The following is a 56277-nucleotide window of genomic DNA, read 5'->3' on the forward strand; positions in this document are numbered from 1 at the left end:
TGCATCCACCGCGACGCGGCGCTTCGGATTGCCCTCCGCATCGAGGTCCTCGACCCCGGCGAGCATCTTCTGCTCGGCGATCGGAATGCCGAGCTTCTCGTAGACGCGCAGGATCTCGGGATCGACCTCGTCGAGCGAGCCGAGCTTGGGCTTCGCCTTGGGCTCGGCGTAATAATAAGCGTCCTGATAGTCGATCGGGGGCACGTTCAGCTTGGCCCAGTCGGGCGCCGCCATCGTCTGCCACAGGCGGAACGCCTTCAGCCGCCAGTCGAGCATCCATTCGGGCTCGTTCTTCTTGGCGCTGATGTAGCGAACCGTGTCCTCGCTCAGCCCCTTGGGCGCGAAGTCTTGTTCGATATCGGACGAAAAGCCCCATTCGTAGGTCTTGGAGACGGCCGCATAGGCCTCTGCGTTCTTGGTCGCCATGGTTACACCTGTTCGCTCAGCGGAGCGGGAATGGGATCGTGGATGGGAGCGCGCGAAAGCCGGGCGAGCGAGACGCCGGCAAGCGCGCCGCGGACCGCCTCGTTGACGATCCCCCAATGCGGCCGGACGAGGCAATTGCCCTCCAGGCCGCATTCGTGGCGACTGCCCTCCACGCAGGAGGTCATCTGGATCGGCCCCTCGACCGCCTCGACGATATCGGCGAGGCTGATCGCCGCGGCGGGCCGCGCGAGGCGGAAGCCGCCGCCGGTACCGCGCGCGCTCTCGATCAGGCCGGCGCTGGACAAACGGCTGACCAGCTTCTGCGCGGTCGGCAGCGGCACGCCGGTTTCCTCGGCGAGCAGCGTCGCGTTGAGTCGCGCCGCACCGCCGCAATGGCGCGCGGCGGCGGACATCATCACGACCGCATAATCGGCAAGGCTGGAAAGTCGCATCGGCTCCGGTCGGTTGTTGCGAGCGTTTCGCAAATCGGATCAATTCGATCCGATTGCGAGATAGGGTTTTGTGCGCTGCGGTCAAGCGGGGAAGGGCGATCAGTGTGAGTGGCGTTGTCATGGGTGATGGAGGACGCGGGCAGACGCCCCCTTACTCTTCGTCATCCCGGCGGAAGCCGGGACCCATGGACGCGCGACGCGGATGATAGCGAATCACCGCGGCTCCACCGCAACCATGGGTCCCGGCGTTCGCCGGGATGACGAAGGGGGAAGCGCGAGGCAGGACTTGAAGCGTCGGGGTCGGGGATGCGATGGGCCACCCCATGTCCTACGCCCTTCGCCCGCTGCTCTTCGCGCTTGATGCCGAGCGCGCCCATGCGCTGACGCTCAAGGCGCTGGCGGTGCGCGCCAAACTGCCCGCTCCCGCCGCCAAGCCGAATCCGCGCCTCGCCACCCGTATCGGCGACCTAGCCTTCGCCAACCCGCTCGGCGTCGCTGCGGGGCTCGACAAGGACGGGGTGGCGATCGAGGGTCTGTTCGGCCTCGGCTTCGGCGCGGTCGAGATCGGTACGCTCACCCCCCTGCCCCAATCGGGCAACCCGAAGCCGCGACTGTTCCGCCTCGTCGCCGACCGCGCGGTCATCAACCGCATGGGCTTCAACAACGGCGGGCTCGAAGGCGGCCTCGCCCGCGCGCGCGCTGCCCGGCGCGGTGCCGGCCGGCTCGGCATCAACGTCGGCGCCAACAAGGACGCGACCGACCGCGTCGCCGATTACGTCGCCGGCGTCTCCGCCGCCGCGCCGCTCGCCGATTACGTCACGATCAACGTCTCCTCGCCCAACACCCCCGGCCTGCGCGATCTCCAGCACGGCGCGGCACTCGACGAACTGCTCGCCGCCTGCACCGCGGCGCGCGCCACGACGCCGCTGTTCCTGAAGATCGCCCCCGATCTCGACGCCGCGGCGATCGACGGCATCGCCCGCGCCGCGATCGGCCACGGGCTCGACGCGATCATCATGGGCAACACGACGATCTCGCGCCCGCCGCTACGGTCGCCACAAGCGGGCGAGGCCGGCGGCCTGTCGGGTGCGCCGCTCGCGACGCTCGCCCGGCAGCGACTGGCCGACCTGCGCAGCGCCACCGGCGGCGGCATCGCGCTGATCGCCGCGGGCGGAATCGACAGCGGCGCCGAAGCCTATGCGCGCATCCGCGCCGGTGCGCGCCTCGTCCAGCTCTATTCGGCGCTCGTCTACGAAGGACCGGGACTCGCCCGCCATATCCTCGCCGAGCTCGACGCCTGCCTCGTCCGCGACGGTTTCGCCGATATCACCGCGGCGGCCACGGCGTAACGGCTTGCCCTCGGCGGGCCAGCCGTTAGGCTTTGCGGCGATGAAGATCGGACTCGCGCTCGCCCTTGCCGCCGTCAGTGCCCCGGCGCTGGCCAAGGCTCCGCCGCCCCAGGCCCCCGGCCGCCAGGCGCCCGGCATGGTCAGCGCCGCCGATCCGCGCGCCGCGGCGGCGGGGGTCGAGATCCTCAAGGCGGGCGGCAGCGCCACCGACGCCGCGATCGCGACGATGCTCGCGCTCAACGTCGTCGAGCCGCAGAGTTCCGGCATCGGCGGCGGCAGCTTCTGGGTCAGCCACGCCGCCAAGACCGGCAAGGTGACGACGATCGACGCGCGCGAGGCTGCCCCCGCCGCCGCGACGCCGCGCTGGTTCTACGACGCCGCCGGCAGGCCGCTGAGCCACGACGATGCGGTGCCGGGCGGGCGCAGCGTCGGCGTGCCGGGTGCGCTGCGCGGCATGGCGCTGGCGCACCGCCAGTCGGGCAAACTGCCCTGGGCGCGCTTGTTCGAACCGGCGATCCGGCTGGCGCGCGACGGCTTCCGCGTCAGCCCGCGCTTCCGCCATTCGGACGAATCCTACGGCGACCATCTCACGCCCGAGGCGCGCGCGGTTTTCACCGTCGGCGCCGACGGCATCCTGCGCAACCCGGCACAGGCGGCGCTGCTCGACCGGATCGCGCGGCAGGGTCCCGATAGTTTCTATGTCGGCCCGCAGGCGGCGAAGCTGGTCGCGACGGTCAACGGCGCCGCGCGCAACCCGTCGACGATGACGACCGGCGATCTGGCGACCTACGACGCCAAGCCGCGCCCCGAATTGTGCGTCCCCTATCGGACCTACCGGATCTGCGGGATGGGGCCGCCGTCGTCGGGCGGCATCACCGTGCTGATGATCCTCAAACAGCTCGAACGATTCGACATGGCGAAACTGGGCAAGGACTCGCCCGTCGCCTGGCATCTGTTCGCCGAAAGCTCGCGTCTCGCTTATGCCGACCGCAACCTGTACGTCGGCGATCCCGATTACGTCCGCGTCCCGGTCAAGGGCCTGCTCGACCCCGCCTATATCGCGAAGCGCTCGGCGCTGATCGCGACCGACAGGACGATGGCGCGCGTCGCCGCCGGCACGCCGCCGGGCGCACCGGCACGCACCCCGGCGCCGGTCAGCGAGGTCGCCGGCACCACCGACCTCGCCGTCGCCGATCGCGCCGGCAACGTCGTCGAGGTAACGACGACGGTCGAGGGGCCGTTCGGCTCGGGGCTGGTCGTCGACGGCACCGTGCTCAACAACGAGCTGACCGACTTCGACATCGTGCCGGTGGATGCCGGCTATCTCGTCGCCAACCGCGTCGAGGGCGGCAAGCGGCCGCGCAGCTCGATGGCGCCGACGATCGTCTACGATGCCAACGGCAAGGTCCGTCTGGCGGTCGGCGCGGCGGGCGGATCGACGATCATCGCGCAGATCGCCAAGGCGCTGATCGGCGTGCTCGACTGGAATTTGTCGGCGCAGGAGGCGATCGCCCTCGGCCTCGTCTACGCTCCCGGCCCGGTCGCGACGCTGGAGACCGGCACCGGCGCCGCCGCGTTGCAACCCGCGCTCGCCGCGCTGGGCGAACGCACGCAGGTCGCGCCGCTCGGGCTCAAGGCGAATGCGATCGAATGGAAGCAGGGCCGTTGGGTCGGCGCCGCCGATCCGCGCAGCGAGGGCGTCGCGATCGGCGAGGACGGCAGCGTCAGCGACCCGACCCGCATGGCGCCGGTCGCCAACCGCCCTTCGGAATAAACGACGACGGCGGGCCGGCGAGCCCGGCCGCGACAGGAGAGATCATGGCCCTCGAGCGTTTCCCCAATCTCGTCACGATGTTCTTCGCACGGGCGAAGGACCGCGGCGACGCTCCCTTCCTTTGGGCGAAACGCGACGGCCAATGGGTCGCGACGAGCTGGGCGGAGGCAGCACGTCAGGTCGCGAGCCTCGCCGCGGGGCTGAAGGCGATCGGCATGAAGCCGGGCGACCGGGTGATGCTGGTCAGCGAGAACCGGCCGGAATGGTGCATCAGCGATCTCGCGATCATGGCGGCGGGCTGCATCACCGTGCCGGCCTATGTCACCAATACTGAGCGCGACCATGCCCATATCATCGCCGATTCGGGCGCATGCGGCATCATCGTGTCCACCGACAAGCTCGCGCGCGTTGTGCTCACCGCGGTGCTACGCTCCAACCAGGGCCAGATCGTCATCGGCATCGATCCGATGCGCGCGCCTTCGGCCGGCGTCGACTTCCACGACTGGCATGCGCTGATCGCCGACCATCCGACCGAGCCAACGGTGGCCGCGGCGGAGGCGACCTTCCAGCGCGACGACCTCGCCTGCATCATCTACACCAGCGGCACCGGCGGCGCGCCGCGCGGGGTGATGCAGCATCACGGCGCGATCCTGCACAATTGCAACGGCTGCGCGACGGTCATCGCCGAGGATTTCGGCGCGGGCGACGAGGTGTTTCTGTCGTTCCTGCCGCTCAGCCACGCCTATGAACATACCGGCGGCCAGCATCTGCCGATCTCGCTCGGCGGCCAGATCTATTATGCCGAGGGGCTCGACAAGCTCGCCGCCAATATCGAGGAAGTGCGCCCGACGATCATGTTCGTCGTGCCGCGACTGTTCGAGGTGCTGCGCACGCGGATCAGCAAGGCGATCGAGAAACAGGGCGGCATGTCCGCCTATCTGCTGGCGAAGGCGCTCGACGTCGGCGCGAAGGCGAATGCGGGCACGCTGCGCCTCGCCGACCGGCCCGCGCAACTGCTGGTCCGCACTCTGTTCAAGCCGAAGATCGCGAAGAAGTTCGGCGGACGGATGAAAGCGATGGTGTCGGGCGGCGCGCCGCTCAACCCGGAGATCGGGCTGTTCTTCCAGTCGCTCGGCGTCACCTTCCTGCAAGGCTATGGTCAGACCGAGGCGGCGCCGGTGATCTCGTGCAACCGGCCGAGCGCGGGCATCCGCATGGATTCGGTCGGCCCGCCGCTGATCGATACCGAGGTGCGCATCGCCGAGGACGGCGAGATCCTGGTGCGCGGCGAGCTGGTGATGCACGGCTATTGGCGCAACGAGGCCGAGACGGCGCGCGTGCTCAAGGACGGCTGGCTGCACACCGGCGACATCGGCGAGATCGACGCCGCCGGCCGGATCGCGATCACCGATCGCAAGAAAGACCTCATCATCAACGACAAGGGCGACAATGTCGCGCCGCAGAAGGTCGAGGGGATGCTGACGCTGCAACCCGAGATCGTGCAGGCGATGATCGCCGGCGACCGGCGCCCCTATATGGTCGCGCTGATCGTCCCCGACCCCGAATGGACGCAGGAATGGTGCGCGGCGAACGGCACGCTCTGCAAGTTCGAGCGGCTCGCCGAGAACAGCGAGTATCGCACCGCGATCGGCCATGCGGTGGAGCGGGTGAACAAGGATCTGTCGGTCACCGAACGCATCCGCCGCTTCGTGCTGGCCGACGCGCCGTTCACGATCGAGAACGAGCAACTGACGCCCAGCCTCAAGATCCGCCGCCACGTGATCCGCAAGGAATATGGCGACCGGCTGGACGCGCTGTATCGGGGGTGAGGTAGCCTCGCGAAGGCTCCCGCCCTGTCCTCCCCTCCGCCAGCTTGAATAACCTTACTGCGGGCGGAGCCGGCGGCAGCGAAGTTCGATCGGTTTCTTTATCAGATTCGTCACCCCGGACTTGTTCCGGGGTCCACCGGGCCGCGAGAGAACGGTGTCGAAACAGGCCTTTCTACTCGCCGCAGGGTGGACCCCGGAACAAGTCCGGGGTGACGGGGTGGGCTTGGAAGACGACAGGCTTGCGCGAGCGTCCATATGCGATAGCCCTGCCCTGCCGGGGGAGGATTTCCGTCACTTCCCCTTTCGCGGCAGCACGGCCAGCGTCCAGTCCTTCGCCGGCACCAGATATTTCGCCGCGGTCGCCTGCAACACATCGGGCGTCACGTCGCCGAAGTCGCGGCCGATGCGACGCGTCGCCTCCAGCCGGCGATCGTCATAGGCCCCGCCCGACAGCTCGCGCAGCCAGAACAGGCTGCTTGTCGCCGCGCGCGCATAGACCTGCTGCAACGGCCCCTTCACCCGCGCCAGCTCGTCGGCGCCGATCGGCGTCTTGGCGAGATCGGCGGCGATCTCGCGCGACAGGCGGAAGAACAGGTCGACGTTCGCCGGCGCGACCTGGCTCACCGCCATCAGGCGGCCGCCGCCCGGCAGCCCCTTGGGCCAGTTGCTCGCGACGCCGGGACTGTAGCTCGCCCCCGCCGCCTGCCGCATCCGCTCGAACAATCGGTCGCTGAACACCTGCGCCAGCACGTCGAGACGGCGCGCCTCGGCGATGTCGGCGACGCCGGCGCCGGTCGGCCAGGCGATCACCGCGCTCGCCTGATTGTCGGGGCCCTTGTGGTAGCGCAGCACCGGCGTCGCGACATGCGCGGGGAAACGCACCGGCGGCGCCGCCGTCGTCGGCTGGGTGCGCGCGGGGATCGCGCCGAGGCTCTTGGCCACCGCGGCGATCGCCTCGTCCGCCTTGACGTCGCCGAACACGTCGACCTCGATCGGACCGCTGGCGAGCAGCGGCGCCCAGAACGCCTCGAACGCCTTGGGCGTCAGCGCGTCGACCGCCTTGGCGTCGGGCGTCGCCCAGCGCGGATCGCCGGCATGCAGCAGCCCTTCCAGATCGCGCGACAGCACGCCGTCCGCGGACGAATCATAACCGGGAATCGCGGTCAACGCCGCCGATTTGGCGCGTGCCACCGGCGCCGGGTCCCAGCGCGGATGCGCCAGCTTGGCGGCGATCAGCGTCAGTTCGTCGGCATAATCCTTGGGGCTGCTCAGCGCGGCGATCGAGAAGGTGTCCTCGTCGATGCCGAAATCGAGGCCGAGCTGCCGCCCCGCGGTGAGCTGGTCGAGATCGTCCTGCCCCAGATTGCCGATGCCGCTTTCCATCAGCGCGAGGTCGCCCGCCCACGCCGGGCTCGGCCGGTTGGCGGGCAGCGAATTATAGCCGCGGCCGAACCGCACCCGCACGAAGACGCGGCCGGTATCGTCGGGGTTGGCGAACACCAGCATGCGCACGCCATTGGCGAACACCACCTTTTCCGCTGGCAGCCCGACGAGCGGCTCGCGCGACGCAACCGTGCCGGCGGCGCCGAGCGCCGGCAGCTTGGTGAAGTCGACCGCCGCCTGGCTGGCGCGCTTGATCGTCAGCGTCGACACGTCCGCCTTGAGCGCGGCGGCGAGCTTCTCCGCCGTCCCCTTCTCCGCGGTGCGCGTGTTGACCAGCGCCCGCGTGGCGTCGCCCTGGAACAGTTTCTTCGACGAGGCGAGCACCGCAGCGGGGTTGAACATCCCCTTCTGCTTCGCTTCGGTCAGGATCGCATAGCTGTTCTCGGGCGCGGTCACCGTCTCGCGGATGTCGAGCGCGCCGGCCATGTCGTCGGCCTGTTTGGCGCTCGCCTCGACCCGCGCGGTCTCGACGCTGTTGCGGATCGCGACCTCGTAATCGGCATATTCGCGGTCGATCTCGGCCTGCGTCGGCGCGCTGTTCTGCGCATCGGCGATCACCGCGCGCACGTCCTTCAACGCCTGTTCCCACTGGTCGCCGACCGGCAGGATCAGCACCGAGGTCATGTTCGCCGAGCGCGACCGGTCGTCGAGGTCGACCCCCGCCTGCACGAAGCTCGCACCGGCGCGCGCGCGCCGCTCGAGCCGCCGGCTGATCACCTTCGCGGCGATCGTGTCGACCATCCGCTTCTGGTTGAAGATCTTGGTATCGTCATTGTACTGCCAGGGGCGCATCACCCCCATCATCACCAGCGGCGGCAGGCCGGGTTCGACCAGCGTCGCCGAGGTCGGCTGCTTCGGATCGGGCTTGCCGAAATCGGGATCGGCAGGGTTGGGGCCGTTACCCTTCCAGCCGGCGAAATGGCGCGTCACCATCTGGCCCAGCGTCGCCGGGTCCATGTCGCCCGAGATGATGACGACCGCGCGTTCGGGGCGATACCAGCGGTCGTGGAACGCCTTGATGCTCGCGCCGTTCGCCGCGTCGAGCGTCTCGACCGTGCCGATCGGCGAGCGTTCGGCGAGCGGCTGGCCGGCGAAGAACAGCCGGTTCATCGCGTCCTGCAGCTTGACCTGCGGACCGGGCTGTTCGCGCCGCTCGGCGAGCACGATCGGCCGCTCCGCCGACACCGCGGCATCGGTCAGCGCCGGCGCCGCCATCATCCCCGACAGGATCTTGAGGCTCTCGTCGACCGTCTGGTCGGTCGCCGAGGGCAGATCGAGCTTGTAGAGCGTCTGCGTCGGCGTGGTCGAGGCGTTGCTGTCCGAGCCGAAGGTCGCGCCGAACCGCTGCCACACCCGCTTCGCTTCGCCGTCGGGGACATATTCCGAGCCGCGGAACGAGAGATGCTCGATGAAATGCGCATAACCGCGCTCGCTGTCCTTCTCGTACAGCGAACCCGCGTCGATGCGGACGCGGATCGACACCTGCCCCGGCGGCACGCCGTTCTTGCGCACCGCATAGCGCAGGCCGTTGGGCAGCGTACCGAACACCCAGGCGGGATCGTGCGCGAGGTCGCTGCCCTTGTAGAGCCACGGCGTCGGATCGACCTTGACCCCGGCGTCCGGGGCGGCAGCGGTGGAGGATGCGGGCCGGGCGGGAGCCCTGACCTGGGCGAGCGTCGCCGACGCGAGGGCGAGGACGAGTACGGGCGCGAACGCGCGGGTGAAAAACGCCATAGTCCCCCTCTCTAGCGATTGCGGTGCGACCCCGCCAGCGTGACCGTATCCTCCTCGTTTCGGTCATCATTTCGCCCCAGCCGGGGCGTAGCCCGACGGTCTTGGTGCAGCCGGGCAACGACGGGCCCGACGCGACTCGATGATGGTATCTGTAATGACGACCGGTATGAACGAAGCGGCCCCCGCAATGTGGCGGAACTCGGGCAAGGCCGTGCCCACCCAGCCCGCGCCGCTCGCCGCCGAGCCCGGCCGGCCGCTGATCATCCGCATCGGCAAGCGGCTGCGCGGCCTGTTCGACCGGATGATCGCCGCCTCGTCGCTGGTCGCCAACGATCCGGTGCTCGACGTGCGCCAGTTCGGCTGGACCGCGCTGCTGCGCGACCAGTGGCAGACGATCCGCGACGAGGCCGCGGCGGTGGCGCTGCAGGGACAGCCGGCGCCGAGCCTCGCGACGATCTCGCCCGATCACCGGTCGATCGCCGAGGTCGACAAATGGCGCTCGTTCTTCCTGTGGGGCTATGGCTATCCGATCGAGGACAATCTGGCGCGCTGCCCGGCGACGCAGGCGCTGGTCGCGCGCATCCCCGGCCTCAACAGCGCCTTCTTCTCGATCCTCGCGCCCGGCACGCACATCCCGGCGCATCGCGGCGTCACCAAGGGGCTGATCACCTGCCACCTCGGCCTGTTCGTGCCGCGCGACGGCGACGTGCGGATGCGCGTCGCCGACCGCATCGTCCGCTGGGCGGAGGGCGAGACCCTGGTCTTCGACGACACCTACGACCACGAGGTGTGGAACGACAGCGCGGGGACGCGCGTGGTGCTGCTCGTCCAGTTCGAACGCCCGCTGCGCAATCCGGGCAAATGGATCGCCGACCTCTTCCTCGGCGTGGTGCGGAGATCGCCGTTCGTCCAGGAGGCGCGCGCGAACATCAAAAGCTGGAACGCCGCGGTCGAGCAACTCGAGGCGTAACCAAATCCTCCCCCGCAAGGGGGAGGGGGACCGACACGCGTCAGCGTGGTGGTGGAGGGGGAGGAATTTGGCCGGAGGAATTCAGGGGACGCGGAAACAATCCCTTTCCGCCGTTACGCTTGATCCCCCGCCCCCCACGGTCCACATGACGCTCATGCTGATCGAGACCGAAACCACGCCCAATCCGGCGACGCTCAAGTTCCTGCCCGGCCGCACCGTCATGGATGCCGGCACGCGCGACTTCGCCACCCCCGAGGAAGCCGAGGCGAGCCCGCTCGCCGAGATGCTGTTCGCGCTCGGCGACGTCACCGGCGTGTTCTTCGGGCGCGACTTCGTGTCGGTCACCGCCGCGCCCGGCGTCGAATGGCACAGCCTCAAGCCCGACGTGCTGGCCATCCTGCTCGACCATTTCGCCGCCAACATGCCGCTGTTCCGTCAGGGCAGCGCCGGGTTCAGCGTCCCCGCCGACGAAGAGGTACTGACCGACGACCCCGCCGATGCCGACATCGTCGCGCAGATCCGCGAGCTGATCGACACGCGCGTCCGCCCCGCGGTGGCGAACGACGGCGGCGACATCGTCTATCGCGGGTTCGACAAGGGCAAGGTCTTCCTCCGCATGCAGGGCGCCTGCGCCGGCTGCCCCTCGTCCAGCGCGACGCTGAAGAGCGGCATCGAGCAGCTCCTCAAATATTACGTCCCCGAAGTCACCGAGGTGAGAGCCGTCTGATGTCCGACCCCCTGTCCGATACCGCGCTCGACCGCATCTTCCGCACCGCGCGCAGCTACAACGGCTATACCGACCGACCGGTGACCGAGGATCAGCTCCATGCGATCTGGGAGCTGATGAAGTGGGGCCCGACCAGCGCCAACCAATTGCCCGCACGACTCGTCTGGTGCGTCAGCGACGATGCCAAGGCGAAGCTCGCCGCCTGCGCGTCGGACACCAATCAGGCGAAGATCCTGAAAGCCCCGGTCAGCGTCGTCATCGCGATGGACGTCGAGTTCCACGAACACCTGCCCGAGCTGTTCCCCCACGTCGACGCCAAGGCGTGGTTCGACGGCAATACCGAGCTGCGCACCGCCTCGGCGGTCCGCAACTCGACCTTGCAGGGCGCCTATTTCATCATCGCCGCACGCGCGCTCGGACTGGATACCGGGCCGATGTCGGGCTTCGACCAGGGCGCGGTCGACAAGGCGTTCTTCGCCGACCGACCGGGGGTGCGGACCAACTTCATCTCCACGCTCGGCTATGGCGATCCGGCGAGCGTCCACGACCGCCTGCCCCGGCCGGGCTTCGAACGGTTCAACACGATCGCGTGACACGGTGGAGTGAAGGCGAGCCGTCGCCTTACTCTCTCCGTCACCCCGGGCTGGTTCCGGGGTCCACCCGTCGGCAGGCGTATGCTTCCCTTTCGAGCCACTCCCCTCGCCGCAAAGTGGACCCCGGAACCAGTCCGGGGTGACGAGTGGACAAGGCACGGTCGCGCCTATCTCGCGTGAAAGCACTGACGAAAACCGCGCTTGTCCGCCGCGCTCGCGTGTCGCAAAGCAGTCCAAACATGACCGACGCCCCTTCCCGCACCCTCGTCATCGACACCGCCACCGCCGCCTGTTCGGTCGCGCTGATCGAGGACGGCCGTGTCATCGCCGCGCAGCATCGCGAGGTCGGCCGCGGCCATGCCGAGCAGTTGCTGCCGATGATCGCCGACCTGCCCGACGGTGGCCGCGCCGCGCATATCCTCGTCGACGTCGGCCCGGGCAGCTTCACCGGCCTGCGCGTCGGCATCGCCGCCGCCCGCGGGCTCGCGCTCGGCTGGGATGCGAGCGTCGCCGGCTATTCCAGCCTGTCGCTGATCGCCGCCGCCGACTTCGCCGCCGGCCGCACCGGCGAAATCGCGGTGATGCTGGAGGGCGGCCATGGCGAGGTGTTCGTCCAGTCCTTCACCGCCGGCCCCGCGCCGCTCGACGACCTCGCCTCGCTCAAACCCGACGTCGCGATCGCCGCGCTCGGCGATCGTTATCCCGTCGGCAACGGCGTGCGCTGGCTGCAGCAGGTCGCGCCGGAGCTCGCCGGCCAGCCCGCGCTACCCGACGCGTCCGATGCGCTGCTGCTGCCGCAGGCGCTCGCGACGCTGCCGCCACGCCCGGTCTACGGCCGAGCCCCCGATGCCAAATTGCCGGGCGGAAAGGTGCCCGCGTGATGGCGACGCGTCAGGTGATGCTGCGTACCGGCGACGCCCGCGACGTCGCCACGGTCGATGCGCTGATGGCCGCCGCGTTCGAACCGCGCTTCGGCGAGGCGTGGACGCGCAACCAGTGTCTCGGCGTGCTGGCGATGCCCGGCGTCCGGCTGACGCTCGCTTATGTCGACGAAGCCCCCGCCGGTTTCGCGATGGTGCGCAGCGTCGCCGACGAAGCCGAGCTGCTGTTGCTCGCGGTCGATCCCGTCTGGCGCCGTCGCGGCATCGCCCGTGCGCTGCTGCGCGGCGTCATCGCCGAGGCGCAGGCGACCGGCATCGCCGACCTGCATCTCGAGGTGCGCGAAGGCAATGACGCCGTCCGCCTCTATACCGAACAGGGGTTCGCCAAGGTCGGCGAGCGTCGCAATTACTATCGCGGCAAGACCGGCCAGGCGTTCGACGCGCACACCTATCGCCGCGCGATCTGACCATCTGCTTTTTGCGAGTCGGTTTCGCTTTTCGCAACAAGCCACCTGCACTACATAGGGGACATGCCCCGCAAGATCGATCTCGAAGCCCTTTGCAACCAGAAGGGCCTGCGTATCACCGAACAGCGCCGCGTCATCGCGCGCGTCCTGTCCGAAGCCGAAGACCATCCCGACGTGGAGAAGGTCTATGAGCGTGCCTCGGCGATCGATCCGGGGATTTCGATCGCCACCGTCTACCGCACGGTGCGGCTGTTCGAAGAGGCGGGCATCCTCGACCGTCACGATTTCGGCGACGGCCGCGCTCGGTACGAGCCCTCGCCCGAGGCGCATCACGATCATCTGATCGACGTCGAGACCGGCAAGGTCATCGAGTTCGTCGATCCCGAGCTGGAACAGCTCCAGAAGGCGATCGCCGAGAAGCTCGGCTTCCGCCTCGTCGACCACCGCATGGAATTGTACGGCGTCAGCCTCGACCGCAAGGCGTGAGCGCGGCCGCCGTCTCGTGACCGATGGGGTGGCCGCCGATGTATTCCACACCAGACACATCTGGCGGCGAGTATAGATTCGATCGATCGCCCCATGAGCTCCGTCACCCCGGACGCGTTCGAGCCCTGCCGGAAAGTCCGCATCCCCGCGATTCACAACAATGCTCCTGCGGAAGCAGGAGCACTTGGCGGGCTGCCGCAAAGATCTCGAATAAATCCGGGGTGATGAAGTGGTTGTGATACCGGCACCCTCCTTGTCGCGATGATCGCCAACCTGCGCCTCGCCGGCCGCCTGCTTGCGCTCGTCGTCGCCCTCCTCGGCGGCCTCGCGCTGCACGGCGTCTGCCGGCTGTTCCGCCGGCCTTCGCTTTGGCCACGGCGGTTCCTCGGGCTGGTCGCGCGGATCGTCGGCGCGCGGGTGCGCGTCGTTGGCACGCCGCTTGATCGCGACGTGGTGTTCCTCAGCAATCATCTCAGCTGGATCGATATCCTCGCGATCGCCGGGGCCACCGGCAGCGCCTTCGTCGCCAAGGGCGAGTTGCGCGGCGTGCCGCTGGTCGGCTGGCTGTGCACGCTCAACCGCACCCTCTTCGTCAGCCGCGACGACCGGTTACAGGTGGCCGCGCAAATCGCGCAGCTCCGCACCGCGATCGGCGCCGGCGGGCCGGTGACCGTCTTTCCGGAAGGCACCACCGGCGACGGCGTCACCCTGCTGCCGTTCAAGGCAGCGCTGCTCGCCGCGCTCGACCCGCCGCCGCCGGGCGTGCGCGTCCAACCCATCCGAGTCGATTACGGCACGGCGACGCCCGAGCTCGCCTGGGTCGGCGACGAGCCCGGCGGGGCGCATGCGCTGCGGGTGCTGCGGCGACGGGGACGCTTTCCGGTGACGCTCCACCTGCTCGCGCCATTCGATCCCGCCGCGGCGGGCAATCGCAAGGCGATCGCCACGCAGGCACGGGCGGCGATCGAGGACGCCGCCTGAACCCGCCGCCGCCTCAATGCACGCCGGCGCCGAACGTATAGCTTAGCGCCAGCCCGACCGAAGGCTGGCTGCGAGAGCCGAAGGCGCGCACCACCGGTGATCGGCCGGGATCGCCGACCAGCCGGTCGTATTTGGCATAGCCGGACACGCCCCAATGCGGGGTCAGCTGCCGCAAGGCGCCCACCGTCGCCCCGACCGCCTGCAAACCGCCGTCCGCCTTGAACGCCGGCAGCCCGGCGAAGGCCGCATCCGCGGCGGCGACGCCGAAATAGGCGCGATTGTAGCGCGCGCCCGCCAGCGTGACCCGCGGTCCGATCGAAAACAGCCACCGGTCGGCATCGCGTGCGATATAATCCGCGCCGACCACGCCGATCAGCCCCTTGTGTCCGCCCAGCCCCTGCCGCGCCTCGACGCGGAGCCGCAGCGCGTCGCTCAGGGCATATTGGACGAAGCCGCCGAGCTCGACGGTGGCGCCGACGCTCGGCAGCCGTCCACCGACATCGCGGGCGCGCCGGCGACCCTCGAAGCCGATCACCGGCCCGAACTGGAACCGGTCGTCGCGCAATATCGGAAAGCCCGCGCTTTCATCCGGCGCTTCGAAGGCGAAAGGCGTATCGCCACGGGTCCGCGACACGTCGACGAACGGCCGCAGCGCAAACGAATCGGCCCCCGGATAACGCGGCACGAGCTGCGGCCCCAGCCCGATCCGCGTGCGCCGTGGCGCGTCGACCTCCGCCTCCTGCGCGAAGGCGGGCGTGGCGCCGCAGCCGGTGGCGAGCAGCAGGGCGATAGCGGAGCGCGTCATGATCGTCATGACCCGACCGTACAGCGTTTATTCGCAATGGCGAAGCGGGTGGCATCCCTGATGCGCCGCAACATTTCGACCTGCCCGGATCGGCTCCGCCATAGATTTCGCCAAGTCTAGGCCAAGAAGGAACAGCTTCCACCGGCAGTCGTTGGACAGCTCGATCCCAGGAGATAGACATGCGCAAGATATTGATTTGTATCAGCACGATTGCCCTCGCCGCGACATCTGCCAGCGCGCTGGCACAGGACGTCGGCATGATGACTCCGACCCAGGTCGGTGCGACGCCGCTCACCGGCACGCCGGCTCAGAATTACGTGACCTGGGCGGCGGACGGCGACATGTACGAGATCCAGTCGAGCAAACTCGCGCTCACCAAGGCGAAAAGCCAGGCGACCAAGGATTTCGCGCGCGAGATGATCGCCGACCATATGCAGACCACCAAATCGCTGATGGCGGCGCTCCCCAAGACCGAGCCCAAGGTCGCGAAGCCCGGCAAGGCGCTGTCCGAACCCAATGCGGCGAAGATCGCGGCGCTCAAGTCGGCACCCGCCGACGGCTTCGACGCCCTCTACATGCAGCAGCAGGCCGACGCGCATAAGACCGCCTGGGCACTCCACAAGGGCTATGCCACCGATGGCCAGGATCCGGCGCTCCGCCAAGTCGCGACCAGCGCGGTGCCGATCATCGAGAAGCACCTCGCCCACGCCCAGAGCGGCGCCGCCGGCACGATGTAACCCAGTTCCTCCCCCGCCAGGGGGAGGTGGCAGCGCAAAGCGCTGACGGAGGGGGAGGAAGGGGTGGAGCTTGTTGATTGAGCTCCCAACCCAACCCTCCCCCTTCGCCATACGGCTGCCGCACGATCCCCCTCTACTCCCGAGGGAGGAACAGGTTACCCGCTGGCGACCACCCCCCACATCCTGTATGCGCGCCGGCATGACTCCCGCGGACAAACCCCAGACCCCGCCCAAGACCTTCCACGTCAAGTCGTTCGGCTGCCAGATGAACGTCTACGACGGCGAGCGCATGGCCGAACTGATGGCGGCCGAGGGGATGACCGCGACCGACGATCCCGATCGTGCCGATCTCGTCGTGCTCAACACCTGCCACATCCGCGATCGCGCGACCGAGAAGGTCTATTCGGACATCGGCCGGCTGCGCAAGAATGCGCGGGTGAACGAGCGGACCGCACCGATGATCGCGGTCGCCGGCTGCGTCGCGCAGGCCGAGGGCGACGAAATCGTCCGCCGCGCGCATGTCGACGTCGTCGTCGGCCCGCAGGCCTATCACAATCTTCCCGCGCTGGTGGCGAGCGCCGCCGCCGGCACGCCCAGCCTCGACACCGACATGCCGCTGCTGTCGAAGTTCGGCGCGCTGCCCGCGCGCCGCCGCGTCGGCCCCTCCGCCTTCCTCACCGTGCAGGAAGGCTGCGACAAATTTTGCACCTATTGCGTCGTGCCCTATACGCGCGGCGCCGAGGTCAGCCGCCCGTTCGCGGCGATCGTCGACGAGGCCAAGGCGCTGGTCGACGCCGGCGCACGCGAGATCACGCTGCTCGGCCAGAACGTCAACGCTTGGGACGATGACGGGCGCGGACTGCACGATCTTATCCGCGTGCTCGATCGTATCCCCGGCCTCGCCCGCATCCGCTATACGACCAGCCACCCCAACGACATGCGGCAGGGGCTGATCGACGCGCACGGCGACGTCGAGAGCCTGATGCCCTTCCTCCATCTGCCGGTGCAGGCGGGCAGCGACCGCGTGCTCAAGGCGATGAACCGCAACCACGACACCGCCTCCTATCTGCGCCTGCTCGACCGGGTGCGCGCGGTCCGCCCCGATATCGCGCTGTCGGGCGACTTCATCGTCGGCTTCCCCGGCGAGACCGAGGCGGAGTTCGCCGAGACGCTGCGGCTGGTCGACGCGGTCGGCTATGCGCAGGCCTATTCCTTCAAATACAGCCCGCGGCCCGGCACGCCCGCCGCCGACATGGCCGGCGCGATCCCCGAGGTGGTGATGGACGAGCGGCTGCAACGATTGCAGGCGGCGCTCGGCCGCGACCAGCAGGCGTTCAACCAGGCGAGCGTCGGCCGCAGCTGCGACGTGCTGATCGAACGCCGCGGCAAATTGCCCGGCCAGATGCTCGGCAAGTCGCCATGGCTGCAATCAATCCATCTGATGACCGACGCGGCGATCGGTGACATGGTCTCGGTCGACCTGCTCTCCGCCGGCCCGGTATCGCTTGCGGGTGCCGAACGGGTGCGCGTAGCGGCCTGATTTGCGCGCAGAGGCGCAGAGACACGAAAGTGTTGCGCGTGGCGCAAAGCATCTCGATCCCAATGGCTAGAATGCAAGTCGCTGACGCGGCATCTTCGCGCGACATCTCCGCGTCTCCGCTTCTCCGCGCGAACCACCCTTCTTCGCGCCTTCGCGTGAAATCGACCTTTCCCGCTTCCCTTTCGCCCGCCCGCATCCCACATTCCTTTCATGCCATCACGGCATGAAAGGACCGCATGAGTCGCAAGCCCGTCCCCGCCCGCTCCGGTGAACGCAGCCGGGCTGAGGTGTTGTTCGACAAGCCGCAATTGCTCGCCACGCTCTTCGGGCAATATGACCAGAATCTCGTCGCGCTCGAAAACCGGCTCGGCGTCTATATCACCGCCCGCGGCAATCGCGTCGGGCTGGAGGGCAGCGCCGAGCATGTCGCGCTCGCCCGCGACGTGCTCCAGGACCTGTATCACCGCCTGCAACGCGGCGAAGAGATTGACACCGGCCTCGTCGACGCCTCGATCGCGATGGCGTCGGAACCCACGCTCGACGGCATCGTCAGCACCGAACGCGGCGCCATCCCCTCGGTGATGATCCGCACCCGCAAGAAGACGATCGTGCCGCGCACCCCGGCGCAGGCGCATTACATGCGCGAACTGTCGACCAACGACATGATCTTCGCGCTCGGGCCGGCAGGCACCGGCAAGACCTATATCGCGGTCGCGCAGGCGGTGTCGCAGCTCATCACCGGCAGCGTCCAGCGCCTCATCCTGTCGCGCCCCGCGGTCGAGGCGGGCGAGAAGCTCGGCTTCCTCCCCGGCGACATGAAGGAGAAGGTCGATCCGTATCTGCGCCCGCTCTACGACGCGCTGCACGACTGCCTGCCCGCCGAGCAGGTCGAGCGCCGCATCGCGAGCGGCGAGATCGAGATCGCCCCGATCGCCTTCATGCGCGGCCGCACGCTGGCGGACGCCTTCGTCATTCTCGACGAGGCGCAGAACACCACGCCGGCGCAGATGAAGATGTTCCTCACCCGTTTCGGCCAAAACAGCCGGATGGTGATCTGCGGCGACCCCAACCAGACCGATCTTCCCGGCGGCGTCGGCTCGTCGGGGCTGGCGGATGCGACGATGCGGCTCGAAGGCGTCGAGGGCATTTCGATGACCCGCTTCACCGCCGCCGACGTCGTCCGCCATCCGATCGTGGGGCGGATCGTCGAGGCCTATGAGGGGCCGGGCGCTTGAACGGAATGTATATCTCTGTGGCTTTGTGAGGATATCAGGAGCACTTATGGCGTCCCTCTATCCCGAGAAGAGCGATATGGCCGATCCGGTTTGCGAAGTCGGTGCCTTGCTGGGCATTAGCGAGACGGCGGCAGTCGACGATGCCCGGCTGCACCCAGAGCAGGAACTGGAGCGAACCAAGGTGGTGAGCCTTCGTGAGCGTATGGAGGCGTGGCGGCAGGCACACCCCTTGGGCGAGCCCACCGGCCAGGTCGCCGACAAGGCGTTCTACGATTCGCTGAACGACGAGGAAGACGATTGACCATCTTCGTCGGTGCATCAGCGATGCTCGGCAGAGCGCCGCTATGCATCTCGTATCGATCGGCGCCGCGGAGGCGATGATCGCGACCGCAGCCTATGATCGCTACGGCAAGGGCCGCCACCCCGCCCGGCTCAACATGGGCGATTGCTTCGCTTATGCCTGCGCCAAGACGCACGATGCCCGCCTGCTCTACAAGGGCGATGATTTCTCAAAGACGGACCTTGCATGATCCAGATCGAACTCGCCCGCGAAGAGCCCTGGCCCGCCGACACCGACTGGGACGCGCTCGCCGCGCGCGCCACCCGTGCCGCGATCGGGCTCACGCCTTATGGCGAATTGCTCACCACCGCCGCGACGGTCGAGATCAGCGTCCGCCTCACCGGCGACGAGGAGGTGCGCACGCTCAACGCGCAATATCGCCAGAAGGACAAGCCGACCAACGTCCTGTCCTTCCCGATGGTCCAGCCCGACCTGATCGACACGGTCAGCCAGAACAGCGACGACGGCGAGCTGCTGCTCGGCGACATCGTCATGGCCCATGGCGTCTGCGAGGCGGAGGCGCGCGAGAAGGGCGTCAGCGTCGCCGAACATGCCACGCACCTGCTGGTGCACGGCACGCTGCATCTGCTAGGCTATGACCATATGGGGGACGAGGAAGCCGAAGCGATGGAGGATATCGAGCGTCAGGCGCTCGCCACGCTCGGCATTTCGGACCCTTATTTAGTGCGAGAGGACTGATACGGCCGCCATGGCAGACGACCGAAGTAGCGCCGGCAACGGCGACCCCAGCGAATCGAACATCTGGCGCGGGCTGAAGACGTTGATCTTCGGCGGGGCGCATGAAGAATCCCTCCGCGAACAGCTCGAGGAGGCGATCGATCGGCACGAGGACGATCCCGCGCCCGACGCCAAGGGCGACCTGACCCCGCTCGAGCGGCAGATGGTGCGCAACCTGCTCCACTTCGGCGAGCGCGACGCCGGCGACGTCGGCGTGCCGCGCGCCGACATCGTCGCGGTCGAGGAAGGCACCACCTTCGCGCATCTCGTCCAGATCTTCGCCGAGGCGGGCCACAGCCGCCTGCCGGTCTATCGCGGCGAGCTCGATACGATCATCGGCATGGTCCATATCAAGGACGTGTTCGCGATCCTCGCCACCGGCGCCGAGCATCCCGCGGACATCTCCGGCCTGATCCGCGAGCCACTCTACGTGCCGATGTCGCGCGGCGCGCTCGACCTGCTCGCCGACATGCGCGCGAGCCACGTCCATCTCGCGGTGGTGCTCGACGAATATTCGGGGACCGAGGGGCTGGTCACGATCGAGGATCTGATCGAGGAGATCGTCGGCGAGATCGAGGACGAGCATGACGAGGCACCCGAGGCGCTGCTCGTGCCGATCGACGGCGGCGCCTGGGATGCCGATGCGCGTGCCGAGCTGGAAGACGCCGCGACGCTGATCGACCCGCGTCTGGGCGAGACCGATCACGACGTCGATACGTTGGGCGGGCTCGCCGCGGTGCTGGCGGGGCATGTGCCGACCGTCGGCGAATGCGTCGATCATCCCAGCGGCTGGAAGCTCGAGGTGCTCGATTCGGACGAGCGACGCATTCACCGCCTGCGGCTGCACCCGCCGGTGACGCGCGAGATCGAGGAGGACTGAGCGCACTCAGCCCCCGTTCAGCCGCGATGGCGATGATCGCAGGCGAACGGATAGGAGGTGTGCATGCAGCCCTTGTCGAACGGTCAGCGGACGATCCGCCCCGCCCTCCTGTGTCTCGCGGCGCTCTTTGCCACGCCGGCGCTGGCACAGGCGTGGACGACGATCCGCGCGACCCCGCCCGCCCCGGCCGCCTATCAGGTCGCCAAGAACCACGACGACATCCGCGCCGGGCGCAGGTCCGGACAGCTCTCCAGGGTCGACGCCGGCGATCTTCGCCGCGACAACGCCCGCGTCGGCGATCTCGCAGTCACCTATGCCAGAAACGGCACGACCGACTCCGAAGCCGCCTTCGTCCAGGCCGCCGCCGAAGCCACCCACAGCCGCATCGTCGCGAAACGCACCCAAGGCGCGAAGTGATGCGACACCTTCGGCCGCGATGCGGCCGATACTGATCGCCTATTTCGATCACCGCCTTCGCGAATTCGCGTTTTCCCGATCTGTCCCGCTCCGGTAGCAATAGCAACATACCGGCGCGGCACAGGAATGTGTGCGTGACGCCAGACAGACCCGATCGAGGAGAGACGAACATGGACGCCATCACCGAAGGCAGCCCGATCAACGACCCCAGGAAGCAGGCCGCCGCCAAGCGCCGCCTGCTCGGTCGCACCGCCAAGGATTGGTGGCCCGAATCGCTGTCGATCGACATCCTCCACCAGAAGGGCGTCAGCGGCAATCCGATGGGCGACGACTTCGACTATCGTTCGGAATTCCTCAGCCTCGACTATGATCAGCTCAAGGCCGACCTGACCGCGCTGATGACCGACAGCCAGCCGTGGTGGCCGGCCGATTACGGTCATTACGGCCCGTTCTTCATCCGCATGGCATGGCATAGCGCCGGCACTTATCGCACCGGCGACGGCCGCGGCGGCTCGTCCGCCGGGCAGCAGCGGTTCGCGCCGCTCAACTCGTGGCCGGACAACGGCAATCTCGACAAGGCCCGTCGCCTGCTGTGGCCGATCAAGCAGAAATACGGCCGCCAGCTGAGCTGGGCCGATCTGTTCATCCTCGCCGGCAACGTCGCAATCGAATCGATGGGCGGCCCGACCTTCGGCTTCTCCGGCGGCCGCGAGGACGTGTTCGAGCCCGAGAAGGACGTCTATTGGGGCACCGAGGAGGAATGGCTCGGCCAGACCCGTATCGACGAGGAAGCCGGCCTCGCGCTCGAAAGCCCGCTCGCCGCGATCCAGCACGGCCTCATCTACGTGAACCCCGAAGGTCCGGGCGGCTGCCCGCATCCGCAGGGCTCGGCGCGCGACATGAAGGAGACCTTCGCGCGCATGGGGATGAACGACGAGGAGACCGTCGCACTGACCGCCGGCGGCCATACCTTCGGCAAGGCGCATGGCGCCGGCGACGCCAAGCTGGTCGGTGTCGAGCCCGAGGGCGCGGATATCGCTTCGCAGGGCCTCGGCTGGACCTCGACGCACGAGAGCGGCATGGGCGACCATACCATCACCTCGGGCATCGAGGGCGCTTGGACGCCGACGCCGACGACGTGGGACATGAGCTATTTCGACATGCTCTTCGACCATGAGTACGAGCTGGTGAAGAGCCCGGCGGGGGCGCATCAGTGGCAGCCGGTCGGCAGTCCCGACGAGACGCTCGCCCCGGCGGCGCATACCGCTGGCAAGCGCGTGCCGACGATGATGACCACCGCTGACATGGCACTCAAGGTCGACCCCGCGTATAATGCGATTTGCCAGAAATTCCGCGCCGACCCGGCCTATTTCGCCGATGCCTGGGCACGGGCGTGGTACAAGCTGACGCATCGCGACATGGGGCCGAAGATCCGCCTGATCGGCCCGGAAGTGCCCCAGGAAGAGCTGATCTGGCAGGACCCGATCCCGCTTGCCGATTATCCGCAGATCGACGACGGCGACGTCGCCGCGCTGAAGACGGCGATCGCCGATTCCGGCCTGTCGATCGAGGAACTGGTCACCACTGCCTGGGCCTCGGCCTCGACGTGGCGCGGCTCGGATCATCGCGGCGGCGCCAACGGTGCGCGCATCCGCCTCGCCCCGCAGAAGGACTGGGAGGTCAACCAGCCCGAGCAGCTCGCCCGCGTCTTGTCGGTCTATGAGGGGATCAAGGCGGACTTCGACGGCAAGGGCGCGAAGAAGGTGTCGCTTGCCGACCTGATCGTGCTCGGCGGCTCGGTCGGGATCGAGACGGCGGCCAAGGCGGCCGGCCATACGATCGCGGTGCCCTTCACCCCCGGTCGCACCGACGCCTCGGCCGAGCGGACCGATGCCGAGGGCTTCGACGTGCTCGAACCGCGCGCCGACGGCTTCCGCAACTATCTGCAGGTCAAGTTCAACGTTCCGACCGAGGAGCTGATGGTCGACCGGGCGCAGTTGCTCGGTCTGTCGGCGCCGGAGATGACGGTGCTGGTCGGCGGCCTGCGCGTGCTCGGCGCCAACCACGCCAAGGCGAAGCAGCATGGCGTGTTCACCGACCGGCCGGGGCAGCTGACCAACGACTTCTTCGTCAATCTGCTCGACATGGGCACGGCGTGGAAGCAGATCAGCGACGAAAGCGACGAGGAATTCCTCGGCACCGACCGGGCGACGCACGAGCAGAAATGGACCGCGTCGCGCACCGATCTGGTGTTCGGCTCCAACTCGCAGCTGCGCGCGCTCGCCGAAGTCTATGCCGCGTCGGACGCGCAAGGCATGTTCGTCAAGCACTTCGTCCAGGCCTGGACCAAGGTGATGAACGCCGACCGCTACGACCTGCTGCCGGGCTGATCAAGTCGTGCTCCCGCGCAAGCGGGAGCACGACTTGATCGAGACCCTTTAAAAGTCCCCATCACCGGTAGGTCAGCGCAGTGCTCCTGCGAACGCAGGAGCCCAGAGCCAAGCAGAACGTCCTATGGCGTTCGCGACTCCTGGGCTCCTGCTTTCGCAGGAGCACTCGTAAAAGTCCTGCCGGGGTTCCGATACGTCCGGGATCACGGAATGGGTGGGACCGGACATACCTTCTGCCCCCCCACCTTTCCCCTTCCGCGCGCGCGGCTGCCCCCCTATCGTGGCGTCATGCTGAAGCACGTCCTGCGCGTCGCCGCGCTCCTTGTCGTGATCGCCATCGCGGTGGTCGTCTATCTCGCCTGGCCCGATACCGCGCAGGTGCCGTTCGACCGCGTCACCGGCAAGCGGCCGCAGATCGTCGCGCCGCGCGAACAGACGCTGCCCACCGTCAAGGTCGCCGATGTCGTCGGCTGGCAGGGCAGCGAGACCCCCACCCCCGCCGCCGGCCTGACCGTCAAGGCGTTCGCGAAGAACCTCGATCACCCGCGCTGGCTGTATCGCCTGCCCAACGGTGACGTACTCGTCGCCGAGACGAACAGTCCGCCGCGCAAGGGCGGGGGCATTCAGGGCTGGGTCATGGGCCTGCTGCTCGGCAAGGCGGGCGCCGGCGTCCCCTCGGCCAACCGCATCACCCTGTTGCGCGACGCGGACGGCGACGGCGTCGCCGAACAGCGCCACGTCTTCATGACCGGGCTCAATTCGCCGACCGGCATGGCGCTGCTCGGCGGCCAGCTCTACGTCGCCAACACCGATTCGGTGGTGCGCGCCCCCTATACCGAGGGCGCGACGCAGATCGCCGCCAAACCGGAACTGGTGGTCAAGCTCAACGGCGGCGGCAACCATTGGGCGCGCACGCTGGTCGCCGCGCCCGACGGCCGCACGTTGTTCGTCGGCGTCGGTTCGTCGTCGAACATCGCCGAGAACGGGCTCGACGCGGAGAAATATCGCGCCAACATCCTCGAAGTCTATCCCGAACAGAAGACCTTCCGCGTCTATGCCTCGGGCCTTCGCAACCCGCAGGGGATGGCGATCAGCCCGTTCAACAAGCAGCTCTGGACGGTGGTCAACGAGCGCGACATGCTCGGTTCCGATCTTGCGCCCGATTATCTGACGCAGGTCGAGCTCGGCGACCAGTTCGGCTGGCCGTGGTTCTATTGGGGCGGCTATCCCGATACGCGCGTCGAGCCGGCGCGCCCCGATCTGCAGCAATATTCCAAGCGTCCCGATTATGCGCTCGGGCCGCACGTCGCCGCGCTCGGCCTGACCTTCGCCGGCGACGTCAAGCTCGGCGACCGCTTCGCGCAGGGCGCGTTCATCGGCGAACACGGCTCGTGGAACCGCAAGCCGGTATCGGGCTACAAGGTGGTGTTCGTGCCGTTCGCGGCGCGCGGCTTCCCCGCGGACGGGGCCAAACCGATCGACGTGCTGAGCGGCTTCCTTAATGCCGACGGCAAGGCGCGCGGCCGCCCCGTCGGCGTGATCGGCGACCGCACCGGCGCGCTGCTGGTCGCGGACGACGTCGGCAACACGATCTGGCGGGTGGCCGGGGGAAAGTAAGCTGGAGCGCGCGGGTCGTCATCGCGGCGTCGTCGGCAAGGAACGGCGACCGGGCGACCTCGCCACCGGATGACGAGACGTATGCGACAGTCGCCCAGTGCTCCTGCGAAAGCAGGAGCCCAGGAGTCCCGAACGCCATAAGACGTCGTCTTGCTTGGCTCTGGGCTCCTGCTTCCGCAGGAGGACTGTGCTGACGGACCGGGTCGCGGACCTTCGCCGAGCGCTTGCTGACCGGGGCGGCCGATGCCGCCCCTGCGATCCTATGCCGTGCGCAGGCGCAGCGGCGTGCGCTCCACCGTGCCGGACAGCACCTTGCGCCCGAACACGCGGTTCATCGTCGCGGCGCCATCGGCGTTGGTCAGCACGACGCGCGTCCCGCCCGAGGCGAGCGTCTCGATCGCGCTGATCGTCACCTTGTGCTTGCGGCACAGGGCCTCGACATCGGGCTTGGCGGCGTTGACGTTGATGGCACGCGACATGCGGATCTCCCATAGGCAGCGGGAGCGCATATCATCTCTCAGTCGGGCCATGCGCAGGGTGGGGCAGCCCGATGGTCTCTAAATGGACCTTGCTGCGCTGCGGCGCAAGCCTTCGTACGTCACCCGCGCTCCGCCCCTTGCCGAATGACGCCGCATGCCCCATATAGCCGATGCTAGAGTCGCACATCGACGGTCTACGGCGTGCTTTGCGGCTCCCTCTTCCTTCCTTCCCTGCTTCGTACGCGATTTGGCGCGTCGGTAATCGTACCGTCGTGCCGCAAGAAGAAAGGATCTGCCATGAGCAGCATCACCGGCACCGTAAAGTTCTTCAACGCCGACAAGGGCTATGGCTTCGTCGCACCCGATACGGGCGGCGCGGATGCGTTCGTCCACATCACGGCGGTGGAGCGCGCCGGCATGGCGACGCTGAACCAGAACCAGCGCATCAGCTACGACCTGGAGCAGGACCGTCGGGGCAAGACCTCGGCCGTCAACCTTCAGCCGGTCGACTGATCGGTTTCGGACGGGGCGGGTCACACTGTCTTGTCCGGCCTGAACGCAAGAGCCCGCGGGAAACCGCGGGCTTTTTTGTGTCCGCACCGCAAGGCGGCCGTTCGTGTGGTCGCGCGATTACCTCCGCAACACCGCCAGCACCGCCTCCGCCGCCCGTGCGGGCGCAACCCCAGTCACATCCCCCAGCGACTCCGCCGCGAACCGGCGCTGCGCCGCGACGTACCGCGGATGCTCCGCCACCGCCCGCTCCAGCGCCGGCAGCAGCGCGTCGAGGTCGGTCACCACCTCCCCCGCCCGCCACATGTCGTAGCTGGCATCGCCCGCCCAATCGACGCGGCGCGGATCGAGGAACACGCACGGCCGCGGCCGCATCAGGAACTCGACCACCTGACTCGATGTATCGCCCAGATACACGTCCGCCATTGCGGTGTAGCTGCCATCGACCATCGCGAAACTGTCGAGATCGACATGCACGTCCCCCCGCCCCGCTAACGTTCCGGCGAAGGCGCGAACCTCCGGCGCCTTCTCGGCCAGCCGCTGGTGCGGCGCGAAGATCAGATTGTAGCGCCCCGACGCGACGATCCGCGCCACCGCCGCCGCGCCCCAGTCCCACCACGACGAGCGATGTCGCTGCCAGTGCGGCGCGTACAGCAGCACCGGCCGCGCCTGCGCGAAACGCAGATCGGCGCGGCTGCGCTGCCGGAACCCCGCCTTGATATAGCCCGTCACCGCGACCGCGACGGGATCGACCCCGTGCGCCGCCAGCGCCGCGCGTTCGCGGTCCGCCGCGACGATGGTCAGCGTCGCGGCCCTCCGGCGCCGGTCGTCGCGGTTCATCATCGATCCCGCGCCGTGGAGGATGTTCACATACCGGCTGCGCGTCGGCAGCAGCGCCGGGATCCACAGGCTGGTCTGTTCCGCCGACACCACCACCCGGGTCCGCCACAGCAGCGGCGCGAGCCGCGCGAGCAGCGGCAGCTTGGCGGGCAGCGGCGGATTGCGCCCCGCCTCCCAGACGCCGAGATCGCGCCAGCCCGGCGCGCGGCGGATACGCACCCCCGGCTGCGCCCCCAGCCAGCCGGCGACCAGCGCCTCGTGCATCGACGTCGCCACCCACACGTCGACGCGCAGATCGGGTGCGCGCTCGACCAGCGTCTCCAGCACCGGATAGAGATGCGGAATCAGCAACGTCTCGCCGAGGAACAGGAAGGCGACGTCGGTCCTCACCTTTGCTGGCCGGTCCAGGCGGCGATATCTTCGGGCTGGTCGATCTCCTGCCACGCGCCCTCGCCCGCGACGATCGCGCGCACCGGCGCATAGGTCGCCAGCTCGGCGATCACCGCATGATGGAAGGCGTGGAGCCCTTCGGCGCGCGCGATCACCTGCTCCAGCGCCTGCGCATAGGCATCGCCACTGTGCGACACGATCACGCCGAGCGAGCGATGCGTCGCGACGTCGAGCGGCAGATCCTTGGCGACCGCGCAGACCTGCCGGTTGGCGACGGTGACGAGCATGTCGTCGGTCACCGCCGCGCGCAGCGGCTCGACCAGCAGGCCGACGCCGTCGCCCGGCGCCTCGACCGCAGCGGCGATCAGGTCGGCCGCGAACACCGTGTCGCCGTTCATCAGCACGAATGGATCGCCGAGCAGGTCGCGCGCCATCCACACGCTGCCGATGCTGCTCGCCACCGACCAGAAGGGATTGAACAGCAGCCGCACCGGCAGCGGCGGCGCCGCGCGGCTCAGATGCGCGCCGATCTGGCGATAGCGATAGCCACCGACGATCACCGCCCGCGCGACGCCCGCCGCGTGCAGCGCCTCCAATTGATGGTCGAGGATGCTGCGCCCGCCGACCTCGACGAGGCATTTGGGGATTTCGCGCGTCAGCGGCAGCAACCGCGAGCCGATGCCCGCGCTGAGGATCACAGCTTGCATCGGCGAGCCTGTAGCGCGACCGGCAAGCCACGCCAAATCAGCGCACCAGCCCGGGCGGCTCCCGGCCGGCGAAATGCGCGTCGAGATTGGCGACGACCATCGCCGCCATCGCCGCGCGCGCCTCGTGCGTCGCCGATCCCTGATGCGGCGACAGCACGACGGTATCGCGATGCAGCGCCGCCGGCACCGCGGGTTCGTCGGCGAACACGTCGAGCCCAGCGCCGGCGATCCCGCCCGCGTCGAGCGCCGCGATCAACGCCGCCTGATCGACCAGCGAGCCCCGCGCGACATTCACCAATACGCCCTGCGGCCCGAGCGCCGCCAGCACGCCCGCATCGACCGCGCCATCGGTCTCCGCCCCCGCCGCAGCGGCGAGGAACAGCGCGTCGCTCGCCGCCGCCAGCGTGCGCAGGTCGGGAACGTAGCGCCACGGCACGTCCTTCTTACTGCGTGCGGTATAGAGCAGCTCGGATGCGAAGGGCGCTGCCCGCGCCGCGATCGCCCGCCCGATCGCGCCGAGCCCGAACACGCCGATCCGCCGCCCCGACGCGCGCCGCGCCAGCGGCACGTCCCAGCCGCCGCCCCGCACCGCGCGATCGTTGACCGCGATCCGCCGCTCGACCGCGAGCCACAGCCCGATCGCGAGATCGGCGACGTCTTCGGTCAGCGTACCGGCGGTGATCGCGAGCGTGATACCGCGCGCGGCGAGCGCCGCCTTGTCGATCCCGTCATGGCCGACGCCATGCACCGCGACGATCTCGAGCGCGGGTAACCGTGCGAGCAGACCGGCGTCGAGCCGCATCGCCCCGCCGCCGACCAATCCGCGGATACGGTCGAGCGGCGCGGTGTCGAGCCCGACATGGACGGCGTAATGCTCCGCCAGCGAGGGGGTCAGTGTGTCGGGCAGCGGCGAAAGCGCGAGGATATCGATCATGCCTGCCTCAACGCATCCGACGCCGATCCGTCCCGACTCCGTTCGTCATCCCTCCCCATTCGTCATCCCGGCGAACGCCGGGACCCATGGTTGCGATGACATGATGGGAAGCGCCGACGGTGCAACGCGCGCGACACCTTCGCGTCTTCGCGTCTTCGCGCGAATCAAATCTGTCCGCACATGAGTCCGCCGGGATGACGAAAGGGTCCCCCTCACACGCTGACCACGCTCTCCTGCCGCCCGTCCGCGCCGAAGATCCGCAGATAGCGCGCGATCTCGGCGGGTTCGCCGGTCGCCTTGGCGGGATTGTCCGACAGCTTCACCGCCGGCCGGCCGTTCGCCCGCGTCACCTTGGCGACCAGCGAGATCGGCTCCAGCCCCGCCGCACCATCGGGGTCGCAGCCGCGGAAATCGTTGGTCAGGTTCGTCCCCCAGCCGAAGCTCATCCGCACCCGGCCATGGAAATGCCGATAGACCCGCTCGATCGAATCGACGTCCATCCCGTCGGAGAAGATCAGCAGCTTCTCGCGCGGGTCCTGGCCATGCGCCTGCCACCAGGCGATGATCTGCTCGCCCGCCTCGACCGGCGGTGCGCTGTCCGGACGAAAGCCGGTCCAGCCCGCCACCCAGTCGGGCGCGTCGCGCAGGAACGCCGCCGTCCCGAACGCATCGGGCAGCACGACGCGCAGATTGCCGTCGTAATGCGCCTGCCATTCCTCCAGCACGCGATAGGGCGCGCGCGCCACCCCGGCATCGTCGCTGGCGAGCGCGGCGAGCACCATCGGCAGCTCGTGCGCATTGGTGCCGATCGCCTCCAGATCGTTGTCCATCGCCAGCAGCACGTTGGACGAACCGATGAAGCGGCTGCCCAGCCCCTCCTTGAGCGCCTCGACGCACCAGCGCTGCCACAGGAAGCCGTGCCGCCGCCGCGTCCCGAAATCGGAGATCACCAGATCGGGCAGCGCGCGCAGCCGCTCCACCTTGTCCCACAATTTCGCCTTGGCGCGCGCATAGAGCACGTCGAGCGCGAACCGCCCCTTGTCGCGCAGCGCCGCCCGCGCGCGCAGCTCGTTGACGATCGCGAGCGCAGGAATCTCCCACATCGTCGTATGCGTCCACGGCCCGTCGAAGGTCAGCTCGAACTGCCCGTCGACACGGTGCAGCTCGTAGGGCGGCAGCTGGAATTCGCTCAGCCACTGGATGAAGTCGGGCGCGAACATCCGCTGCTTGCCGTAGAAGCTGTTGCCCGCCAGCCAGATCAGCTCCTTCTTGGCGAAGCGCACGCTGCGCGCATGATCGAGCTGCGCGCGCAATTCGCCCTCGTCGATCACGTCGGCGAGTCGCACCGTCGTGGTGCGGTTGATGAGCCGGAAGGTGGCGTCGACGTCGCCGTGCAGGTGACGGATCATCTGCAGCATCAGCAATTTGTAGAAATCGGTATCGAGCAGGCTGCGGACGATCGGGTCGAGCCGCCAATTGTGATCCCAGGTGCGCGTCGCGATGTCGGTAACGGCCATGGCCGCTCCGCTAGCCCGGATGCCGCGACGCGCCAAGGCTTCCCAACGGCAGGCACCCCGCCTAGGTTTGTCTGACAACAAGGGGAGAGTGGATGGCCAAGGGTGAACGGCGCGAGCCCGCGCATACGGTGATCGCGCGCGATCTCGGCATCGCCATCGTCACCGGCCAGCACCCGCCCGGCAGCGTCATCCCCGGCGAGATCGACATCGCCGGCCAGCGCGGCGTCTCGCGCAGCGTCGTGCGCGAATCGCTGCGCATGCTCTCGGCCAAGGGGCTGGTCGAGAGCCGGCCGAAATCGGGCACGCGGGTGCGCGAGCGCGCCTTGTGGAACCTGCTCGACCCCGACGTGCTCGCCTGGATGTTCGAGGGCGAGCCGCCCGCCACCTTCGTGCGCAGCCTGTTCCAGCTGCGCATGATCGTCGAGCCCGCCGCCGCCGAGATGGCGGCGACCTTCCGCACCGCCGACCAGCTCGCCCGCATGGACGCGGCGCTGACCCGGATGGCGACGCACGGCCTCGACACGCCCGAGGGTCAGGCCGCCGACCAGACCTTCCACAATGCGATCCTCGAGGCGACGGAGAATGAATTGCTCGTCAGCCTGTCGGGGAGCATCGGCTCGGCGGTGCGCTGGACGACGATCTTCAAGTTCCGCGACCGCCGCCGCCCGCGCGATTCGATGCCGCAACACCGCCGCCTGTTCGACGCGATCGCCGCCCGCGACCCCGCCGCGGCGCGCGACGCGACGATCGTCCTGCTGCAACAGGCGCATGAGGACACGGAACGGCTGCTGCGGGCGTAAGGGCGTGAGAGCGCCACAAAAGCCACGCCCACCCCTTTTCGTCATCCCGGCGCAGGCCGGGACCCATGGACTCGATGGACGAGCGGCAGCGCGCCGCCACCAACCAAGCCGCATCATGGGTCCCGGCGTCCGCCGGGATGACGAGGGGGTAGCCGGTCGACTGACAAACCCCGTCATCCCCGCGCAGGCGGAGATCCAGACGCGCGGACCCCGGTGACTAGATCCGCCACGTCAGCGTCTATGGATCCCCGCCTCCGCGGGGATGACGAATGAGGCTTTGGGAATGGCGTAGAAAGGCATCGGCGAAAACCACCCCGAATTCGTCATCCCGGCGAACGCCGGGACCCATGGCACGATGAACCGGCGGCAGCGCACCACCATCGACCAAGCCGCATCCATGGGTCCCGACCTCCGCCGGAATGACGAGAGGGCAGCGAGCCGACTGACAAACCCCGTCATCCCGCGCAAGCCGGGATGACGAGGGGGGCGGCGGCGCCGCACCGGCCACCCGCCCCCACCCGCATCAATGGTTGTCGCGCGGCAGGCCCATCGTCTGCGCGATGCGCTGATACTTTTCGGCGCCCTCCAGGATCGCACCGGTGTTCATCTGGCCGACGACCGCGCGTTGGATCTCCTGCCACGGCGTCTGCGACGCCGGATAGGCATAGCCGCCCGCCGCCTCGAGCGCGGCACGGCGCTCCATCAGCTCGGCGTCGGAGATCAGCACGTTCGCCGTCCCGGTGTTGAGGTCGACGCGCACCCGGTCGCCGGTCTTGAGCAGCGCGAGGCCACCCATCGCCGCCGCCTCGGGCGAGGCGTTGAGGATCGACGGCGAACCGCTCGTCCCCGACTGGCGGCCGTCGCCGATGCACGGCAGCGCATGCACGCCCTCGGTGATGAGATACGCCGGCGGCCGCATGTTGACGACCTCCGCCGCCCCCGGATAGCCGATCGGCCCCGCGCCGCGCATGAACAGCAATGTCTCGGGCGTGATCCCGGTCGCCGGATCGTCGATCCGGTGATGATAATCCTCCGGCCCGTCGAACACGACCGCCGGCCCCTCGAAGGCGTTGAGATCGCCGGGGTTGGACAGATAGCGGTCGCGGAACTCGGGCGAGATCACGCTGGTCTTCATCACCGCCGCGTCGAACAGATTGCCCGACAGCACGATGAAGCCCGCATCCTCGACCAAAGGCTGGTCGAAGGGACGGATCACCTTCTCGTCCTCGATTTCGACGCCGCGGCAATTCTCGCCCATCGTCTTGCCGTTGACGGTCAGCGCACCCTCGTGGATCAGCCCCTGTTCGATGAGCTGGTTGACCACCGCGGGAACGCCGCCGGCGCGGTAATAATCCTCGCCGAGATATTCGCCCGCCGGCTGCAGGTTGACCAGCAGCGGCACCTTGTGCCCCTCGGTCTCCCAATCCTTGATCGGCAGGTCGACGCCGATGTGGCGTGCGATCGCGGCGAGATGGATCGGCGCGTTGGTCGAGCCGCCGATCGCCGAATTGACGCGGATCGCGTTGTGGAACGCCTTCTTGGTCAGCACGTCGGAGGGCTTGAGATCCTCGTGCACCATCTCGACGATGCGCTTGCCGGTGAGGTACGACACCTCCTGCCGGTCGCGATACGGCGCGGGGATCGCCGCCGAACCGGGCAGCGACATGCCGAGCGCCTCGGCGAGGCTGTTCATCGTCGTCGCGGTGCCCATCGTGTTGCAATAGCCGGTCGACGGCGCCGACGAGGCGACGAGGCGGATGAATTCGGCATCGTCGATCTCGCCCGCGGCGAGCAACTGGCGCGCCTTCCACACGATCGTGCCCGAGCCGGTGCGCTCGCCCTTGCGCCAGCCGTTGAGCATCGGCCCGACCGACAGCGCGATCGCCGGGATGTTGACCGTCGCCGCCGCCATCAGGCAGGCCGGCGTCGTCTTGTCGCAGCCGATCGTCAGCACGACGCCGTCGAGCGGATAGCCGTACAGCGTCTCGACGAGGCCGAGATAGGCGAGGTTGCGGTCGAGCCCCGCGGTCGGCCGCTTGCCCGTCTCCTGGATCGGATGGACGGGGAATTCGAGGACGATGCCGCCCATCTCGCGCACGCCCTCGCGCACGCGCTCGGCGAGCACCAGATGGTGGCGGTTGCAGGGCGACAGGTCGCTGCCGGTCTGCGCGATGCCGATGATCGGCTTGCCCGATTGCAGTTCCTCGAGGCTCAGGCCGAAGTTGAGATAGCGCTCCAGATAGAGCGCGGTCATGTCGATATTCGCCGGATTGTTGAACCAGGCGCGGCTGCGCAATTGCGTCATCTTATTTGGCCACCGAGAGTTTGTAGATCATGACGTGACGATACGGCTTGCCGGGATCGACCCGGGCCGAGGCGAAATTGGGTTTGTTGGGCGCATCGGGAAACTTCTGCGGCTCCAGCGCGACGCCGTCGCCCATGCGATAGACGTGGCGGCTCTTGCCGATGTAGCTGCCGTCGAGGAAGTTGCCGGTGTACATCTGCACGCCCGGTTCGGTGCTCGACACTTCGAGCACCCGCCCCGAGGCGGGGTCTTCCAGCCGCGCGGCGAGGCCCGGCGTCGCCGTCACGCCCTTGTCGAGCGCGAAATTGTGGTCGTAGCCGTGCCCCATGACGATCTGCGGATCGCGGCCGTCGCGAACGCCGTCGGCGAGGATGCGGCCGTTGCGGAAGTCGAACACCGTGCCCGCCACCGGGCGCAGCTCGCCGGTCGGCACCAGATTGGCGTCGACGGGGGTGATCGCCTTCGCCGGGATCGTCAGCTTGTGGCCGAGCGCCCCCATCGGCGATCCCTCGCCGGCGAGGTTGAAGATCGCATGGTTCGTCATGTTGACCACCGTCGGCTTGTCGGTCTTCGCGCCGAAGGCGATCGTCAGCGCGCCGTCGTCGCTCAACGTATAGGTGATCGTCACGTCGAGCTTGCCGGGATAGCCCTGGTCGCCGTCGGGGCTGGTCAGCGCCATCGTCACCGAGCCGTCCTTGACCGCGACGATGCGCCACGGCTGCTTGTCGAAGCCGACCTTGCCGCCGTGCAGCGAATTGACCTTGTCGTTGAGCGGCAGCTGATAGCTCTTGCCGTCCAGCGTGAACTTGCCGCCGCCGATGCGATTGGCGAAGCGGCCGACCGTGACGCCGAAATAATTGGGATGTTCGGCATAATCCTTGGCGTCGTCATAGCCGAGCAGTACGTCGGCGACCTTGCCGTTGCGGTCCGGGCCGGAGAAGGCCTGCAACGTCGCGCCATAGGTCAGCACCCGCGCCGAGACGCCGTTCGCCGCCGACAGCGTCACCGCCTCCACCGCGGTGCCGTCGGCGAGCGTGCCGGCCGAGTCGCGTCGCGCGCTCGCGGCGTCCGCCTGCGCGGCGATCATCGCCATGAACCCGACGCCTGCGATGATGAGTGCCTTTCGAAGCTTCATTGCCCCCTCCTTGGATGCATCCCCGGCATTGACCCGGCGTGTCGGGGCTATATAGTCTGACAAATACCCGGCGCGCAAGGCAGCCGAGCAGCGCGACAGGCGGAGAGGACGAGATTATGGCAGGACCGATTGGGGTAACGACGAACGGCGCGGCACCCGCCGCTTCAGGCGGGGGCGGATCATACCGTAAGGCGTTGAGCCTGTTGGCGAGCCTCTTCTTCATGTGGGGCTTCATCACCGTCATCAACGGCGTGCTGCTGCCGCATCTGCGCTCGGTGTTCGAGCTGGATTACACGCAGACGACGCTGATCGAATCGGTCTGGTTCATCGCTTACTTCTTCGCGTCGATTCCGTCGGCCAAGCTGATCGAACGGGTCGGCTATCAGCGCGCGATCGTCATCGGCCTGCTGATCATGGCCGCCGGCGCGCTCGGCATGACGCTCGCCGCCAGCCTGCCCTCCTATGGCGTGACGCTGGTCATGCTGTTCGTCATCGCCAGCGGCATCACGCTGCTGCAGGTCGCGGCGAATCCGTACGTCACCGTCATCGGGCCACCCGAGACGGGCTCGTCGCGTCTCAATCTGGTACAGGCGTTCAATTCGCTCGGCACGACGCTCGCGCCGCTGTTCGCCGGCTATCTGATCCTCGGCCGCAGCCGCAGCGGCACCGCCGAGGCCGGCGCGACGATCAGCCAGGCGCAGCGTTATGCCGACGCCCAGTCGGTCATCCTGCCCTACGTCCTCGTCGCGATCGTGCTGGTCGTGCTCGCGGTGGTCATCGCCCGCTTCCCGCTGCCCGCACTCGGCGGCGCGACGCAGCGCGCCGCCAAGGCCGACCGCCACCAGCATTCGCTGTGGAAGCATCGCAACCTGGTGCTCGGCATTCCGACGATGATCGCCTATCTCCTCGCCGAGATCGGCGTCGCCAACCTGTTCGTCAATTTCGTGTCGCAGCCGCAGATCGCCGCGACGACGCACGAACAGGCGTCGCGTTATCTGTCGCTGCTGTGGGGCGGGATGATGGTAGGCCGCTTCGCCGGCAGCTTCATCATGCAGAAGATCGCGCCGGAACGCGTGCTCAGCGTCTTCGCCTTCGGCGCGCTGATCGTCGTCGCCATCGCCACCTTCACCACCGGGCCGGTGGCGATGTGGTCGCTGATCGCGGTCGGGCTGTTCCATTCGATCATGTTCCCGACGATCTTCACGCTGGCGATCCGCGGCCTCGGCCCGCTCACCGAGGAAGGCTCGGGGCTGATGATCATGGCGATCGCCGGCGGTGCACTCGTCGTCGTGCAGGGCTGGCTCGCCGACCGCTACGGCCTGCAGAATTCGTTCTTCCTGACCATGGCGTGCGAGATCATCGTGCTCGCCTACGCCTTGTGGGGATCGAAGCCGACGGCCGACCTCGGCGACCAGACCGTAGCCTGAGGACGTCCCACCCGTGACCAGCGGAACACCGCCCCGCGACGGCGCGATCATCGCCGTCGACTGGGGGACGACCAACCGCCGCGCCTATCGGATCGCGGCGGACGGCAGCATCGGCGATCATCTGCGCGACGATCGCGGCGTGCTGGCGATGGCGGCGGCGGATTATCCGCCCGCACTCGCCGCGCTGCGCGAGCGGCTCGGCGACCTGCCGGTGATCGCCGCGGGGATGATCGGCTCGACCCGCGGCTGGCACGAGGCGCCCTATGTCTCCGCCCCGGCTGATCTCCCTGCGCTCGCCGCCGCGGCGCTGCGCATCGAGGCGGCCGGGTTGACGATCGTCCCCGGCGTCTCTTTGCTCACCGACACCCGCGCCGACGTGATGCGCGGCGAGGAATTGCAGGTGCTCGGTGCGATCGCCGCCGGCCTCGCCCCCGCCGATGCCGTGTTCTGCCAGCCCGGCACGCACAACAAATGGATCGTCACCGAAGCCGCGCGGATCGTCGACGTCGCAACGGTGATGACCGGTGAGCTGTTCGCGCTGCTCAAGGGCCATGGCATTCTCGCCGGCATGCTCGACGGCGTCGTCACCGACGGCCCCGCCTTCCGCGCCGGCATCGCGCGCGGCGCCGGCGCGACCGACCTCGGCACCGCCTTGTTCGAGGTGCGCGCCAGCGTCCTGCTCGGCCACCGCGCGCCCGACGAAGCCGCCGCTTATGCCAGCGGCGTGCTGATCGGGTCGGACGTCGGCGCGCGCGCGATCGACGGCCGCACCGTGCATCTGCTTGCCGAGGGCGCCCTCGCCGACCTCTACAAGGTCGCGATCGAGGCGCGCGGCGGCGTCACCGTCGCGGTCGACGCCACCGCCGCCTTCCTCGGCGGCGTCCACCACCTGCGCGGGTATCTCGGACTGTGACCGCGCCGTCGCAACATCCCCGTCACCCCGGCCTCGAGCCGGGGTCCCGCTTCTTCCAGCGTAGCGCGGTAGCGGGACCCCGGCTCGCGGTCGGGGTGACGAATCATGGCGAACGTCGTCCGCCTCTCCCTCGCCCTCTTCCGGAGCAACCCAGATGACCGATCCCGCCACCCGGTTCGCCGAGGCCTTCGCCGCCTGCCCGCTCGTCGCGATCCTGCGCGGCCTCACCCCCGCCGAGGCCGAGGGGATCGGCGACGCGCTGGTCGACGCCGGCTTCACCCTGCTCGAAGTGCCGCTCAACTCGCCCGATCCGCTGACCAGTATCGCCGCCATGGCCAAGCGATACGCCGGCCGCGCGATGGTCGGCGCCGGCACCGTCCTCACCCCCGAAGCGGTCGCGCAGGTCGCCGACGCCGGCGGCGGACTCATCATCTCGCCCAATACCGACACCGACGTCATCCGCGCCTCGGTCGCGCGCGGCCTCGTCTCGCTGCCCGGCTATTACAGCCCGAGCGAAGGCTTCGCCGCGCTCGCCGCCGGCGCCCATGCGCTGAAGCTCTTCCCCGCCGACGGCGCCAGCCCCGCCTTCCTCAAGGCGCAGCGCGCGGTGCTGCCCAAGGACCTCAAGGTGCTGGCCGTCGGCGGCATCTCGCCCGACAATATGGCGCAATGGCGCGCCGCCGGCGCCGACGGTTTCGGCCTCGGCTCCAACCTCTATCGCGCCGGTAAGTCCGTCGCCGACGTCGCGCGCGATGCCGCGGCGTTCGTCACCGCCGCCAAGGATCTTGCATGACCGCCTCCCGCCTACTCCAGCAGCGCCTGCCTGACGGCACGCGCCGCGTCCTGCTCGCCGAGGATATTGCCACCGTCCTCGCCGGCGTCACCACCACGCGTGAGCTCGCGACGCAGGCGATCGCCGAGCGCGTGTCGCTGCTCGACGCCGCCCGCGCCCGCCGCTCCGACGAGACGGTCGACCTCGCCGCGGCGCTTGCCGCCGGCACGCTGCTGCCCGCGATCGACCATCCCGATACGGCGCGGCTGATGCTCGCCGGCACCGGCCTCACCCATCTCGGCTCGGCCGCCGGTCGCGACGCGATGCACAAGGCCGCCGCCGCCGGCACGCAGACCGATTCGATGCGCCTGTTCCTCGAAGGCATGGAGGGCGGCCGCCCCGCCCCCGGCCAAGTCGGCGCGCAGCCCGAATGGTTCTACAAGGGCGACGGCCAGTCGCTCGTCGCCCCCGGCGCGCCGCTCGTATCCCCGTCGTTCGCGCAGGACGGCGGCGAGGAACCCGAACTCGCCGGCATCTATCTGATCGGCGACGACGGTACGCCCTTCCGCCTCGGCATCGCGCTCGCCAACGAGTTCAGCGACCACGTCATCGAGCGCCACAATTACCTGTGGCTCGCGCATTCCAAATTGCGGCAGGCATCGCTCGGCGCCGAACTATTGCTCGGCGAACCGCCCGCGGATATCCAGGGCACCAGCCGCATCGAGCGCGACGGCGAAACGCTGTGGGAAAAGCCGTTCCTCACCGGCGAGGCGAACATGTCGCACACGCTCGCCAATCTCGAACACCATCATTTCAAATATGCCTCGTTCCGCCGCCCCGGCGACATCCACGTCCATTTCTTCGGCACCGCGACGCTGTCGTGCGCCGACGGCGTGCAGACGCAGGCCGGCGACGTCTTCTCGATCCAGGCGGCGCCGTTCACGCTGCCGCTCCGCAACCCCCTCGCGCTCGCCGAGGCGGCGCCCGTTCAGGTGACCGCGCTGTGAGCCAGAAGATCCGTCTCGCGCTCGTCGGCATGGGCAAGATCGCCCACGACCAGCACGTCCCGGCGATCGCCGGCAATGCCGACATCACCCTCGCCGCCACCGTCAGCCGCCACGGCGAAGGCATCGCTGACGTGCCGCATTTCAAGGACATCGACGAACTGATCGCCAGCGGCGTCGCGATCGACGCGGTGGCGCTGTGCACCCCGCCGCAGGTTCGCCGCGCCATCGCCGCGCGGGCGATCGCGCAGGGCTGGCACGTCTTCCTCGAAAAGCCGCCCGGCGCGACGCTCGCCGAGGTCGCGCAGCTCCGCGCCGCCGCCGATGCGGCGGGGATCAGCCTCTTCGCCAGCTGGCATTCGCGCTACGCTCCCGGCGTCGAACCGGCGCGCGCCTTCCTCGCCGATGCCACGATCACCAAGGTGACGGTGACCTGGCGCGAGGACATCCGCGTCTGGCATCCGGGGCAGGCGTGGATTCTCGAAGCGGGCGGTTTCGGCGTGTTCGATCCCGGCATCAACGCACTGTCGATCGTCACCCGCATCCTGCCGCGGCCGTTCTTCATCGAGGAGGCCGAGCTCGACTTCCCGGCGAATTGCGACGCGCCGATCGCCGCGCGCATCCGCTTCTCGGACGACGCCGGCCTGCCGATCGACGCCGATTTCGACTTCCGCCAGGAAGGCCCGCAGAGCTGGGACATCGCGGTCGAGACCGACCGCGGCACGCTGACGCTGCACGACGGCGGCGCCCGCCTCGTCCTGCCCGACGGCAGCGAGGCCGAGCACAAGGCGGCGCTGCACGGCGAATATGCCGGCCTGTACGAACGCTTCGCCGAGATCGTGCGCGCCGGGCAGAGCGACGTCGACATCGCCCCCCTCCGCCACGTCGCCGACGCCTTCCTCCGCGGCCGGCGACTCACGGTCGAAGCCTTCGTGGAATAGGCCCGCGAAGAAGGGTTGTTCGCGCAGAGACGCAGAGAAGAAGAACCGGGCCGCGTCAGCGGCCCATTTACCGTCCCGTCGTTGGTACAGAGGGCGCTTCGCGCCGGGTTCAACACCTCCGCGCCTCTGCGCCTCTGCGCGAACAACCCTTCTTCTTCTCTTCGCGCCTTCGCGTCTTCGCGTGAAAAAAGCCGACCCCGGGTTCGCCAACCGAAGCCATCGACCGATAAATACACCGGCATCGCAAAAGAAGATTTTCACGCGAAGACGCGAAGCCGCGAAGAGAAGAAGGGTTCAAGCGGAGGCGCGGAGGCGCGGAGATGGACCGCCCGCCCCCACCCGTTCGTGCTGAGCCTGTCGAAGCACGGTGAGACTCAGACCCTTCGACAGGCTCAGGCCAAACGACTGTGTATGGACACACCCAACCGTACCGGCGCCCCCGATCCTGTCCTACACCCCACCGATCTGCTATTAGACAAAGACCAAACACCGCTCTTTCTCATCGATGCAAAAAACGGAAACGATCAGGAGGGGATCGTTTCCATTAAGGTGTCCATCTTGTCCACGTTGCCGCATTTCAGCCGCAATTGGCGGCCGCCTCTCCGATCGCCGCATAGACCGCATCGAGATCGGCATCGTCGATACAATAAGGCGGCATCACATAAACCGTATTCCCCAACGGCCGCAGCAACAGGTCGCGCTCGCGGAAGAACGCCAGCAACCGCGGCCCCAGCGCCGACAGATAATCCGCGCCGTCCGCACCCAGATCGACCGCCGCGATCGTCCCCAGCACGCGCGGATTGCGCACCCCGTGCAACGCGGCCAGCCGCACCGCCTGCCGCGCCGCCAGATCGGCGACCCGTTCCAGCACCGGCTCGTCTTCCCAGATCGCGATGTTCGCCGCCGCCGCCGCGCAGGCGATCGGATTGGCGGTGTAGCTCGACGAGTGGAAGAACATCCGCGCGCGATCGTCACTGTAATGCGCCTGATAGATCGGCTCGGTCGCCATCGTCACCGCCAGCGGCACCGCCCCCCCGGTCAACCCCTTGGACAGACACAGGATATCCGGGACGATATCGCCCTGCTCGCAGGCCAGCAACGTCCCCGTCCGTCCCCAGCCGGTCATCACCTCGTCGGCGATGAACAGCACGCCATAACGCGCGCAGATCGCCCGCATCTCGGCAAGCACCCGTGCCGAATAGGTCAGCATCCCCCCCGCCCCGACGATCAGCGGCTCGACGATCAGCGCCGCCGGCGCGTCGCGGCACGCCGCCTCCAGCGCATCGAGCGTCGCCTGCTCCGCCCCCGCCGCGGGAAAGGGGATCGTCGCGACATCGAACAGCAACGGCGCATAGGCCCGATTGAACGCCCCGCGCGCGCCCACCGACATCGTCCCGATGGTGTCGCCGTGGTAGCCGTGTTCGAGCACGAGGATGCGATGTCGCGGCTCGCCGCGGTTGAGCCAGTATCCCAGCGCCATCTTCAGCGCGACCTCGACCGCGGTCGATCCCGAATCGGAGAAGAACACCCGCGTCAGCGCCGCCGGCATCAGCCGCAGCAGCCCCGCCGCCACCGCCTCGGCCGGCTCGTGGCTCCAGCCGGCGAAGATGATCTGGTCGAGCCGCTCCGCCTGTGCCGCGATCGCCGCCATGATCCGCGGGTTGCGATGGCCGTGGGTCGTCACCCACCAGCTCGAGATCGCATCGACGATCCGCCGCCCGTCCCTGGTGAACAGCGCCGCGCCCTCGCTGCGCACGACGGTGGGGATCGGCTCGCCGAGGCCATGCTGGGTGAAGGGATGCCAGATCGGCGAACTCATGCGAAATCCTCCGTCCTGAACCCCGCCGCGAACGCCCGCGCCAGCGTGCCCGCATCGAGCGGCGCCACCCGCGCCAGCCGCCCGAGCCGCTTAACGCCGCCGATCCGCGCGATCGTCGCCTCGCTGTCCTCGACCGGCTCGCCGACGAAGGCGACGCCGAGGATCGGCACGCCGCGCCGGCGCAACGCCTCGATGCTCAGCAGGCTATGGTTGATCGTCCCCAGCGCCGTCCGCGCCACCAGCACCACCGGTGCTCCCCAGCGCGCGAACATATCGGCATAGAGCAGATCGTCGGCCAGCGGCACCAGCACGCCGCCCGCGCCCTCGACCACCAGCGGCCCGTCGACCGCAGGCAGCGCCAGCCGCGCGGAATCGATCGTCACCCCGTCGATCGCCGCCGCCCGATGCGGCGAACAGGGCGTCGTCAGCCGATAGGCCTCGGGCAGCACCTTCGCGACGCCGAGCCGCCGCACCGTATCGCCGTCGCCGCCCTCGTCGAGCCCCGCCTGCACCGGCTTCCAATAGGTCGCCCCCAGCGCCGCCGCGAGGCCCGCCGCGAACACCGTCTTGCCGATCTCGGTATCGGTCCCCGTCACCACGATCGTCCGCGTCATCGCAGCACCTCCCCCAGTCCGGCGATCGCCGCCGCGTCGACGTTGAGCGTGATCGACACGCGCAGCCGCGCGGTCCCCGCCGGCACCGTCGGCGGCCGGATCGCCCGCACGTCGTATCCCGCCGCCCGGCATCGTTCGGCGAGCGCCACCGCCGCGCCGTCCGCGCCGACGATCACCGGCACGATCTGCGATCCCGTCGCCCGCCCCAGCGCCGCCTCCGCCGCCGCGACCAGCGCCCACAATCGCGCCTGCCGCTCCGGCTCGTCGGCGAGGATGCGCAGCGCCTCGCGCACCGCCACCGCCATCAGCGGCGACGGCGCGGTCGAAAAGATGAACCCGCGCGCGCGGTTGACCAGCATGTCGCGCAGCACGTGCGGCACGCACAGCAGACCGCCCTCCGCCCCCAGCGCCTTGCCGCAGGTATGCAAGGTGACGACGTTCGGCCGGTCGTGAAGCTGCGCCGCGAGGCCCCTTCCGCCCTCGCCGAACACGCCGGTCGCATGCGCCTCGTCGATCAGCAGCATCGCCTCGTGCCGCTCCGCCAGCGCGACCAGCTCGGCGAGCGGCGCGCGGTCGCCGTCCATGCCGTAAAGACTTTCGACCGCGATCCACGGCGTCCCCGTGCCGCCGCCGGCGCGCCAGTCGCGGATCGCATCCGCGAACGCCGCCACGTCGTTATGCGCCGCCGCCACCCGCGGCGCCCGCCCCAGCCGCATCCCGTCGTGCGCGCTCGCATGGATCAGCGCATCGTACACGACCAGATCGCCAGGCTGCGGCAGCGTCGCGAACGCCGCGACATTGGCGGCATAGCCATTGGCGAAGAACAAGGCGGCCTCGCTGCCGAAATGCGCCGCCGCCTCCGCCTCCAGCGCCTCATGCTCGGGATCGTTGCCGCGCAGCAGCCGCGATCCTCCCGAACCGATGCCGACCCCGCGGTCGAGCGCCGCCGCCACCGCCCCGCGCAACCGCGCCGACGCGCCGAGGCCGAGGTAATCGTTCGAGGTGAAATCGGCACCGCTGCGCGGCACCAGCCGTCTCAGCCGGTCCGCGCCCGCCAGCCGGGCAAGATCGTCGCGATAGAATTGCAGCATCGCCGCCTCTTAGCGAAACCACACGCGCATGCCATCATCCAGCGCTGGCCATCCCCCCGCCGCATCCGATACGGCGGCACGATCGATGCGCGACGACGGAAGGACCATATGATGTCGAGGCGACTCCTTGCCGCCCTCCTGCTGCTGGCGCTGCCTACCGCCGCCGCCGCGCAGCGCGGGCCGACGCCGGTTGTCCTGCCGCGCACCATCCTGTTCATCGGCAACAGTTTCACCCAGGGTGCGCATTCGGCGGTGCGCAACTGGCACGCCGGCACCGTCACCGACCTGACCGGCGCGGGCTATTGCGGCGTGCCGGCATTGTTCAAGCTCTTCACCGAGGAAGCGGGGCTGCGCTACGCCGTCAGCCTCGAGACGCAGGGCGGCCAGAGCCTCGCCTTCCACTACGACCAGCGCCGCCATTTGTTCGACCGCGCCTGGGACATCGTCGTCCTCCAAGAATTCAGCACGCTCGACCGCGACCGCCCCGGCGACCCCAGCCGCTATATCCGCAGCGTCGGCCAGTTGGCGGCGCTGTTCCGCGCGCGCAATCCGGCGGTCCGCATCGACCTGATGGCGACGTGGAGCCGCGCCGACCAGACCTATCTGCCGAACGGCCGCTGGTATGGCCGCGGCATCGCCGCGATGGCCGACGACCTGCGCCTCGCCGCCGACCGCGCGCGCCGCGCGCATCCGGCGATCACCGGCGTCATCCCGGTCGGCCAGGCATGGACGCGCGCCTTCGCCGCGGGTGTCGCCGATCCCAATCCGTATGACGGCACCACCTACGGCCAGGCCAATTTCTGGTCCTACGACCAATATCACGCCAGCATCGCCGGCTATTATCTGGAGGCCCTGATGGTGTTCGGCCGCATCACCGGCGTCGATCCGCGCACCCTCGGCCGCAACGAGCGCGCCGCCGACGAACTCGGCCTGTCCCCGGATCTCGCCGCCTCGCTGCAACTCGTCGCCCGCGAGCAATTGGCCGCGGGCTGATCCTCCACCGCCATTCGCCGACGGACGGCCTACCAAGCCGCGAAGCGCGCCTTCGGCACCGCCGGTCCGGTCCGCGCCGGCCCCAACCGGCCGTCACGACCGAGCGGCAGCACCGCCATCGCCGGGCTGCGCTCGTTGGCGACGAGCATCTCGCCCGCCTCCGGCCGCAACAGGAAGAAGCGCGGCCAGTCGCCACCGCACGGCGCCTGCTCGATCAACCGCGGCCGCAACGGATCGTCGAGCGCGAACACCGCGATCGTATTCGGCCCGCGATTGGAGGCATAGAGCCGCCGCCCCTGCGGATCGACCGCGATATGGCCGACATAGCCCTTGCTCCCCGCCGGCAGCGTCGGCTGCACGTCGAGCGCGGCCAGCATGCCGTCCGACTCGATCCGCAGCGTCGTCAGCGTGCTGACCAGTTCGCTGACGACATAGGCGAGGCGTTTGGTCGGATGCCAGGCGAGATGCCGCGGCCCCGATCCCGCCGGCGCCTGCCACGCGATCCGCGTCTCGACCGCCCGCCCCTGCTCGATCCGGTGCGCGACCACCGCATCGGCGCCGAGATCGACCACGTAGAGCCAGCGCCCGTCCGCATCAAATCCCACCCAATGCGGATGCGGCCCCGCCTGCCGCGACGCGTCCGGTCCGGAACCGCGATGGCGGATCAGGGTCGCCGCGCCTGGTACACCGTCCCGCAGGCGATGGAGCGACACCGTCCCGCCGCTGTAATCGGCCACCGCCGCCACCGATCGATCGGGTGCGATCGCCAGATGCACCGGCTCGCCGCCGCCCGTCGTCGCCTCGCCGCGCGGACGCCAACCACGATCGAAGCCGATCAGCCGTCCGCCGCCCTTGCGCGTGAAGACGGCCAGCCGACCGCCGGCGCCATCGGGCACGACCCATTCGAGACCGTCGCCGATTGCCAGCGGCCGTGCGCCGCCGCCCGCGGTAAGCGCGAACGCCCCGCCGTCGGAGGACGCCGCCACGCCCTCGGCCGCCACGCGGGTCGCTGCGGCGGGTACGGCGAAGCTGACGCCGATCCCGGCGATCAGCGACCGCCGGTCGAGCGCGAACCCGTCATCGGCCAGTGGATCAGACCCGCATCGGCATCAGCACGTAGAGCGCCGGTGCCTTGTCGTTCTCGCGGATCAGCGTCGGCGCGGCGGCATCGTTGAGATGCACCTCGACGACGTCGCCGTCGATCTGGCCGAGGATGTCGAGCAGATAGCGGCTGTTGAAGCCGATCTCGAACGGCAGCGAGACATATTCGCCCGGCACCTCTTCCGCTGCGGTGCCGTTCTCGGGGCTGGTCACCGACAGCGTGATCTTGTCGCGATCGAGCGCCATCTTCACCGCGCGCGTCTTTTCGGTGGCAATCGTCGAGACGCGGTCGACGCCCTCCTCGAAGCTGCGCGGATCGAGTTTCAGGATCTTGTCGTTCGCGGTCGGGATGACGCGCGAATAATCGGGAAAGGTGCCGTCGATCAGCTTCGAGGTCAGCACCGCCTGCCCCAGGTCGAAGCGGATCTTGGTCCCGGACAGCGACACGCCGACCGAGCCGTCGACCTCGTCGAGCAATTTGCGCAGTTCGGCGACGCATTTGCGTGGCACGATCACGTCGGGCATCCCCGCTGCGCCCTCGGGCCGCGGCAGCGTCACGCGCGCCAGCCGGTGACCGTCGGTCGCGGCCGCCTTCAGCGTCGGTTCGGCCGCATCGTCCTGAACGTGCAGGAAGATGCCATTGAGGTAATAGCGCGTCTCCTCGGTCGAGATGGCGAAGCGCGTCTTGTCGATGATCTGCTTCAGCGTCTCCGCGGGAATCTCGAACTGCGTCGGCAGCTCGCCCTCGGCGATCACCGGGAAGTCGTCGCGCGGCAGCGTGCCGAGGCTGAAGCGCGCGCGCCCCGCGACGATCGACATCCGCCCTTCCGACGCGGCGAGCTGGACCTGGCTGCCGTCGGGCAGCTTGCGCGCGATGTCGAACAAGGTGTGCGCCGACACCGTCGTCGATCCCGGCTGGTCGACCGCCGCCACCACCGATTCGTTGATCTGCAGATCGAGGTCGGTCGCCATCAGCCGCAACTGCCCCTCGGCGGTGGCTTCGAGCAGCACGTTCGACAGGATGGGGATGGTGTTGCGCCGCTCCACCACGGACTGGACATGGCTCAGCCCCTTGAGGAGCGTTGCGCGTTCGATGGTCGCCTTCATGTTCTTAATCCCCGTCCCCCGAGTCCGGGGCAAGTTTCCCCCTGTCCTACCCACGAAAAAGGGGTTGGAGCAAGCGCGCCGACCCCTCGGGCGATTCCAGTTAACGCTCGGTTAGCGCGCGGCACGCCGACGGTCGTGAAAGCCGTTGCTTTTGCCCGGCGGCGATCCGACACGGACTTTATGACGCTCCCCGCCCCCGCCCGCCAGGGCCGCGACTTCATCGGCCGGCATGGCGAGACCGTGTTCAACGCCGTGCGGCGCTTGCAGGGCGACCATCCGCACACGCCGCTGACCCGTGCCGGCTTCGCGCAGGCCGAGGAAATGGGGCGGGCGTTGCGCGCGACGCTCGGCGTCCGGCCGGCGCTGACGCTGTGGGCGTCGCCGACCGGCCGCGCGTTGCAGACGCTGAGCGTCATCGCCGAACATCTCGAACTCGACTGGCATGCGGCGCATACCGACGCGCGGCTGGTCGAGATCGGCATGGGCGCCTGGGGCGGCCGCTATTATGCCGAGGTGATCGACGCGGTCGGCGCGGTGGTGACCCCCGACGGCCTGCTCCGCCCTGCGCCCGACGGCGAGGATTACCGCCAGGTCGCCACGCGCGTCTCGGGCTGGCTGGCGGACACCGACGCGCCCGGCGACCGGCTGGTCATCATGCACGGCATCTCCAGCCGGGTGCTGCGCGGCGTGATGACCGGCGCGCCGCCGCATGCCGAATGGGGCGCACCGATCGCCGCCGGCCTGCCGCAGGGGTCGTTGGTGTGTATCGAGGAAGGCCGCGAATCGGTTGCGCACCTCGGCAGCGGGCATGCGCCGGCGTGAAGGCGCTGTTCCTCGCGCTGCTGATCGCCGCGCCGGCGGCGGCGCGCAACACGATCGGGGTCTATCGAAGCTGGGGGGCGTTCCGCGATGCGGTTCCGGCGCGCTGCTATGCGATCGCGCGGCCGGTCACCGCCGGCGGCCGCAGCACCGGCTGGGCGAGCGTCGCGACCTGGCCGGGGCGCGGTTTGCGGGCCTCGCTCCACGTCCGCCTGTCGCGCCCGCGCGACCGTTCGGCACCGGTAACGCTGACCGTCGGCGAGCGCCGCTTCGACCTCGCCGCCAACGGCCTCGACGCCTGGGCGACGGACGGCCCGAGCGATCATGCGATAGTCACCGCGATCCGCTCCGGCCGCAGCATGAGCGTCGAGGCGGTCGCCACCGGCGGGAGACCATTCGCCGACGTCTATCTGCTCGCCGGTGCCGCCACCGCGATCGACGCGGCCGCCTTGGGGTGCGTCCGCTAGCCGCCACGCCGCGCGTTCCCGAAGGCATGGCAAATCACGCCGTTTTCGCCTATATGCCGGCGATGCTCGACAGCGTTGCTCCCCCCATGCCCATTCCGGGCCATATCGATCCCGTGCCCGTGCCGCGCGCCAAGACCTTTCGCGAGGACGGGCGGATCGACCTGATCGGCCTCGGCAAGGATGAATTGCGCCAGACGCTGCTCGACGCCGGCATGGAGCTGCGGCAGGCGAAGCTGCGCGCCAAGCAGATCTGGCATTGGCTCTACAATCGCGGCGCCACCGAATTCTCGGCGATGACCGACATCTCCAAGACGATGCATCCGTGGCTCGAACAGCGCTTCGTCATCGGCCGGCCGGAGGTGGTCGAGGCGCAGGTGTCGACCGACGGCACGCGCAAATGGCTGCTGCGCTCGCCCGACGGGCAGGATTACGAGGCGGTGTTCATCCCCGATGCCGATCGCGGGACGCTCTGCGTGTCGAGCCAGGTCGGTTGCACGCTCAACTGCCGCTTCTGCCACACTGGCACGATGCGCCTCGTCCGCAACCTGACCGCGGGCGAGATCGTCGGTCAGGTGATGCTCGCACGCGACGCGCTCGGCGAATGGCCGAGCCAGCCGGAAGGCCGCATGCTTACCAACATCGTGATGATGGGAATGGGCGAGCCGCTCTACAATTTCGACGCGGTGCGCGATGCGCTTAAGCTGGTGATGGACGGCGACGGCCTCGCGCTGTCGAAGCGCCGCATCACGCTCAGCACCAGCGGCGTCGTGCCGATGATGGCGCGCGCCGGCGAGGAGATCGGCGTCAATCTCGCGGTCTCGCTGCATGCGGTGACCAAGGAGGTGCGCGACGAACTCGTGCCGCTCAACAAGAAATACGGCATCGAGGAGCTGTTGCAGGCCTGCGCCGACTATCCCGGCGCCAACAACGCGCGCCGCATCACGTTCGAGTACGTGATGCTCAAGGACAAGAACGATTCGGATGCCGAGGCGCACGAACTCGTCCGCCTGCTGCGCAAATACGACCTGCCCGCCAAGGTGAACCTGATCCCGTTCAACCCGTGGCCGGGCGCCGCCTATGACACGTCGACGCCCGAGCGCGTCCGCCGGTTCAGCGACATCATCTTCGAGGGCGGCATTTCGGCGCCGGTGCGCACGCCGCGCGGCCGCGACATCGACGCCGCCTGCGGCCAGCTCAAGACCGCCGCCGAGAAGAAGAGCCGCGCGCAGATGGATCGCGAGGCCGACGAAAAGATGGCCGCGCTTGGCTGATCCGCTCACGCTCGCCCTAGCGGCGGGCGCGGGTCTGCTCGGCGGGGCGATGAACGCGCTCGCCGGCGGCGGCTCGTTCGCGACGATGCCGACGCTGATCGCGCTCGGCCTGCCCTCCACCGTCGCCAATGCGACCAGCAACGTCGCGGTCCAGCCCGGTGCGGTCGCGAGCGCCTGGGCCTATCGGGGCGGGCTGGCGCCGCTGGGCGGCGTCGGGGTGCGGACGCTTGCCGGCATCACCTTCATGGGCGGCCTTGCGGGCAGCCTGTTGCTCGCCTGGACGCCGGCGCGCGCGTTCGACGTCATCGTGCCGTGGCTGCTGCTCGCCGCGACGATCGCGATCGCGCTCGGCCGCCACGCTTCCGACTGGCTGAGCGCGCGCTTCTCGGCAGGACCGCGCAGCCTCGTTGCGGGACAGGCGCTGCTCGGCATCTACGGCGGCTATTTCGGTGGCGGCGTCGGCATGATGCTGACCGCGATGTGGGGGCTGCTGACCGGCGCGAGCCCCGCCGAACTCGCCGCGCCGCGCACGCTGATGCTCGCGGTCGCCAATAGCGCGGCGACGATCGTCTTCGTCGCCAGCGGCATGGTGGCATGGGCCTTGTGCCTGCCGATGATGATCGGCTCGATCGCCGGCGGCTATCTTGGTGCGCTGGTCGGGCGCAGCCTGCCGCCCGGCGTGATCCGCGGCTGGACGTTGCTGGTCACCACCGTGACCACCGCGGTGTTCTTCTGGCGCGCCTACGGCTGAGACGACCGCTTATCCCGGCCGGCGCATCTCGAACCGTGTTTCGGGCGTGACCTCGAAATAATCCGCCGGCCCGCCCCCGCGCAGGATCGGGCGGGCGCGAGCGGTCTGGTAGACGCCGTCCTCCAGCATCGCGGTGTCGATATGGATGCCCACCGCCTCGCCGATCACCAGATACTGATCGAGCTCCGTGCCATGGCGGTCGGTGAGGCGCAGGATCTGCGTCAGCTTGCATTCGAACGCCACCGGACTCGCCGCCACCCGCGGCGGCGCGACCAGCCGCGACGGCAGCGTGTCGAGCGCGGCGAGATCGAATTCGTCGACCTCGGGCGGGACGATCGCCGCAGTCGCGTTCATCGCCTCGGCGAGATCGCGCGTCGCGAGGTTCCAGACGAACTCGCCGGTCGCGTCGATATTGGCGACGCTGTCCTTCCAGCCCATCGAGGAAAAGGCGATCAGCGGCGGCGTATAATTGATGACGTTGAAGAAGCTGTAGGGCGCGATGTTGCGCACGCCGTCGGCAGAGACGCTGCTGATCCAGCCGATCGGTCGCGGTGCGACCATCGCGTTGAGCGGGTCGTGCGGCAACCGGTGGCCGTCGCGTGGTTCGTAGAAATGCCATTCGATCATGGGCGCTTAACTGCTATGCATGGGATATGGACCCAATCGCCCCCGGTACATCCATCCTGCGCCATGCGCTGGCGACGCGCATCTGGCATTGGATCAACGCCGTCGCGGTCGTCGTCCTGCTCGGCAGCGGGCTCGGCATCTCCAATGCGCATCCGCGGCTCTATTGGGGACGATACGGCGCCAATTTCGATCACGCCTGGGCGCAATTGCCGCGCTTCCCGGCGTGGATCACGATCCCCGCCAACTACAATCTCGCCATCTCGCGTCGCTGGCATCTGCTGTTCGCGCTCGTCTTCGCCTTCGGCCTGCTCGGCTATATGATCGTCAGCCTGATCAACCGCCATTTCGCACGCAAGCTCGCGCTGCGCCGCGCCGACGTCAACCTTGCGCATCTCGCCGAAGACGTCCGCGATCACCTCAACCTGCGCTTCCACGACGCCGACGATCCCGGCGCGTACAACAGCCTCCAGAAATGGAGCTATATCCTCGTCCTCTTCCTCGCGCTGCCGCTGATGATCCTCACAGGGCTGGCGCTGTCGCCGGGGATGGATGCCGCCTGGCCGTGGCTGCTCGACCTGTTCGGTGGTCGCCAGTCGGCGCGCTCGCTGCATTTCGTCGCCGCCACGCTGATCGGCGGCTTCATCGTCGTCCATGTCGCGCTCGTCATCCTCGCCGGTGCGGGCAACGAACTGCGCGCGATGATCACCGGCAAGTGGAAGGTCCCTGAGGCATGATCCTCCCCCGCCGTTCGCTTCTGACGGCAGGCGCCGGGCTGCTGCTCGCCGGCTGCGACAAGGTCGCCGCGATCCCGCAGGCGCGCAAGATCCTGTTCGCCGGCGAGGACATGCACCGCGGCCTGCAACGTGCGCTGATGGACCGAGGTGCGCTCGCACCCGAATTCACCCGCGAGCAGATGTCGCCGATCTTCCGCGCCAATGGCACGCGCGATCCCGGCACCCCCGATTACGCCGCGATGGTCGCCGACCAATTCGCCGGCTACCGCCTCAAGGTCGGCGGCCTCGTCGACCGGCCGCTGGCGCTGTCGCTCGACCAGCTCGCGTCGATGCCCTCCCGCAGCCAGATCACCCGCCACGATTGCGTAGAGGGCTGGAGCGCGATCGGCCAGTGGCAGGGGCCGATGCTCGGCACCGTGCTGAAGGCGGCGGGGATGCGCAACACCGCGCGCTACATCGTCTTCACCTGCGCCGACCTCTACAACGGCCAGCCCTATTACGAATCGATCGACACGATCGACGCGTTCCATCCGCAGACGATCCTCGCGCTCAAGATGAACGGTGCGCGGCTGACCGTGGCGCACGGCGCGCCGGTGCGGCTGCGCGTCGAGCGCCAGCTCGGCTACAAGCACGCCAAATACGTCACCGGGATCGACGCGGTCGCCAGCCTCGCCACCATCGGCAAGGGCAAGGGCGGCTATTGGGAGGACAATGTCGATTACGATTGGTATGCGGGCATCTAGCGGATTAAGGCAGCGCGCATGGCGCTGATCGATATGTTCCTCAGCCGCGCCGTCAAGCGTGGCCAACTCACCCTCCACCGTCCCGGCAAACCGCCCGCCACCTTCGGCACGCCCGATCCCGAGCTCGGTCATATCCAGCTCCGGTTCCAGGACAATGGCGTCGCCGGACGGATCGTCCGCAACCCCGCGCTCGCCGCCGGCGAGATGTATATGGACGGCCGGATGACCGTCGACGGCGACGACATCATGGGCCTCGTCCAGCTGATGAAGCGGAACAGCGCGTGGGAAGACGGCCAGAACGCGCTGCAACCCTCCGCCTTCGTGCGCGGCTTCGGCGCGGTGAAGCACCGGCTCGACCGGATCAACATGGAGCGCCGCTCGAAGCAGAACGTCGCGCATCATTACGATCTGTCGGCGCGGCTCTACGACCTGTTCCTCGACGCCGACAAACAATATAGCTGCGCTTACTACACCGATCCCGACAACAGCCTCGAACAGGCGCAGAGCGACAAGCTCGCGCATATCGCCGCCAAGCTGGCGCTGCGGCCGGGCATGCGGGTGCTCGACATCGGCTGCGGCTGGGGCGGCATGGCGCTGTATCTCAACAAGCATTTCGGCGTCGAGGTGCTCGGCGTGACGCTGTCCGAGGAACAGCTCAAGATCGCGCGCGAACGTTCCGCGGCGGCGGGCGTCGCCGACCGGGTCAAGTTCGAGCTGATCGACTATCGCCGCGTCGAGGGCCAGTTCGACCGTATCGTCTCGGTCGGCATGTTCGAACATGTCGGGCCGCCGCAATATCGCGCCTATTTTCGCAAATGCCGCGACCTGCTGACGCCGAGCGGCGTCGCGCTGATCCACACGATCGGCCGGCTCGGGCCGCCCAGCGTTACCGACGACTGGACGACCAAATATATCTTCCCCGGCGGCTACAATCCGGCGCTGTCGGAGACGATCGCGGCGTTCGAAGGGCTGAAGCTGTTCCTCACCGACGTCGAGGTGCTGCGCCTTCATTACGCCTATACGCTGTACGAATGGTATCGCCGGACGGTGGCGGCGCGCGACGCGATCATCGCCCTGTACGACGAGCGCTTCTACCGGATGTGGACCTTCTACCTCGCCGGCGCGGCCAATGCGTTCGAGAATGGCGGGCTGGTCAATTTCCAGATCCAGTTCAGCCGCAGCCGCACCGAACTGCCGATCACCCGCGACTATATGTTCGAGGGCGAACGGAAGCTGCGGGGATACTGAGAACATCATTCTGTCATCCCCGCGCAGGCGGGGATCCATACGCGCGGACCACACGGCTAGAGGCGCAACGTCAGCGTCTATGGATCCCCGCCTCCGCGGGGATGACGGTAAGTGGACGATTTGGAAGCCTTATCGCGCCTTGGGTGCCGGCACCGGCGCCGGCGCGATGATCGCCGCGCGCGCGGCGGTCCGCTCCTCGAGGCTCACCACGCCGTCGTGATTGGTGTCGTATCGCGACGCCAGCGCACGGAACAGGCCCTGCATCTCGGCGGGCGTCACCTTGCCGTCGTGATTGGCGTCGGCGGTGTTGAACCACGCGGTGCTGATCGCCTTGGCCTTGCCCGGCGGCATCTTGTTCTTGCCGACGTCCATCCGTGCGACGCGCGCGTCGATCTCGGCGCGGGTCAGCACGCCGTCGTGATTGGCGTCGGAGCGGTCGAACTCGGCCTTCAGCTTGGGATCGATCGCCTGCGCCGCCACCATCGGCGTGGCGAGCATCAGGACGGGCAGAGCGGCGAGCAACGGACGAAACATGACGTCTCCGAAAAAAGGGATCGACCGCGATACTAGCGGCCGGCGATTAAACCCACCGTGAACGCAACCGTTGCGCAGGCGCGCGCAGGAGCCTAGGGGCGCGGCGACCCGACCATAGCCAAGGATGCTGCCGTGACCGATCAGATCAACCGTGTCGTTCTCGCCTATTCGGGTGGGCTGGATACGAGCGTGATCCTGAAGTGGCTGCAACAGACGTATAATTGCGAGGTGGTGACCTTCACCGCCGACCTCGGCCAGGGCGAGGAGCTGGAGCCCGCGCGGCAGAAGGCGCAGATGGCCGGCGTCAAGCCCGAGCATATCTTCATCGACGATCTGCGCGAGGAATTCGTACGCGATTACGTCTTCCCGATGATGCGCTCCAACGCCCTGTATGAAGGGCTGTATCTGCTCGGCACCTCGATCGCGCGGCCGCTGATCGCCAAGCGCCAGATCGAGATCGCCCGTCAGGTGAACGCCGATGCGGTCAGCCACGGCGCGACCGGCAAGGGCAACGACCAGGTCCGCTTCGAGCTCGGTTATTACGCGCTCGCACCCGACATCAAGGTGATCGCACCGTGGCGCGAATGGGATTTGACCAGCCGCACCCGGCTGATTGAATTCGCCGAACAGCACCAGATCCCGGTCGCCAAGGACAAGCGCGGCGAATCGCCCTTCTCGACCGACGCGAACCTCCTGCACACCTCGTCCGAGGGCAAGGTGCTCGAGGATCCGTGGCAGGAGGTGCCGGATTACGTCTATTCGCGTACCGTAAACCCCGAGGACGCGCCCGACGCCCCCGAATATATCACGATCGATTTCGAGCGCGGCGACGGCGTGGCGCTGAACGGCGAGGCAACCAGCCCGGCGACGCTGCTGACCATGCTCAACGAACTCGGCCGCCGTCACGGCATCGGCCGCCTCGACCTCGTCGAGAACCGCTTCGTCGGGATGAAGAGCCGCGGCATGTACGAGACGCCGGGCGGCACCATCTATCACCTCGCCCATCGCGGCATCGAGCAGATCACGCTCGACCGCGGCGCCGCGCATCTCAAGGACGAACTCGCGCCGCGCTATGCAGAGCTGGTCTACAATGGCTTCTGGTTCAGCCCCGAGCGCGAGATGCTGCAGGCGGCGATCGACCACAGCCAAGCGAAGGTCAGCGGCACCGTCCGCCTCAAGCTCTACAAGGGCGGCGTCTATATCGTCGGCCGCAGGTCGCCCAACTCGCTCTATTCGGAAAAGGTCGTGACCTTCGAAGACGATCAGGGCGCCTACGACCAGCGCGACGCGGCAGGCTTCATCAAACTCAACGCGCTGCGCCTTCGCCTGCTAGGCCGCCGCGACGCCTGATTCGCGGAGCGGCATGGCGTGGTTACGACGCCTGCCCGCACCAAACCGTCACCCCGGACTCGTTCCGGGGTCCACCCATCCGCAAGGGCACGGCCGGAGGCTCCAGCCCCGCGCCTCGCCGCAGAGTGGACCCCGGAACGAGTCCGGGGTGACGGATGTGGGTGGTCCGGTCACGAGCCCCGCCGCCTCCATTCGGCGCACCCGGCACGACAATGCTTGTCGGACGCGGTTCCTACCCACTAAGGCAGGATGATGCAGGGGCATAAGCTGCACTGGTGGCAAACGCGGTGGTTCGTCGTGGCGATGGTGATCGCGGCGGTGATCCCGTTGTTGTGGCCCGACATCCCGCCGCTGGTCGATCTACCCGGGCATATGGGGCGCTATCGCGTCCAGCTCGACGGCGCCGCCTATCCGTGGCTCGCCGAATGGTACGATTTCCGCTGGGCGTTGATCGGCAACCTCGGCGTCGACCTGCTTATCGAGCCGCTCGCGCCGATCCTCGGCCTCGAACTCGCCGTCAAGCTGATCATCATGGCGATCCCCGCACTCACCGTGTCGGGATTGCTGTGGATCGCGCGCGAGGTGCACGGCCGCATTCCCGCCACCGCGCTGTTCGCATTGCCGCTCGCCTACAGTTACCCCTTCCAGTTCGGCTTCGTGAATTTCGCGCTGTCGATGGCGCTGGCGCTCAACCTGTTCGCGCTGTGGCTGCGGATGGGCCGGCTCGGCAGCCTCAAACTGCGCGCGATCCTGTTCGTGCCTTTGTCCTGCGCTCTGTGGGTCTGCCACACCTTCGGCTGGGGGGTGCTCGGCATCCTCGCCTTCTCCGCCGAGATGGTCCGCCAGCACGACCTGCGCAAGGACGGCCGCGGCGGGCATTGGCTGGAGAGCTGGACGCGTGCCGCCATCGGCTGCCTGCCGCTCGCCTTGCCGTTCGCGATGATGGTGCTGTGGCGTTCGGGCGATCACGTCACCGGCAAGACGATGGACTGGTTCAACTGGCGCGCCAAGGTCGGCTGGATCATCATGGTGTTGCGCGACCGCTGGATGGCGTTCGACCTCGCCTCCGCTACCGTGCTGTTCATCATCCTGCTCAAGGGCGTCCGCGACCATCGCGTCGAATATTCGCGCAACCTGCTGCTTTCGACGCTGTTCCTGACCGCGATCTTCGTGCTGCTGCCGCGGATCGTCTTCGGCTCGGCCTATGCCGACATGCGGCTCGCGCCGTTCGTGATCGCGATCGCGCTGATCGCGTTGCGTCCCCGCCACGGCCTGTCGTTCCGGGGGGCCTCGACATTGGCCGCGCTCGGCCTGCTCTTCTGCGGCGCGCGGCTGGTCGGCACGACGATCAGCTATCTGCAATTCGACCGCGAATACGACCGCACGCTCGCCGCGCTCGACCACGTCCCGCGGGGCGCGCGATTGCTGACCATGGTCGGTCGCACCTGTCGCGACGAATGGCTCTATTCGCGGCTCGAACATGCCGCCGGCATCGCGCTCGAACGGCGCATCGCCTACGCCAA

55 protein-coding genes (2 of these 55 cut by a window edge) are annotated in these 56277 nt (G+C 68.6%); 37 read left to right on the forward strand and 18 right to left on the reverse strand.

What is annotated here, in order from left to right:
• Both sufB and MC45_RS07675 read right to left on the reverse strand, forming a co-directional pair.
• On the reverse strand, positions 1 to 426 hold the 5' portion of the coding sequence (gene sufB, locus MC45_RS07670) for a Fe-S cluster assembly protein SufB (protein WP_038661488.1). The gene continues 1059 nt to the left of window position 1, outside the view; the window shows 426 of its 1485 coding nt (coding positions 1–426); the start codon lies at positions 424 to 426; its stop codon lies beyond the left edge, outside the window.
• A 2-nt stretch (positions 427 to 428) separates the two neighbouring features.
• Positions 429 to 878 carry an SUF system Fe-S cluster assembly regulator gene (locus MC45_RS07675; RefSeq protein WP_052075566.1) on the reverse strand — a complete coding sequence of 150 codons (450 nt, stop codon included), beginning with the start codon at positions 876 to 878 and terminating at the stop codon, positions 429 to 431.
• A gap of 323 nt (positions 879 to 1201) precedes the next feature.
• Between MC45_RS07675 and MC45_RS07680 the strand changes: the two genes are divergently transcribed.
• The 3 genes from MC45_RS07680 to MC45_RS07690 are packed head-to-tail and all read left to right on the forward strand — an operon-like array spanning position 1202 to position 5830.
• Entirely contained in the window at positions 1202 to 2227 is a 1026-nt protein-coding gene (locus MC45_RS07680) for a quinone-dependent dihydroorotate dehydrogenase (protein WP_245640880.1), read from the forward strand.
• Between the two features lie 40 nt (positions 2228 to 2267).
• Complete coding sequence (gene ggt, locus MC45_RS07685; protein WP_179944567.1) at positions 2268 to 4001, forward strand: gamma-glutamyltransferase; 1734 nt, start codon at positions 2268 to 2270, stop codon at positions 3999 to 4001.
• 41 nt (positions 4002 to 4042) lie between these two features.
• Entirely contained in the window at positions 4043 to 5830 is a 1788-nt protein-coding gene (locus tag MC45_RS07690) for an AMP-dependent synthetase/ligase (protein WP_156143902.1), read from the forward strand.
• 291 nt (positions 5831 to 6121) lie between these two features.
• Here the strand turns inward: MC45_RS07690 and MC45_RS07695 are convergent, their stop codons facing one another.
• A complete protein-coding gene (locus tag MC45_RS07695) occupies positions 6122 to 9007 on the reverse strand; it encodes a M16 family metallopeptidase (protein ID WP_038661496.1) in 2886 nt (961 codons plus the stop codon).
• Positions 9008 to 9161: 154 nt separating this feature from the next.
• Between MC45_RS07695 and MC45_RS07700 the strand changes: the two genes are divergently transcribed.
• The 7 genes from MC45_RS07700 (at position 9162) to MC45_RS07730 (ending at position 14112) form a co-directional block, all read left to right on the forward strand.
• Entirely contained in the window at positions 9162 to 9977 is an 816-nt protein-coding gene (locus MC45_RS07700; RefSeq protein ID WP_038661498.1) for an aspartyl/asparaginyl beta-hydroxylase domain-containing protein, read from the forward strand.
• A gap of 154 nt (positions 9978 to 10131) precedes the next feature.
• Positions 10132 to 10704 carry a NifU family protein gene (locus MC45_RS07705; protein WP_038666821.1) on the forward strand — a complete coding sequence of 191 codons (573 nt, stop codon included), beginning with the start codon at positions 10132 to 10134 and terminating at the stop codon, positions 10702 to 10704.
• Positions 10704 to 11297 (forward strand): malonic semialdehyde reductase, encoded by a 594-nt coding sequence (locus tag MC45_RS07710; protein WP_038661501.1) that lies wholly within the window; start codon positions 10704 to 10706, stop codon positions 11295 to 11297. Before MC45_RS07705 ends, MC45_RS07710 begins: the two co-directional genes overlap by 1 nt.
• Before the next feature lie 239 nt (positions 11298 to 11536).
• Positions 11537 to 12178: a tRNA (adenosine(37)-N6)-threonylcarbamoyltransferase complex dimerization subunit type 1 TsaB gene (tsaB, locus tag MC45_RS07715; protein WP_038661504.1), complete on the forward strand. Its 642-nt coding sequence runs from the start codon at positions 11537 to 11539 to the stop codon at positions 12176 to 12178.
• Positions 12178 to 12645, forward strand: coding sequence for a GNAT family N-acetyltransferase (locus MC45_RS07720; protein ID WP_038661507.1), 468 nt, complete (start codon positions 12178 to 12180; stop codon positions 12643 to 12645). The genes tsaB and MC45_RS07720 overlap by 1 nt, the downstream gene beginning before the upstream one ends.
• 63 nt (positions 12646 to 12708) lie before the next feature.
• Positions 12709 to 13131, forward strand: a complete 423-nt coding sequence (locus MC45_RS07725; RefSeq protein WP_038661510.1) for a Fur family transcriptional regulator — start codon at positions 12709 to 12711, stop codon at positions 13129 to 13131.
• Between the two features lie 261 nt (positions 13132 to 13392).
• On the forward strand, positions 13393 to 14112 hold the full coding sequence (locus MC45_RS07730) for a lysophospholipid acyltransferase family protein (RefSeq protein ID WP_038661513.1): 720 nt from the start codon (positions 13393 to 13395) through the stop codon (positions 14110 to 14112).
• Positions 14113 to 14125: 13 nt separating this feature from the next.
• Here MC45_RS07730 and MC45_RS07735 read toward each other — a convergent pair whose 3' ends face one another.
• The gene (locus tag MC45_RS07735; RefSeq protein ID WP_052075567.1) at positions 14126 to 14926 is read right to left on the reverse strand and encodes a MipA/OmpV family protein; all 801 of its coding nucleotides are present in this window, start codon (positions 14924 to 14926) and stop codon (positions 14126 to 14128) included.
• 248 nt (positions 14927 to 15174) lie between these two features.
• Between MC45_RS07735 and MC45_RS07740 the strand changes: the two genes are divergently transcribed.
• The 10 genes from MC45_RS07740 (at position 15175) to MC45_RS07785 (ending at position 24811) form a co-directional block, all read left to right on the forward strand.
• Positions 15175 to 15654 carry a DUF4142 domain-containing protein gene (locus tag MC45_RS07740; protein WP_169742532.1) on the forward strand — a complete coding sequence of 160 codons (480 nt, stop codon included), beginning with the start codon at positions 15175 to 15177 and terminating at the stop codon, positions 15652 to 15654.
• Between the two features lie 199 nt (positions 15655 to 15853).
• On the forward strand, positions 15854 to 17194 hold the full coding sequence (gene miaB, locus MC45_RS07745) for a tRNA (N6-isopentenyl adenosine(37)-C2)-methylthiotransferase MiaB (protein WP_156143803.1): 1341 nt from the start codon (positions 15854 to 15856) through the stop codon (positions 17192 to 17194).
• 236 nt (positions 17195 to 17430) lie between these two features.
• Positions 17431 to 18429 carry a PhoH family protein gene (locus MC45_RS07750; protein WP_038661516.1) on the forward strand — a complete coding sequence of 333 codons (999 nt, stop codon included), beginning with the start codon at positions 17431 to 17433 and terminating at the stop codon, positions 18427 to 18429.
• 46 nt (positions 18430 to 18475) lie between these two features.
• Entirely contained in the window at positions 18476 to 18730 is a 255-nt protein-coding gene (locus MC45_RS07755; protein WP_038661518.1) for a transcription factor, read from the forward strand.
• Positions 18731 to 18746: 16 nt separating this feature from the next.
• Positions 18747 to 18959 (forward strand): type II toxin-antitoxin system VapC family toxin, encoded by a 213-nt coding sequence (locus tag MC45_RS07760; RefSeq protein ID WP_342667025.1) that lies wholly within the window; start codon positions 18747 to 18749, stop codon positions 18957 to 18959.
• Positions 18956 to 19468 (forward strand): rRNA maturation RNase YbeY, encoded by a 513-nt coding sequence (gene ybeY / locus MC45_RS07765; protein ID WP_038661521.1) that lies wholly within the window; start codon positions 18956 to 18958, stop codon positions 19466 to 19468. The genes MC45_RS07760 and ybeY overlap by 4 nt, the downstream gene beginning before the upstream one ends.
• Positions 19469 to 19478: 10 nt before the next feature.
• Positions 19479 to 20387 carry a hemolysin family protein gene (locus MC45_RS07770; protein WP_038661524.1) on the forward strand — a complete coding sequence of 303 codons (909 nt, stop codon included), beginning with the start codon at positions 19479 to 19481 and terminating at the stop codon, positions 20385 to 20387.
• Positions 20388 to 20450: 63 nt separating this feature from the next.
• Complete coding sequence (locus MC45_RS07775) at positions 20451 to 20804, forward strand: hypothetical protein (protein WP_038661527.1); 354 nt, start codon at positions 20451 to 20453, stop codon at positions 20802 to 20804.
• A gap of 170 nt (positions 20805 to 20974) precedes the next feature.
• A complete protein-coding gene (gene katG / locus MC45_RS07780; RefSeq protein ID WP_038661530.1) occupies positions 20975 to 23194 on the forward strand; it encodes a catalase/peroxidase HPI in 2220 nt (739 codons plus the stop codon).
• Positions 23195 to 23482: 288 nt separating this feature from the next.
• Positions 23483 to 24811, forward strand: a complete 1329-nt coding sequence (locus MC45_RS07785; protein WP_038661533.1) for a PQQ-dependent sugar dehydrogenase — start codon at positions 23483 to 23485, stop codon at positions 24809 to 24811.
• A gap of 260 nt (positions 24812 to 25071) precedes the next feature.
• Here MC45_RS07785 and MC45_RS07790 read toward each other — a convergent pair whose 3' ends face one another.
• Complete coding sequence (locus tag MC45_RS07790; protein ID WP_038661534.1) at positions 25072 to 25290, reverse strand: hypothetical protein; 219 nt, start codon at positions 25288 to 25290, stop codon at positions 25072 to 25074.
• 297 nt (positions 25291 to 25587) lie between these two features.
• Between MC45_RS07790 and MC45_RS07795 the strand changes: the two genes are divergently transcribed.
• Positions 25588 to 25803: a cold-shock protein gene (locus MC45_RS07795; RefSeq protein WP_037534615.1), complete on the forward strand. Its 216-nt coding sequence runs from the start codon at positions 25588 to 25590 to the stop codon at positions 25801 to 25803.
• 117 nt (positions 25804 to 25920) lie between these two features.
• Here MC45_RS07795 and MC45_RS07800 read toward each other — a convergent pair whose 3' ends face one another.
• The 4 genes from MC45_RS07800 to pncB form a co-directional block, all read right to left on the reverse strand.
• Positions 25921 to 27030 carry a hypothetical protein gene (locus MC45_RS07800; protein WP_052075569.1) on the reverse strand — a complete coding sequence of 370 codons (1110 nt, stop codon included), beginning with the start codon at positions 27028 to 27030 and terminating at the stop codon, positions 25921 to 25923.
• Positions 27027 to 27737 carry a phosphocholine cytidylyltransferase family protein gene (locus tag MC45_RS07805; RefSeq protein ID WP_038661538.1) on the reverse strand — a complete coding sequence of 237 codons (711 nt, stop codon included), beginning with the start codon at positions 27735 to 27737 and terminating at the stop codon, positions 27027 to 27029. The genes MC45_RS07800 and MC45_RS07805 overlap by 4 nt, the downstream gene beginning before the upstream one ends.
• Positions 27738 to 27774: 37 nt before the next feature.
• A complete protein-coding gene (locus MC45_RS07810) occupies positions 27775 to 28671 on the reverse strand; it encodes an NAD(P)-dependent oxidoreductase (protein ID WP_038661541.1) in 897 nt (298 codons plus the stop codon).
• Between the two features lie 212 nt (positions 28672 to 28883).
• Entirely contained in the window at positions 28884 to 30188 is a 1305-nt protein-coding gene (pncB, locus tag MC45_RS07815; RefSeq protein ID WP_038661544.1) for a nicotinate phosphoribosyltransferase, read from the reverse strand.
• A 92-nt stretch (positions 30189 to 30280) separates the two neighbouring features.
• Here pncB and MC45_RS07820 point away from each other — a divergent pair, with 92 nt between their 5' ends.
• Positions 30281 to 30988: a FadR/GntR family transcriptional regulator gene (locus tag MC45_RS07820; protein WP_038661547.1), complete on the forward strand. Its 708-nt coding sequence runs from the start codon at positions 30281 to 30283 to the stop codon at positions 30986 to 30988.
• 523 nt (positions 30989 to 31511) lie between these two features.
• Here the strand turns inward: MC45_RS07820 and MC45_RS07825 are convergent.
• The gene (locus MC45_RS07825) at positions 31512 to 33293 is read right to left on the reverse strand and encodes an IlvD/Edd family dehydratase (RefSeq protein ID WP_038661550.1); all 1782 of its coding nucleotides are present in this window, start codon (positions 33291 to 33293) and stop codon (positions 31512 to 31514) included.
• Position 33294: 1 nt separating this feature from the next.
• Positions 33295 to 34386, reverse strand: a complete 1092-nt coding sequence (locus MC45_RS07830) for an aldose epimerase family protein (protein WP_245640911.1) — start codon at positions 34384 to 34386, stop codon at positions 33295 to 33297.
• Positions 34387 to 34544: 158 nt separating this feature from the next.
• Between MC45_RS07830 and MC45_RS07835 the strand changes: the two genes are divergently transcribed.
• From MC45_RS07835 to MC45_RS07855, 5 genes are all read left to right on the forward strand, one after another.
• Positions 34545 to 35855 (forward strand): sugar MFS transporter, encoded by a 1311-nt coding sequence (locus MC45_RS07835; protein ID WP_038661556.1) that lies wholly within the window; start codon positions 34545 to 34547, stop codon positions 35853 to 35855.
• 13 nt (positions 35856 to 35868) lie between these two features.
• Positions 35869 to 36768 (forward strand): 2-dehydro-3-deoxygalactonokinase, encoded by a 900-nt coding sequence (locus MC45_RS07840; protein WP_038661559.1) that lies wholly within the window; start codon positions 35869 to 35871, stop codon positions 36766 to 36768.
• Between the two features lie 154 nt (positions 36769 to 36922).
• The gene (locus tag MC45_RS07845) at positions 36923 to 37561 is read left to right on the forward strand and encodes a 2-dehydro-3-deoxy-6-phosphogalactonate aldolase (RefSeq protein WP_038661562.1); all 639 of its coding nucleotides are present in this window, start codon (positions 36923 to 36925) and stop codon (positions 37559 to 37561) included.
• The gene (araD1, locus tag MC45_RS07850; RefSeq protein WP_038661565.1) at positions 37558 to 38547 is read left to right on the forward strand and encodes an AraD1 family protein; all 990 of its coding nucleotides are present in this window, start codon (positions 37558 to 37560) and stop codon (positions 38545 to 38547) included. The genes MC45_RS07845 and araD1 overlap by 4 nt, the downstream gene beginning before the upstream one ends.
• Positions 38544 to 39485: a Gfo/Idh/MocA family protein gene (locus MC45_RS07855; RefSeq protein WP_081974383.1), complete on the forward strand. Its 942-nt coding sequence runs from the start codon at positions 38544 to 38546 to the stop codon at positions 39483 to 39485. The genes araD1 and MC45_RS07855 overlap by 4 nt, the downstream gene beginning before the upstream one ends.
• Before the next feature lie 577 nt (positions 39486 to 40062).
• Here the strand turns inward: MC45_RS07855 and MC45_RS07860 are convergent.
• Genes MC45_RS07860 through MC45_RS07870 form a run of 3 tightly spaced genes read right to left on the reverse strand, consistent with a single transcriptional unit; the run spans position 40063 to position 43009 of the window.
• Positions 40063 to 41304 carry an adenosylmethionine--8-amino-7-oxononanoate transaminase gene (locus MC45_RS07860; protein WP_038661568.1) on the reverse strand — a complete coding sequence of 414 codons (1242 nt, stop codon included), beginning with the start codon at positions 41302 to 41304 and terminating at the stop codon, positions 40063 to 40065.
• Entirely contained in the window at positions 41301 to 41918 is a 618-nt protein-coding gene (gene bioD / locus MC45_RS07865; RefSeq protein ID WP_038661570.1) for a dethiobiotin synthase, read from the reverse strand. The genes MC45_RS07860 and bioD overlap by 4 nt, the downstream gene beginning before the upstream one ends.
• The gene (locus tag MC45_RS07870; RefSeq protein ID WP_038661573.1) at positions 41915 to 43009 is read right to left on the reverse strand and encodes an 8-amino-7-oxononanoate synthase; all 1095 of its coding nucleotides are present in this window, start codon (positions 43007 to 43009) and stop codon (positions 41915 to 41917) included. Before MC45_RS07870 ends, bioD begins: the two co-directional genes overlap by 4 nt.
• Before the next feature lie 108 nt (positions 43010 to 43117).
• On the opposite strand from MC45_RS07870, the gene MC45_RS07875 reads away from it, so the two are divergent.
• Complete coding sequence (locus tag MC45_RS07875) at positions 43118 to 44002, forward strand: SGNH/GDSL hydrolase family protein (protein ID WP_038661576.1); 885 nt, start codon at positions 43118 to 43120, stop codon at positions 44000 to 44002.
• 29 nt (positions 44003 to 44031) lie between these two features.
• On the opposite strand, the gene MC45_RS07880 is transcribed toward MC45_RS07875, so the two are convergent.
• On the reverse strand, positions 44032 to 44988 hold the full coding sequence (locus MC45_RS07880) for a lactonase family protein (protein WP_169742533.1): 957 nt from the start codon (positions 44986 to 44988) through the stop codon (positions 44032 to 44034).
• Between the two features lie 106 nt (positions 44989 to 45094).
• A complete protein-coding gene (gene dnaN / locus MC45_RS07885; protein WP_038661581.1) occupies positions 45095 to 46210 on the reverse strand; it encodes a DNA polymerase III subunit beta in 1116 nt (371 codons plus the stop codon).
• Between the two features lie 180 nt (positions 46211 to 46390).
• Between dnaN and MC45_RS07890 the strand changes: the two genes are divergently transcribed.
• The 4 genes from MC45_RS07890 to MC45_RS07905 all read left to right on the forward strand — a co-directional run bounded on the left by MC45_RS07890 (position 46391) and on the right by MC45_RS07905 (position 49518).
• A complete protein-coding gene (locus MC45_RS07890) occupies positions 46391 to 47032 on the forward strand; it encodes a histidine phosphatase family protein (protein ID WP_038661584.1) in 642 nt (213 codons plus the stop codon).
• Complete coding sequence (locus MC45_RS07895) at positions 47029 to 47496, forward strand: hypothetical protein (protein WP_038661586.1); 468 nt, start codon at positions 47029 to 47031, stop codon at positions 47494 to 47496. Before MC45_RS07890 ends, MC45_RS07895 begins: the two co-directional genes overlap by 4 nt.
• 86 nt (positions 47497 to 47582) lie before the next feature.
• The gene (rlmN, locus tag MC45_RS07900) at positions 47583 to 48767 is read left to right on the forward strand and encodes a dual-specificity RNA methyltransferase RlmN (RefSeq protein WP_483852552.1); all 1185 of its coding nucleotides are present in this window, start codon (positions 47583 to 47585) and stop codon (positions 48765 to 48767) included.
• Entirely contained in the window at positions 48760 to 49518 is a 759-nt protein-coding gene (locus MC45_RS07905) for a sulfite exporter TauE/SafE family protein (RefSeq protein WP_038661589.1), read from the forward strand. The genes rlmN and MC45_RS07905 overlap by 8 nt, the downstream gene beginning before the upstream one ends.
• A gap of 9 nt (positions 49519 to 49527) precedes the next feature.
• On the opposite strand, the gene MC45_RS07910 is transcribed toward MC45_RS07905, so the two are convergent.
• On the reverse strand, positions 49528 to 50145 hold the full coding sequence (locus MC45_RS07910) for a flavin reductase family protein (RefSeq protein ID WP_038661591.1): 618 nt from the start codon (positions 50143 to 50145) through the stop codon (positions 49528 to 49530).
• A gap of 26 nt (positions 50146 to 50171) precedes the next feature.
• Here MC45_RS07910 and MC45_RS07915 point away from each other — a divergent pair, with 26 nt between their 5' ends.
• The 3 genes from MC45_RS07915 to MC45_RS07925 are packed head-to-tail and all read left to right on the forward strand — an operon-like array spanning position 50172 to position 52870.
• Positions 50172 to 50879: a cytochrome b/b6 domain-containing protein gene (locus MC45_RS07915; RefSeq protein WP_038661594.1), complete on the forward strand. Its 708-nt coding sequence runs from the start codon at positions 50172 to 50174 to the stop codon at positions 50877 to 50879.
• Positions 50876 to 51622: a molybdopterin-dependent oxidoreductase gene (locus MC45_RS07920; protein WP_038661597.1), complete on the forward strand. Its 747-nt coding sequence runs from the start codon at positions 50876 to 50878 to the stop codon at positions 51620 to 51622. The genes MC45_RS07915 and MC45_RS07920 overlap by 4 nt, the downstream gene beginning before the upstream one ends.
• Positions 51623 to 51640: 18 nt before the next feature.
• On the forward strand, positions 51641 to 52870 hold the full coding sequence (locus tag MC45_RS07925) for an SAM-dependent methyltransferase (RefSeq protein WP_038661600.1): 1230 nt from the start codon (positions 51641 to 51643) through the stop codon (positions 52868 to 52870).
• 129 nt (positions 52871 to 52999) lie between these two features.
• On the opposite strand, the gene MC45_RS07930 is transcribed toward MC45_RS07925, so the two are convergent.
• Positions 53000 to 53404 (reverse strand): EF-hand domain-containing protein, encoded by a 405-nt coding sequence (locus MC45_RS07930; RefSeq protein ID WP_052075572.1) that lies wholly within the window; start codon positions 53402 to 53404, stop codon positions 53000 to 53002.
• Positions 53405 to 53536: 132 nt separating this feature from the next.
• Between MC45_RS07930 and MC45_RS07935 the strand changes: the two genes are divergently transcribed.
• Both MC45_RS07935 and MC45_RS07940 read left to right on the forward strand, forming a co-directional pair.
• Positions 53537 to 54754: an argininosuccinate synthase gene (locus MC45_RS07935; RefSeq protein ID WP_038661603.1), complete on the forward strand. Its 1218-nt coding sequence runs from the start codon at positions 53537 to 53539 to the stop codon at positions 54752 to 54754.
• 249 nt (positions 54755 to 55003) lie between these two features.
• Positions 55004 to 56277: the 5' portion of a hypothetical protein gene (locus MC45_RS07940; RefSeq protein WP_245640882.1), read on the forward strand. It continues 346 nt past the right edge of the window; the window shows 1274 of its 1620 coding nt (coding positions 1–1274); the start codon lies at positions 55004 to 55006; the stop codon falls past the right edge of the window.

Source organism: Sphingomonas taxi (genome assembly GCF_000764535.1).
Lineage (GTDB): Bacteria > Pseudomonadota > Alphaproteobacteria > Sphingomonadales > Sphingomonadaceae > Sphingomonas > Sphingomonas taxi.

Bases quoted from the DNA above. Each gene is read 5' to 3' on its own strand.
- MC45_RS07675 (WP_052075566.1), bottom strand. From the start codon at position 878: ATGCGACTTTCCAGCCTTGCCGATTATGCGGTCGTGATGATGTCCGCC.
- MC45_RS07680 (WP_245640880.1), top strand. From the start codon at position 1,202: ATGTCCTACGCCCTTCGCCCGCTGCTCTTCGCGCTTGATGCCGAGCGC.
- ggt (WP_179944567.1), top strand. From the start codon at position 2,268: ATGAAGATCGGACTCGCGCTCGCCCTTGCCGCCGTCAGTGCCCCGGCG.
- MC45_RS07695 (WP_038661496.1), bottom strand. From the start codon at position 9,007: ATGGCGTTTTTCACCCGCGCGTTCGCGCCCGTACTCGTCCTCGCCCTC.
- MC45_RS07700 (WP_038661498.1), top strand. From the start codon at position 9,162: ATGACGACCGGTATGAACGAAGCGGCCCCCGCAATGTGGCGGAACTCG.
- MC45_RS07705 (WP_038666821.1), top strand. From the start codon at position 10,132: ATGCTGATCGAGACCGAAACCACGCCCAATCCGGCGACGCTCAAGTTC.
- MC45_RS07710 (WP_038661501.1), top strand. From the start codon at position 10,704: ATGTCCGACCCCCTGTCCGATACCGCGCTCGACCGCATCTTCCGCACC.
- tsaB (WP_038661504.1), top strand. From the start codon at position 11,537: ATGACCGACGCCCCTTCCCGCACCCTCGTCATCGACACCGCCACCGCC.
- MC45_RS07720 (WP_038661507.1), top strand. From the start codon at position 12,178: ATGGCGACGCGTCAGGTGATGCTGCGTACCGGCGACGCCCGCGACGTC.
- MC45_RS07725 (WP_038661510.1), top strand. From the start codon at position 12,709: ATGCCCCGCAAGATCGATCTCGAAGCCCTTTGCAACCAGAAGGGCCTG.
- MC45_RS07730 (WP_038661513.1), top strand. From the start codon at position 13,393: ATGATCGCCAACCTGCGCCTCGCCGGCCGCCTGCTTGCGCTCGTCGTC.
- MC45_RS07735 (WP_052075567.1), bottom strand. From the start codon at position 14,926: ATGACGATCATGACGCGCTCCGCTATCGCCCTGCTGCTCGCCACCGGC.
- MC45_RS07740 (WP_169742532.1), top strand. From the start codon at position 15,175: ATGATGACTCCGACCCAGGTCGGTGCGACGCCGCTCACCGGCACGCCG.
- miaB (WP_156143803.1), top strand. From the start codon at position 15,854: ATGACTCCCGCGGACAAACCCCAGACCCCGCCCAAGACCTTCCACGTC.
- MC45_RS07750 (WP_038661516.1), top strand. From the start codon at position 17,431: ATGAGTCGCAAGCCCGTCCCCGCCCGCTCCGGTGAACGCAGCCGGGCT.
- MC45_RS07755 (WP_038661518.1), top strand. From the start codon at position 18,476: ATGGCGTCCCTCTATCCCGAGAAGAGCGATATGGCCGATCCGGTTTGC.
- ybeY (WP_038661521.1), top strand. From the start codon at position 18,956: ATGATCCAGATCGAACTCGCCCGCGAAGAGCCCTGGCCCGCCGACACC.
- MC45_RS07770 (WP_038661524.1), top strand. From the start codon at position 19,479: ATGGCAGACGACCGAAGTAGCGCCGGCAACGGCGACCCCAGCGAATCG.
- MC45_RS07775 (WP_038661527.1), top strand. From the start codon at position 20,451: ATGCAGCCCTTGTCGAACGGTCAGCGGACGATCCGCCCCGCCCTCCTG.
- katG (WP_038661530.1), top strand. From the start codon at position 20,975: ATGGACGCCATCACCGAAGGCAGCCCGATCAACGACCCCAGGAAGCAG.
- MC45_RS07785 (WP_038661533.1), top strand. From the start codon at position 23,483: ATGCTGAAGCACGTCCTGCGCGTCGCCGCGCTCCTTGTCGTGATCGCC.
- MC45_RS07790 (WP_038661534.1), bottom strand. From the start codon at position 25,290: ATGTCGCGTGCCATCAACGTCAACGCCGCCAAGCCCGATGTCGAGGCC.
- MC45_RS07795 (WP_037534615.1), top strand. From the start codon at position 25,588: ATGAGCAGCATCACCGGCACCGTAAAGTTCTTCAACGCCGACAAGGGC.
- MC45_RS07805 (WP_038661538.1), bottom strand. From the start codon at position 27,737: ATGCAAGCTGTGATCCTCAGCGCGGGCATCGGCTCGCGGTTGCTGCCG.
- MC45_RS07810 (WP_038661541.1), bottom strand. From the start codon at position 28,671: ATGATCGATATCCTCGCGCTTTCGCCGCTGCCCGACACACTGACCCCC.
- pncB (WP_038661544.1), bottom strand. From the start codon at position 30,188: ATGGCCGTTACCGACATCGCGACGCGCACCTGGGATCACAATTGGCGG.
- MC45_RS07820 (WP_038661547.1), top strand. From the start codon at position 30,281: ATGGCCAAGGGTGAACGGCGCGAGCCCGCGCATACGGTGATCGCGCGC.
- MC45_RS07825 (WP_038661550.1), bottom strand. From the start codon at position 33,293: ATGACGCAATTGCGCAGCCGCGCCTGGTTCAACAATCCGGCGAATATC.
- MC45_RS07830 (WP_245640911.1), bottom strand. From the start codon at position 34,386: ATGGCGATGATCGCCGCGCAGGCGGACGCCGCGAGCGCGCGACGCGAC.
- MC45_RS07835 (WP_038661556.1), top strand. From the start codon at position 34,545: ATGGCAGGACCGATTGGGGTAACGACGAACGGCGCGGCACCCGCCGCT.
- MC45_RS07845 (WP_038661562.1), top strand. From the start codon at position 36,923: ATGACCGATCCCGCCACCCGGTTCGCCGAGGCCTTCGCCGCCTGCCCG.
- araD1 (WP_038661565.1), top strand. From the start codon at position 37,558: ATGACCGCCTCCCGCCTACTCCAGCAGCGCCTGCCTGACGGCACGCGC.
- MC45_RS07860 (WP_038661568.1), bottom strand. From the start codon at position 41,304: ATGAGTTCGCCGATCTGGCATCCCTTCACCCAGCATGGCCTCGGCGAG.
- bioD (WP_038661570.1), bottom strand. From the start codon at position 41,918: ATGACGCGGACGATCGTGGTGACGGGGACCGATACCGAGATCGGCAAG.
- MC45_RS07870 (WP_038661573.1), bottom strand. From the start codon at position 43,009: ATGCTGCAATTCTATCGCGACGATCTTGCCCGGCTGGCGGGCGCGGAC.
- MC45_RS07875 (WP_038661576.1), top strand. From the start codon at position 43,118: ATGATGTCGAGGCGACTCCTTGCCGCCCTCCTGCTGCTGGCGCTGCCT.
- dnaN (WP_038661581.1), bottom strand. From the start codon at position 46,210: ATGAAGGCGACCATCGAACGCGCAACGCTCCTCAAGGGGCTGAGCCAT.
- MC45_RS07890 (WP_038661584.1), top strand. From the start codon at position 46,391: ATGACGCTCCCCGCCCCCGCCCGCCAGGGCCGCGACTTCATCGGCCGG.
- rlmN (WP_483852552.1), top strand. From the start codon at position 47,583: ATGCCCATTCCGGGCCATATCGATCCCGTGCCCGTGCCGCGCGCCAAG.
- MC45_RS07910 (WP_038661591.1), bottom strand. From the start codon at position 50,145: ATGATCGAATGGCATTTCTACGAACCACGCGACGGCCACCGGTTGCCG.
- MC45_RS07915 (WP_038661594.1), top strand. From the start codon at position 50,172: ATGGACCCAATCGCCCCCGGTACATCCATCCTGCGCCATGCGCTGGCG.
- MC45_RS07920 (WP_038661597.1), top strand. From the start codon at position 50,876: ATGATCCTCCCCCGCCGTTCGCTTCTGACGGCAGGCGCCGGGCTGCTG.
- MC45_RS07925 (WP_038661600.1), top strand. From the start codon at position 51,641: ATGGCGCTGATCGATATGTTCCTCAGCCGCGCCGTCAAGCGTGGCCAA.
- MC45_RS07930 (WP_052075572.1), bottom strand. From the start codon at position 53,404: ATGTTTCGTCCGTTGCTCGCCGCTCTGCCCGTCCTGATGCTCGCCACG.